We start from the raw sequence: 55,482 nt of genomic DNA on the forward strand, positions 1-55,482 counted from the left end.
TGGACTCGGGCACCGGATCGCTGTCGATGTGCAGCGGGGCCTGTGCGGAGGGAGCCTTTATCAGCTGCGGCATCGAGCGATGCAGGCGCTCGTAACAGACCTTGCGAAACTGGCTGAACACCTGAAAGTAGGTGCCGGTCTTGGTCAGTACGCTGCCGGGGCTGAACAGCAACTGATCGAGGTAGCTACGAAATGCGACACCCTCAGATTGCAACGTTTGTTCAACTGCCGCATCGCGGCGGCTTTCATGGATGCCATATTCTTCGTTGACGTGAACGGCCTCGACCTTCAATTGCCGGCAGAGCTCAAGCAGCACCGCTGGTGCCTGATCCCAGCGCGGGGCGCTGCGAATCAACAACGGGATGTTCAGTTTGCCGAGGCGCTCGCTCAGTTCCCGCAGATTGCGCAGCCAGAAGTCGATCTTGCACGGTGCATCGTCATGTTCCTGCCATTGATCGGGGCTCAACAGGTACACGGCCACGGTCGGGCCACGCTCGGCAGCGGCCGTCAGGGCGGTGTTGTCATGTTGGCGCAGGTCGCTGCGCAGCCAGATCAATTGCATGGCGTTCTCGACAGTCTTCATTAAATCAACCCACGCTCGATCAGCACCTGATGCGCCGACAGTGGATCTTCGGCCAGGTACAGATCAGCGATCTCGGAGGTTCTTACGGACAACTCGGCGTGGTGGATGCACACCGTTGGTCCGGCAATCATTTTCGGGCAACTGATGCCATTCAATAGTTTGGGCAACTGCACAAGGTTCATGGCTTTGCTGGAATACAGCAGGACGCCTCGGGCTTCTAGATGATCGATTGCCAACGCCAGCTCCCCGGCCGGCAGTGGCCAGTCAAATACTTGTACCGGGCAATCGGCGCTGCTGATCAGCCAGGCGCAGAGCCACAGGTGTGGCTCGAGCAGTAAATCCGACTGATTGACCAGCAGCAGTGGCGCTGTGCGCAACTGACGGTTGTTATGGTAGATGCGTGCGCCGAATTTGCTGCGCAACCAGGCATGAAAGAACACTCGCTCCATCTGCGTGCCGAACTGGCCTTGCCAGCGCTGTTCGAGGTCCGCCAGCAACGGCATCAGCAATTGCTCACACAGGGTTCGTGGCGGGTACAGCGCCATCGCCTGGTTGACGCTGTCGTCGAGGCTGCGCTCGTTCAATTGCGTGACCGCCAGCAGCGCGGCCTGGTGCAAGTGCTGCCATTCGTTTTCCAGCGGCTCGTTGACGGTTTGCGGTGTATCGAGCAGCGGCTTGACCTGGCTGACCGCCACGCCACGGTTGAGCCAGGTGAGGATGTGCTGGATACGCTGTACATGTTCGGCCGAATACAGGCGATGCCCCTTGGGTGTGCGCTGGGGCACGATCAGCCCGTAACGGCGTTCCCAGGCGCGCAGGGTGATGGCGTTGACGCCGGTCTGGCGCGCGACCTCGCGGATCGGCAGCCAGCCGTCGTCGAGTGCTTTCTTGAAGTCGGCGCCGAGGTCTTCGCGGGCGCTGGTGTCGGGTGAGTCATTCATCAAATGGCGTTTCGCAGGCTGAGGTTTTCCGGGTGCGGTTGCAGGTAAACCTGTTGCGCGATGTACGGATCGGGGTGTTGACGAAAGTGATGTTTGAGCAGCGTCAGCGGCACCACCAGCGGCACGATGCCGTGGCGGTACTGGCCGATGACGTGCTGCATTTCCTGTTTGTCTTCGGCGCTGATCGCCCGTTTCAGGTAGCCACTGATGTGCTGCAATACGTTGCTGTGGGTGCGGCGCGTGGCGCAGGTGGTCAGCGCCGCCATCAATTGGCTGAAATAGCGCGGGCCGAGTTCCACGGGATCGATTCCGCTCATGTTTCCCAGCAGATTGCCCAGCGCCTTGTATTGCACCGGGTTGTGGGCCATCAGCAGGTATTTGTAGCGCGAGTGGAAGTCGGTCAGGGCGCGGCGGCTCAGGCCTTGCCGGAGCACTTGCTGCCAGTCGCTGTAGGCGAATACCCGGGTAATGAAGTTTTCCCGCAGTACCGGATCGTTCAGGCGCCCGGCTTCTTCGACCGGCAGGTCGGGGTGTCGGGCGCAGAAGGTTTGGGCATAGATCCCGCGCCCGCTGCCGATCGGTGCACCGTTGGCGTGATAGACCTTGACCCGTTCCAGGCCACAGGATGGCGATTGCTGCATGAAGATGTAGCCGCAGATGTCGTCGAGCTCGGTGGCCATTTTCTCGCCATAAGCGGACAGCGCATCAGTGACGTCGGTCTCGCGATGAACCGTCCCGAGGGCTTGGGGATGATCCGGGTCGCCCACCAGCCGGATCGGCTCGCGGGGAATGCCCAGGCCAATCGCGACTTCCGGACACACCGGGACGAATTCAAAATATTCAGTGAGTGTGTGGGTGCACAGCCGTGATGCCTTGTGTCCGCCGTTGTAGCGCACTTCGGCTCCCATCAGGCAGGCGCTGATGGCGATCTTGGGTGGGGACGGTTCGGACATGACGGCACCTCGAATCTGAATTTGTACAGAATTTTTACTCTGTACAACATTCCTTCAGCATAGATTCAAAGGTGTACAAGTCAAATGATTTGTACAAGATTTTGGCGAAGGCTAGCGCCAACCCATTTTCCAGTGCGCATCATCCTGCAAAACATGCCAGTCCAGTTGCGTGGTGCGCCTGGTAAGGACTGCCTGCATTTCGATCTCCAGCACCGTGCCGTCCTCGTCGCGGAACAGTTCGGTCACCAGAAAGTGCTTTTCACGGTTTTGCGGGAGGGCTGCTGTCCATTTCGACAGCAGCAGTTTGCGTGGATTAAAGCGGTTCACTGCAGGTGTTCGTGCAAGCGGCGTGCAGCTTCCTGACCACTGAGCCACGCGCCTTCGACCCGGCCCGACAGGCACCAGTCGCCGCACGCATACAGCCCCAGATCGGCGTCCGCCAGCGTGCCCCACTCATGGCTGGTGGCCGGACGGGCGTAGAGCCAGCGGTGGGCGAGGCTGAAAGTCGGTGCGGGCATGGCGCTGTGCAGCAACTCGGCAAAGGCACCGTGCAGGTGCTCGATCACGGCTTCCTTGGACAGGTCGATGTGCTGTCGGCTCCAGGCGCTGGTAGCGTGCAGGACCCAGGTGTCGAGGGTGTTGTCACGCCCGGGTTTGCTGCGGTTGCGGGCCAGCCAGTCGAGGGCGCTGTCCTGGACGAAGCAGCCTTCGATCGGCGTATCCAGCGGCGTGTCGAAGGCGAGGGCGACGGCCCAGGTCGGGTCCATCTTCACACCGGCAGCGGCCCCGGCGAGTTTCGGTGCAGCGGCCAGCAATGCGGTGGCCTGAGGCGCCGGCGTGGCGATCACCACATGGCTGAAGGGGCCGTGAGTGAAGCCTTCGGCGTCTTGCAGGTGCCAGTGCTCTTCACCGCGATAGACCTCGGTGATCCGGCAGGCGAAATGCACTTCCAGTCCATCGAGCAAGCCCCGGGTGATGGCGCTCATGCGCGGCGAGCCGACCCAGCGGGTCTGCTCGTCCGGCGACAGGTTCAGTTGTCCGCCATGAAAGGTGTAGAGCTGCGGCGCCCACTCGGCGACCCAGCCCTGACTTTGCCAGCGCTGAACTTCGGTGACGAAACGCCGGTCGCGGGCCGTGAAATATTGCGCGCCCATGTCCAGGGAGCCGGCGTCGCTGCGCTTGCTCGACATGCGCCCGCCGCTGCCGCGGCTTTTATCGAACAACTGGACGCTGTGCCCGGCCTCTGTCAGGGCCTGGGCGGCGGAGAGTCCGGCGATGCCGGTGCCAATGATTGCGATAGGTACAGTCATAGGGGCCTCGTTTACCTTTCTGTACAGACTACGCCGTGGATGAAACCTGTACAATTTTGTTTTTTGGTATAACTTCCAGCGTTTTCGTTCTGACAGCTTGGCCTATTGTTAAACAATAGAGCCTGTCCGATAGAAAAGATCCCTGCTTATAAAAATAGACTAGTGATCGAAGTAAAACGCCACGCGAGGAAGATGTCATGCACATATTGCTGACCGGCGGTACTGGATTGATCGGACGTCAGCTCTGCCGGCACTGGTCGGGTCAAGGCCACCGGTTGACCGTGTGGAGCCGTCGTGCGGAAAAGGTCGCGAAAATCTGCGGCACTCAAGTGCGTGGCATCGCGCGTCTGGAGGACCTTGGCGATGAACCGGTCGACGTGATCGTCAACCTTGCCGGCGCGCCGATTGCCGATCGGCCATGGACCCATCGGCGCAAGGCGTTGTTGTGGAGCAGCCGGATCACGCTCACCGAAACGTTGCTGGCGTGGCTGGAAAATCGCGGGCAGAAACCTTCACTGCTGATCTCGGGCTCGGCCGTGGGTTGGTACGGTGACGGTGGTGAGCGCGAGTTGACCGAAGAGTCGCCACCGGTGGTCGACGATTTCGCCAGCCAGTTGTGCATTGCCTGGGAGGAAACCGCGCAGCGGGCCGAAGCAATGGACATCCGCGTAGTGCTGGTTCGGACCGGGCTGGTGCTGTCGGCCGAGGGCGGTTTTTTGTCGCGCCTGTTGCTGCCGTTCAAACTCGGACTGGGTGGGCCGTTGGGCAATGGTCGGCAGTGGATGTCGTGGATTCATATCGACGATCAAATCGCCCTGATTGATTTTCTTCTGCACCGCGATCAGGCGAGTGGTCCTTATAATGCGTGCGCGCCGAAGCCGGTGCGCAATCGCGAATTCGCAAAGACGCTGGGCAGCGTGTTGCACCGCCCGGCGTTCATGCCGATGCCGGCCCTGGCCCTGAAGGTCGGGCTCGGCGAGATGTCATTGCTGTTGCTGGGTGGTCAACGGGCCACGCCGGCACGCTTGCTGGAAGCCGGATTCAAGTTCCGGTTCACGGATTTACGCGCGGCCCTGGACGATCTGTCCAGCCGCCTCTGAAATAGGACGTTGCATGACCGATCACGCCTTGCTTCTGGTCAACCTGGGTTCGCCGGCTTCCACTTCGGTGGCCGACGTGCGCAGCTACCTCAATCAATTTCTGATGGACCCGTACGTGATCGACCTGCCGTGGCCGGTGCGGCGTCTGCTGGTATCGCTGATCCTGATCAAGCGTCCCGAGCAGTCGGCCCACGCCTATGCGTCGATCTGGTGGGAGGAGGGTTCGCCACTGGTGGTGCTCAGCCGTCGCCTGCAGCAGCAGATGACGTCACAGTGGACCCACGGCCCGGTGGAACTGGCCATGCGTTACGGGCAGCCGTCGATCGAATCGGCGCTGCTCAAACTGGTGGCAGCAGGGCATAAGCGCATTACGCTCGCACCGCTTTATCCACAGTTCGCCGACAGCACCACCACTACGGTGATCGAAGAAGCCAAGCGTGTGGTGCGCGAGAAGAAACTCGATCTGCAACTGTCGGTGTTGCAGCCGTTCTACGATCAACCGGAATACCTCGATGCCCTGGTGGCGAATGCCCGGCCGCACTTGCAGCAGGATTACGATCATCTGTTGCTGAGCTTCCACGGTTTGCCGGAGCGGCATCTGACCAAGCTCGACCCGACCGGCAATCATTGCTTCAAGAATGAAGATTGCTGCAGGAACGCTTCGGCTGCCGTCCTGGCCACCTGTTATCGCGCCCAATGCCTGCGCACGGCGGCGTTGTTTGCTGAGCGTACGGGGCTGCCGGACGGCAAGTGGTCGGTGTCGTTTCAGTCGCGGCTGGGCCGGGCGAAATGGATCGAACCCTACACCGAAGCGCGGCTGGATGAACTGGCCAGGAGCGGCGTGAAGAAGGTTCTGGTGATGTGCCCGGCGTTTGTTGCCGATTGCATCGAGACCCTGGAAGAGATCGGCGATCGCGGCAAGGAACAGTTCCGCGAGGCGGGAGGGGAGGAGTTGGTGCTGGTGCCGTGCCTGAACGATGACCTGCAATGGGCGAAGGCGTTGGCGACGTTGTGTGAGCGGGCGCCGTTGGCCCTCTGAAAACATGATCGTTCCCACGCAACGTGGGAACGATCAACGCTCAAGGCTTAGAGCAGCGGCTCATCCGCCTTCTTGTGTTTCCAACTGTCGTTGCCCGGCAGGATCAGGTTCAGCGCAATCGCCACCACCGCGCACAGCGCGATGCCTTTGAGGCCGAAGTCGTCCGGACCTGTGCCGGTGCCGACCAGCACACCGCCGATACCGAACACCAGAGTCACTGAAACGATCACCAGATTGCGCGCCTCGCCCAGGTCGATCTTGTGACGGATCAGGGTGTTCATCCCCACCGCTGCAATCGAACCGAACAACAGGCACAGAATCCCGCCCATCACCGGCACCGGAATGCTTTGCAGCAGGGCGCCGAACTTGCCGATGAACGCCAGGGCGATGGCGAAGATCGCCGCCCAGGTCATGATTTTCGGGTTGTAGTTCTTGGTCAGCATCACCGCGCCAGTCACTTCGGCGTAGGTGGTGTTGGGCGGGCCGCCGAACAGACCGGCAGCCGTGGTAGCGATACCGTCACCGAGCAGGGTGCGATGCAGGCCCGGCTTTTTCAGGTAGTCGCGACCGGTCACGCTGCCGACTGCAATCACGCCGCCGATGTGTTCGATGGCCGGTGCCAGGGCCACCGGGACGATGAACAGGATCGCCTGCCAGTTGAACTCCGGCGCGGTGAAATGAGGCAGTGCAAACCACGGGGCCACCGCAATCTTCGCGGTGTCGACGACACCGAAATAGAACGACATGGCGAAACCCACCAGTACGCCGGAGATGATCGGCACCAGACGGAAAATGCCTTTGCCGAAAACCGCCACGATCAACGTGGTCAGCAGCGCTGGCATCGAGATCATCATCGCGGTCTGGTAATGGATCAGCTCCGATCCGTCACCGGCCTTGCCCATCGCCATGTTCGCGGCAATCGGCGCCATGGCCAGGCCAATGGAGATGATCACCGGACCAATCACCACCGGCGGCAGCAGACGGTCGATGAACCCGGTGCCTTTGATCTTCACGGCCAGGCCCAGGAAGGTGTAGACGAAACCGGCCGCCATCACGCCGCCCATGGTCGCAGCGAGGCCGAACTGGCCCTTGGCGAGAATGATCGGGGTGATGAAGGCAAAGCTCGACGCGAGGAACACCGGTACCTGACGCCCGGTGACGATCTGGAACAGAATCGTCCCAAGACCTGCGGTGAACAGTGCCACGTTCGGGTCAAGGCCCGTGATCAGCGGCATCAGCACCAGGGCGCCGAAAGCCACGAACAGCATCTGCGCGCCGGACAGCACCGTGCGCCAGAGCGGATCGTTGAACTCATCCTGCATGGTCAAGCATCCTTCTGCTTGGTGCCGAAGATCTTGTCACCGGCATCGCCAAGCCCAGGAATGATGTAACCGTGCTCGTTGAGTTTCTGATCGATGGACGCGGTGTAGATGATCACGTCCGGGTGAGCTTTCTCGACAGCGGCGATGCCTTCCGGCGCGGCAACCAGCACCATCGCGCGGATGTCCTTGCAACCGGCCTTCTTCAGCAGGTCGATGGTCGCAACCATGGAGCTGCCGGTGGCGAGCATCGGGTCGATGATCATCGCCAGGCGTTCGTCGATTTCCGGAACCAGTTTTTCCAGATAGGTATGGGCCTGCAGGGTTTCTTCGTTACGGGCAACGCCGACGGCGCTGACCTTGGCACCCGGGATCAGGCTCAGCACGCCTTCTAGCATGCCGATGCCGGCACGCAGGATCGGCACGACGGTAATCTTCTTGCCGGCGATTTTCTCGACCGACACCGTGCCGCACCAACCTTCGATATCGTAGGTTTCCAGCGGCAGGTCTTTGGTAGCTTCATAGGTCAACAGGGCACCGACTTCCTGAGCGAGCTCGCGGAAATTCTTGGTGCTGATGTCTGCACGGCGCATAAGGCCAAGTTTGTGACGGATCAGCGGATGGCGGATCTCTTGGATGGACATGGGGAAAGGCTCCGGCGGCGGGCAAAAAAACCGGCCTAGATTAATCTATCCGAGGGTGATGTCCTATAGGACATACAGTACGTTAGTCCACAAATGCTTGATTCGGCCGTGCGGGATGCGTACCTTTGCCCGCTTTTCCGAAACAGACCCCCCTTGGAGAGCGCCATGTCCGCTGATCTCGAGCATATCCGTCAAGTCATGCGAGAGGCTGACTGCCTGTACACCGAAGCTGAAGTCGAGGCTGCCATTGCCCGCGTCGGTGCACAAATCAACGAACAACTGGCCGAGAGCAACCCGGTGGTGTTCTGTGTGATGAACGGCGGGCTGATTTTCTCCGGCAAGCTGCTGACCCATCTGCAGTTCCCGCTGGAGGCGTCCTACCTGCACGCCACCCGCTATCGCAACGAAACCAGCGGCGGCGACCTGTTCTGGAAAGCCAAGCCGGAAGTCTCGTTCATCGACCGTGACGTGCTGATCATCGACGACATTCTCGACGAAGGTCACACCCTGGGCGCGATCATCGACTTCTGCAAACATGCTGGCGCGCGCAAGGTGCACACCGCCGTGCTGATCGACAAGGACCACGACCGCAAGGCCCGTTCTGACCTGAAAGCCGATTTCGTCGGCCTGCCGTGCGTCGACCGTTACATCTTCGGTTATGGCATGGACTACAAAGGCTACTGGCGCAACGCCAACGGGATCTTCGCCGTCAAAGGCATGTAAGCGTCCCCTTAAAGATCGCAGCCTCAGGCTGCGATCTTTTGCTTTTAAAGACTGCTAAAGTGCTCGGCCCCGCCCTCCGGAGCCTGTCATGAGCCTCTTGATCCGCAGCTGCGCCGCCCTGTTGCTGACCCTCAGCCTGCCCCTGGCCGCCGCCCCGATGCACAGTCAATTCCTGCCGCCCGACGACCTGACCCTGCGCGATGCCGAACCCGAGCAGCAGCAACTGTTGCAGGTCACCGATTATTCCGTGGTGGTCGGCGCCCAGCGCCAGTCCAACCAGCAGCCGATTCCGGTGACATCGCCATTGATGATCCGCCTGAAGGGCAAACCCTTGAACAAGGGCGCGACGATCAATCAGGTGCTGGTCAGCTTCGATGGCGAAAGCAAAAGCCTGAAAAAGCCGGTGTACGACGACAAGCACAAGACCCTGACCCTGTTCTATCCGCTGGCCCAATACCGGGTGATTATCGATCTGCTGCGTAATGACACCGTGTACGTGCAATTCCTCAGCTACGCGAACGGCCACATCTGGGCCGATCTGCACACCGGCAGTACGCGTGCGCGTTGAGCCCCGTGCCCGGGCGGGGGTAAACTGCCCGCCCCGTGAAATGTCTGCGAGCTGGAGTCGGCAATGCGTAAAGATAAGAAACAAGTGATTGGTGACGAGATCGGCGATGAGCAGATCAAGCTGTTCCTCGATTTTGAGCCGGTCGACGCCACCTCGCCGTCGCTGCACAAACTGGTCAAGGCTTACCGTGGCCTGCGCATCGACGATTTCGAGCGTTTCCTGACGTTCTTCGTTGCAGCCGGTTATGACCTGGATGGCAAGGACGAGCACGGCAAGACCTTCGTCGACCAGATCCGCGATCAGCGTAACGCTGCGGAATACATCGAGTTGATCGAGAAAGCACGCGGCTGATAGCTCGCGGTTTTCCCGAGGCATAAAAAAACGCCCCGCACTCACCGAGTGCGGGGCGTTTTTCATGGAGCCGAATCAGGCGTAGCTTTCGGTCTCGTTACTGGCTTCGACCAGTTCCAGCGCGACGTTGTTCTGCGCGTTGATCTTGCGGTACAGCGCAGCGTCGGTCTCCAGGACCTTTTCACGGGCCGGGAAGATTTCCGCCAGTTTGGCAGCCCACTCACCCTTGGCCTTGGCCGGGAAGCATTTCTCGATCAGTTCCAGCATGATCGAAACGGTCACCGAAGCGCCTGGCGAAGCGCCGAGCAGGGCAGCGAGGGATCCGTCCTTTGCGGCCACCAGTTCGGTACCGAACTGCAGGATGCCACCCTTTTTCGGGTCTTTCTTGATGATTTGCACCCGTTGGCCGGCCACTTCCAGGCGCCAGTCTTCGGCTTTCGCCTCGGGGTAGAAACGACGCAGGGATTCCAGACGCTGTTCCATCGACTGCATCACTTCGCTGACCAGGTACTTGGTCAGGTCCATGTTGTTTTTCGCCACGGCCAGCATCGGGCCGATGTTGCCGGCGCGAACCGACATCGGCAGGTCCATGAAGGAGCCGTGCTTGAGGAACTTGGTGGTGAAACCTGCGTATGGCCCAAACAGCAGCGACTTCTTGCCGTCGACCACGCGGGTGTCCAGGTGCGGCACGGACATCGGTGGCGAACCCACGGCAGCCTGGCTGTAAACCTTGGCCTGGTGATGCTTGACCACTTCCGGGTTGTCGCAACGCAGCCACTGGCCGCTGATCGGGAAGCCGCCGAAACCTTTGCTCTCTTCGATGCCCGAGGCCTGTAGCAGCGGCAGGGCTGCGCCACCGGCGCCGAGGAACACGAATTTGGCGTCGACTTCACGGCTGCTGCCGCTGTTGACGTCCTTGATGCTGACGGTCCAGCCATTGGCGTTACGCTTGAGGCCGGTCACGCGTTTGCAGTATTTGACCTGGGCATCCGGAGCGCTGGTCAGGTGCTTGAGCAACTGATTGGTCAGTGCGCCGAAGTTGACGTCGGTGCCGTTGATCACGCGGGTGGCGGCGAGCACCTGGTCTTTTGGACGACCCGGCATCATCAATGGCATCCACTCGGCCATCTTCGCCTTGTCTTCGGTGTATTCCATGTCGGCGAAGGCGTGATGCTTGTGCAGCGTGTTGAAGCGTTCCTTGAGGAACGAAACGCCTTTTTCGCCTTCGACGTAGCTCAGGTGCGGCACCGGGCTGATGAAGGATTTGCACGATCCAAAGGTGCCTTTCTTGGTCAGGTACGACCAGAACTGCTTCGACACCTCGAACTGGGTGTTGATGTGCACGGCTTTCTTGATGTCGACGGTGCCGTCGGCAGCCTGCGGCGTATAGTTCAGCTCGCACAGGCCGGCGTGGCCGGTACCGGCGTTGTTCCACGGGTTGGAACTCTCCGCGGCACCGGAATCCATCAGCTCGACGACTTCCAGCTTGATCGCCGGGTCGAGCTCTTTGAGCAGGACTGCAAGGGTGGCACTCATGATGCCGGCCCCAACCAGAACTACGTCGACTGCTTCGTTATGCGCCATTTAACGCGTCTCCAAAATCTGCAGCACCAAATTGTCGGCATGGCTGCCAGGTATCCGAGGCAGGTCAGTTGCGCCCCAGGAACCCATGGCCAGGTTTGCCATGTCCGAATCTTCGCAATTTTTCGCAACTTCGACGGATGCGTGCGGCCTGGCTTCAAGAGTCACATGAACTCATTTCAGCACGTGGCTGGCAATTCGACTTATGGTCGAGACATCCGTTTGTGCAACCAAATCCGTAGCGGACAGGCTTCAGGCTCCGGTCTTCGAGGCGTACCCGTTCCTGTGTCGTTGGGCTGTTTCAGACGCTAATGGTGCATGTTCAGACGCAAAACTATTCATTTGCTCGCCACACTCTTGTGAAGTTGTGAAAACCCGTTTTTTTCACGCTCTTTTGAAGACGTGAACCTCAAAAAGGGCTGTCCGGGCCTGGCACCTTGCCCGGAAGGATTGCCGCCACGCGATACATGGGCAGGCAAAACGGGCAAACAACTCAGTGACCGAGCGTCATGACAGCTCTGCAGATTCGCGAAAAGCGGGGAATTGCCAGGGAAACAGCAAGCACGCCAGCTTCACTCGATCTGTGTGGGCGGCTCTCTGTGGGCGATTTTGATGCCAATGCAAGCGCATTGACGCTGTTGCGGGGCCCGATCAGGAGACGTCCTTATAATCGGGGGGAGATTGTATCGAAGAAATGCGGGGAGTTGGTCGAGTTTAATGACTTTTATTAGGCATCCGGTCAGATGCTCAACATCGCCTGGGCCCTTGCGCGAGGGCGGTGCTGTTCGACCCGGGCGCTGGCCGGCAGAGGCTGGTGCAACCAGTTGAGGCGGATTTCCTCGATTTCGACCCAGCCGTCACCCATTGGCTGCAGGCTGCACTGTTTGAAAGCCTGGCAATGGCCATTGTGGTCGAGCAGGGCGAAGCTGCGGTGCAGCGGACGTGGAGCGAACAACGAGATCAGATAGCGCATGGTTTATGTTCCTTCTGGAGATCTGTGACGAAGATTGTCAAAAGACCGTGAAGCGAACATGTAAGGGCGGTGAACAATCTGTGACAGGAACCGCGTGCACCGGGGTTTGTCAGAGATTTCAGTGCTGGTGACCCGCAGTGGCCCACCGCTATACTGCGGGCCTGTCTGTGCCTGATTCTGGAGAGAAGAGCATGTTGCAACGCCTGTTGTTCGGTTTGATCACTGTGACCAGTTTGACCCTGGTTGGCTGCGCCCACAGCCCGCAACAACTGAGCCCGGAACCGAAGCTGACCACTCAGCTGGCACCGGTCGGCCATGGCCAGCCTGTCGTGGTTCGCGTAGTGGACGGTCGTCCGTCGCCAACCCTCGGCACCCGTGGCGGCCTGTACCCGGAAACCAGCGCCATCACTGTGCAGCGTGAGCAGATCCTGCCGAAGTTGCAGGCCCAGGCCGAAGCGGCCGTGCGTCTGCTGGGCTTCACCCCGTCCAACGGCGCGATGAACGCTCCACAACTGACCGTGACCCTGACTGAGCTGAAATACCAGTCGCCGAAAGAAGGCATGTACGTGACCGAGGCCACCATCGGCGCGACATTCCGCTCCGACGTGCAGAGCGGCAACCGTCGCTACAGCGGCCGTTACGGTGCCTCGCTGGATCAGCGTTTCGGCATGGCGCCGAACCAGGAAACCAACACCAAACTGGTCAGCGATGTGCTGAGCGATGCGCTGACCCGTCTGTTCAAGGACCCGAGCATCGGCCAGATCCTCGCCGAATAAGGCATGCGCCAGATGTGAAAAAGCCCGGAGCCAGTGATGGCCCCGGGCTTTTTTCATTCAAGCGGCTTGCGAATAGAAGTCGAGGACGCTGACGCCGGTCAGCAGATCGGTCTCGGGCAAGTCCGCATGCTGGTGTCCGCCGAGGGCGCAGTAAACCAGCCAGTGGCGGTCCTGAACATTGAAGGCCAGGCTACCGACGAGGGTCTGTTGTTCGTCGGACGGGGAGATGAGGTACAGGCGATCCTGGTTTTCAGCGTGAAGCATGTCGCATTCCGTTTACGTTTCGAGGCGCGCAGGGTGACCGAAAAAAATGACGATGCCGTGACACAGGACAGCCATCGGTCGATTGATGGGTTATTTGTCGCAAAGGGTAGGGCACCAAGGGAGGGTTTCGGTAGAATCCGCGCCGCGGTCGTCGGTCTGGCGTTCGCCATTCCGGTCTAGATTGAGGTCTGTGATGCACTTGATGACGCTGTTTACCGCCCATCCCGCCAAACTGATCAACCTGTTGGCCCTGCTGTTGGCCTTCCCGGGCAGTTGGCTGTTGCACGCGACCCGTCGTCGTGAACAACGGGCGATGGCCAGTATCGCGGCCCAGCGCCAGAGTCGGCCGGATCAAGAACCGGTGCTGGACTGGGCGACCCTGCGCATGAACCGGTTTTTCTATCGTTTCGGCTTCGCCTGTCTGGGGTTGGCGTTACTGATTTCCTGGATCAGTACTCGCTACTGAACGAAAAACGGCGCCCGAAGGCGCCGTTCTTGTATGTGCTCGAAACCGCTTACAGCGGCAATCCAGCCTTGACCCGGTACTGATTGCGTACCGGCGTCGCATATTGCAGCACCAGATACGGACGATGCTCCTCAGGGCAGGCGTCCAGACGGCTTTGCCATTCCTCCCGGGCCTTGGCCAGTTCCTCGGCACCGAACAGGTCGGCAGCCTTCGGCACGTTCAACTGCGGATCGGCATCCGCCCACTGCGCGTACGCCAGGTAATGCACCGGGAACAACCGGTAGCCGCCGAGAATCTGCTTGTCCATCTCGACCGCCAGTTGCTTGGTGTCTTCGAACAGCTCGGTGATCGGCGCGGCGAAGTTCACGTGCACCCGGCCCTTGTAGCCGGTGATGCCCTTGGCGATGCTCACGTCATCCTCGCCCGGCGCCTTGCTGTAGGTACCGGTGGTGGCGCGGATGTACAGCTCGCGGGCCTTGGCCTGGTCGCACGGATCGTATTCGTAGCTGATCGATACCGGCGTCAGGTTCAGCGACTGGATGACCTCGCCGAACGGCTCGTCCTTGCGGCTCATGTGGAACATCTTGAGGATCGCCGACTCGGTACGGTCGTCGCCGTCCTTGGCCCGTCCTTCGGCCTGGGCGATCCAGATCGAGGCGCAATCGTTGCGGATCGAGTGGTTGATGTAGGCCGACAGCAACTGGTACGCGGCCATTTTCTCCCGGCGCCCGGTGATCGAGCGGTGCACGATGAAGCTTTTGTTCAAACGCATCAGGTCGCTGACGAAAGGCTTTTGCAGCAGGTTGTCTCCAATCGCGATGCGCGGCGTCGGCAGGCCGGCGTGGTACACCGCATAATTGACGAAGGCCGGGTCCATCACGATGTCGCGGTGGTTGGCGATGAACAGGTAGGCGCTGCCGGACTTGAATTGCTCGACACCGGTGTAGGTCACGCCATCGGTGGCGCGCTCGATGGTGTGGTCGACGTAGAACTCGACCTTGTCCTGCAACGTCGCCACCGACGTCACGTCGGCAAACTCACGACGCAGCCGATGGGCTATAAGTGGTTTGAGCATCCAGCCGAAGGCTCCGGCAAAACGCGGGAAGCGGAAGTGGGTGAGGATATCTAGAAACGCCTTGTCGCCGAGCAGTCTTGCCAGTACCGCAGGTACTTCGCTGTCGTCGTAAGGTCGGATGGCATCGAATTCGCCCATCATGCTCTCTTGTTGGAAACGGCTAGGGTAAGTAAAGGTTTTGATCGAAAACGAACGGGGCACGGTCTGAAAAAGTAGCCAGACAAAAATAGCCCTGCAAATAGACCGGCGATTATACGCACAAGTCACCCGGGAGACCGCGATGCTGGAAAGCGCACTGTATGAATGTCCGTACTGTGGGGAGGAAGTCGAGACGACAGTGGATCTGTCGGCGGGTGATCAGACCTATATCGAAGACTGTCAGGTGTGTTGCCGGCCGATCACCTTTGTGTTGCAGGTCGATGGTCAGGACTGGTTTCTGGAAGTGTTCAGCGAAAACGAGTGAGGTGCGCCCATGCAGCGAATCTACGAGCCGGAAAACCTGATGGAAGGCGAAATGCTCAAGGGCATGCTCGCCAGCGAAGGCATCGAGGCGCATCTGGTCGGGCGCGATTTGCTCGGTGGTACGGGCGAGTTGCCGATCTTCGGCCTGCTGGGGCTTTCGGTCGAGAACGATCAGGCTGAATACGCCCGCGAACTGATCAGCGCGTACAATGCCGCGCTGCCGCTGCCCGGCGATGAACCGGAGAGCTTCCCCGGTACGCTGGTCTGTTAGGCTGGCGTTCGTTTTATTCTTGAGTCGTGCTGCCCCATGTGTGGACGTTATGCTCTGTTTCGCTGGAACCGCGACTTCGCGGCGCTGCCAGGTTTTCCCGCCGATCAGCAGGCGCAGTGGAACATTTCCCCCAATGATTCGGTGTTGATGCTGCGTGCCGAGCCTGATGGCCAGCGCACCCTGGCCCGTGCCCGCTGGGGCCTGACGCCGCCGTGGCTGACCGATTTGTCGCGCACCCCGGCCCACGCCCGTGCCGAAACCGTGGCCGAACAGCCGATGTTCCGTGAGGCCCTGCGCCTGCGTCGTTGCCTGCTGCCGGCCAACGGTTTCTACGAATGGCGCGGCAATGTGCGCAAGCAGCCGTACTGGCTGACACCGGGGGAAGGTTCTTCGCTGTTTTTTGCGGCGATCTGGGAGGCGTATCCGGTGCAGGAGCAGGTGTGGCTGAGCGCCGCAGTGATCACTCAATCAGCGGCCAGTCAGCGCCGGCCGTTGATTCTTGATGAGGCGGGGCAGGCGGCGTGGCTCGACCCCGAGACGCCGCTGCACGTTCTTCAAGGCCTGCTCGCCAGCGAACCCGCCGCCTTGCGCGAGCGGGTGCTGGCGAACCTGGTCAATGATCCGAAACTCAACGGGCCGGAGTGCCTGACTCCGGCCTGATTGATCAGACCTTGAACTGATTGATCAACCGCCGCTGCTGCTCCGCCAGTTTGGTCAGATCCGCACTCGCCGAACTCGACTCATCCGCGCCACCCGCCACTTCATTCGCCACCTGACCAATATTGATCACGTTGCGGTTGATGTCGTCGGCCACCGCGCTCTGTTCCTCGGCGGCGCTGGCGATCTGGGTGTTCATGTCATTGATCACCGAGACCGCCTGGGTGATGGTCTCCAGCGCTTCGGCCGCCTTGGCCGCGTGCTGCACGCTTTCATCGGTGCGGTTCTGGCTGTCTTCCATGACCCGCACCACATCGCGGGTGCCCTGTTGCAGTTGCTGGATCATGCTCTGGATTTCTTCGGTGGCCTTCTGGGTCTTCTGCGCCAGGTTGCGCACCTCGTCGGCCACCACCGCGAAACCGCGACCCTGCTCACCGGCACGGGCGGCTTCGATGGCGGCGTTGAGGGCCAACAGGTTGGTCTGCTCGGCGATCCCGCGAATGGCGATGAGGATCGCGTTGATGTTTTCGCTGTCTTTGGCCAGCGTCTGCACCACGTCCACGGCCTTGCCGATTTCGACGGCCAGCACACCGATCGAGTTGGAGGTGTCGCGCACGATCTGCATGCCCTGGCTGGCGGCCTGATCGGCATGGCTGGCGGCTTGCGCGGCCTGGGTCGCGTTGCGCGCCACGTCCTGCGCCGTGGCGGTCATTTCCTGCACCGCGGTGGCGACCTGATCGATCTCGGCCATCTGCTTCTGTATGCCGATATTGGTACGGATCGCGATGTCCGCCGTGTGCTCCGAGGAGTCGCTGACGCTCTGCACCGACGACACCACCTGCGTGATCATCGCCTGCAGCTTGGCGAGGAAGGTATTGAAGCCTTTGGCGATTGAACCGAGTTCGTCTTTGCGATCACTGCTCAAGCGACGGGTCAGGTCACCTTCACCCTGGGCAATGTCATCGAGCATGGTGACCATTTGCTTCAGCGGTCGGGCGATGCCGTGGCCCACCAGCCAGATCACCAGCAGGCCAAGGCCGGCAATGAGCAGGCCGACCATGGCCATGCCGAACGTGTCGGATTTGCGCTGGGCGTCGAGGTCGCCTTGCAGCTTTTGCAGATCGGCCATCACCGCATTCAGTGGCAGTTGCAGCATCAGGGTCCAGCGCGCATCGGTCTGGCCGATGCCGAACGGCAGATACAACTCGATCCGCCCCGCCTCTTTATTGACGGAATAGGTCACTTCGCCGCGCTTGAGATTGGCCATGTTGGCAATTTGCTGGGCGTCGAGAATGTCGCTGACCTTCTCGCCGAATTTGCTCGGGTCCTTGGTGTAGGCGACGATCCGGCCGTTGCCGCCGATCAGGGCCATTTGCCCGGCACCGCCGTACAGTTTCTGGTTGGCGCCAAGGAGCATTTCCTGGATGAAGTTCACCGACAGGTCGGCACCGACGATGCCCTGGAAGGCGCCGTTGAGCATGATCGGTTCAATGAAGGAGGCGAGCATGACGATCTTGTCGCCGACCTTGTACGGCGCCGGATCGATCACGCAGGATTTTTTGGTTTCCTTCGAGCACAGGTAGTACTCGCTGGCGCGCACGCCGGTGGACAGGACTTTCTGGTCGTCGACGTCCACCAGTTTGTCCAGGCCCAGAGTGCCGTCGTCGTTGCGGAACCACCACGGCAGGAAGCGCCCGTTGGCGGTGTCGATGCCGACCACGCTGGTGCCGACGTAGGCCGCGTCGTTGTGGTCCAGTGCGTTTTTTTCCCAGCCGATGTAGGTGCCGAGAATCTTCGGGTTCTTCTCGACGTTTTCCTTGATCAGGCTGATCAGTTGCTCGCGGCTGACGGTCAGTCGCGGCTGGCCATCGGCACCCGGCGTGCCGAGCAGGGCGTTGACCCGCACCAGTCCGCCGGCAATCAGCAGCGGCGCTTCGAGCTCGCGCTGGATCTGGCTGACCTGGGTCTGCGCCAGCGAGGTCAGGCGCTGTTCGATGACTTGTTCGAACTGGGCCTGGGTCCGTTGTTGGACCATCTCTTGAGTGCGGGCGCCGGAGAACAGCGCATAGAGCACGAGCGCAGCCACCACGCTGAGAACGATGGCGCCGGCCAGGGCGGCCACGGAAAACTGGATCGACTTGAATTTCATGGAAGCTCCGCACGCAAGAGGACGTCTGCGTTGCTGTATCGGCAGCCACTATTGCGCCATGAGGTGAAGTACGCGCAATTGAAGGCGGATGTCGCAAATGGAGCAGTGCGCGACGCAGATGCGCAGGGCATGTCGGCGGATATGAATTTTTTCCTACATGGCCGGCGGGCGCCTTCTGAAAGTGGGTGCAACACGTCCGTTGTATCTGGCGTCGATACAATTACCCGCCTAGGATACGCGGCATGTTTTCAGGGAGCTTTTGAATGAACAAGACATTGGTTGTAAGTGCACTGAGCGCAGCGCTGTTGCTGTCCGGTTGTCAGTCGGTCAACACCACCAGCGGCGGTGCCGTGGGCGTGGAACGCAAGCAATACATGTTCAGCATGCTGTCCTCGCAAGAGGTCGACCAGATGTATGCCCAGTCCTATCAGAAGACCGTTGGCGAGGCGTCCAGCAAAGGCGTGCTGGACAAGACCAGCAACGAAGCCAAGCGGGTTCAGGCGATTGCCAACCGCTTGATCGCCCAGGCGCCGAACTTCCGTCCGGATGCCGCGCAATGGCAGTGGGAAGTGAACCTGATCAAGAGTGACGAGCTCAACGCCAACTGCGGTCCTGGCGGCAAGATCATTTTCTACACCGGGCTGATCGACAACCTGAAACTGACCGACGATGAAATCGCCGCGGTCATGGGTCATGAAATCGCCCACGCCCTGCGCGAGCACGGTCGTGAAGCAATGTCCAAGGCCTATGGCATCGAGATGGCCAAGCAGGGTGCCGGCGCGTTGCTCGGTCTGGGTCAGGACAGTCTGGCGCTGGCCGATACCGTGGCCAACTATGGCATGACGCTGCCCAACAGCCGCGCCAACGAGAACGAGGCCGACCTGATCGGTCTGGAACTGGCTGCTCGCGCCGGCTACAACCCGAACGCCGCGATCACCCTGTGGAACAAGATGAGCAAAGCGTCCGAAGGTGCACCTCCGGAGTTCATGAGCACGCACCCGGCATCCTCCAGCCGGATCGCCTCGTTGCAGGCGGCGATTCCGAAGGTCATGCCGCTGTACGAGAAAGCGCCCAAGTCCTGAAGCAATGATCGCTCCCGCACTGAGTGTGGGAGCGATCTGCCGGATCAGACCCAGCCGCTACTCTGCATCGCCTTGTACACCGCGACGATCGCCAGAATCATGAACGCCGAGGCGGCCAGTCGACGGATCAGGGTCAGCGGCAGTTTCTCCGCCGCAAAGTTACCCGCCAGAACCACCGGCACGTTGGCAATCAGCATGCCCGCCGTGGTGCCGATGATCACCAGCCACAGTTCCGGGTATTGCGCAGCCAGCATCACGGTGGCGATCTGGGTCTTGTCGCCGATTTCCGCGAGGAAGAAGGCTATCAGGGTAGTCAGGAACGGACCGAACTTGCGGGCGGTGCTGGCTTCATCGTCGTCCATCTTGTCCGGCACCAGCGTCCACAGGGCGGTGGCGGTGAAGCTCGCGGCGAGAATCCAGTGCAGGACCGAATCGGAGAAGAAGCTACCGAACCAGGCGCCTACCGCACCGGCTGCCGCGTGGTTGGCCAGGGTCGCAGCGACGATACCGGCAATGATCGGCCAGGGTTTGCGAAAGCGAGCGGCGAGAATCAGCGCGAGCAGTTGCGTCTTGTCGCCGATTTCGGCCAAGGCAACGATTGCGGTGGGAACGAGTAACGAGTCCAGCATCAGGATTTCCTAAGGGGCGGGTCGACACGGCTATGACACGTACAGCCTTCCCGCCCCGGGTAAGGTGTGCGTGTCATAGGTCTTGTCAAACCCTGCGATCCGTCTGCTGCGGACGCTTGGGTCGCATACGCCATGATCTGAGGATCAAGTATGTTGACGTATGCCGGACGAGCTTGGCGCTCGTGGGAGACTACTCCCCTAGGACGGAGCGGATTCTGCCTAGGCGCAATCCATTCGGCAAGTGCTAATTTTCAGCCGCGCTTGGCCCGGTAAATCCGGAATCCGTTGCCTTCGGCCTTGATTGCACACACGCCCAGATGCTCTTCGATCAATGGCTGATACTTCAGGAAGCTGTTCGCCACCAGGCGCAGTTCGCCGCCGTTTTTCAGATGTTTGGCCGCTTTTCGCAGCAAGTTTTCAGTCGCGAAATAGTCGGTATGAACACCGACATGGAACGGCGGATTGCTCAGAATCGCGTTCAAACCCATCGGCGCTGCCTCGATGCCGTCACCGGTCAGTACCTCGGCTTCCAGACCGTTGGCTGCCAAAGTCAGACGACTGCTGGCGGCAGCGAAGGCATCAACGTCCAGCAGAGTGACCTGATTGTGCGGGTAACGACGTTTGACCGCCGCGCCAAGTACGCCGGCACCGCAACCGAAGTCCAGCAGATGACCGCTCGGCAGCTTGTCCAGATGCTCCAGTAGCAGGGCACTGCCGCGATCCAGTCGGCCATGGCTGAACACGCCCGGCAGGCTGATGACTTTCAGCGGGCCTTCGGCCAGCGGCAGTTCGTAAGTCTGGGCCAGGCTTTCCAGGGATTTGGCTTGCGGGGCATTGGCCACCGTCACTTGCCACAACTGGCAGTGACGCGCACTGTCGAGCTTGCGCGGCTTGCCGAACGGGTTGAGTTGCTTGGACGCGCCTTCGATGCCGCTGCGTTTTTCCCCCACCAGGAACACTTCACGCCCGGCCAGGCGTGAGGCCACGGCGTTGAGAATGTAATCGGTCAGGTCCTTGGACTTGGGCAGGAACACCACCGCGCTGTCGAACTCGCGCTCCGGCACATTCACGCCGAAATGGCTGCGGCCTTCGAAGCGTGCATCGAGCGCGGCCTGATCGCCCGCATGCCAGCACCAACCGAAAGCATTGGGCAGGCGCCCGAGCAGATCATCGGCGGGCAGGCCGGCCAACAACAGCGAACCCTGGAATAACTCGACCTGACGAAGCAGTACTTCACTGCGCGGATCCATAACTGCTCCTGTGAAAAAAAGTGCCGCAGTTTATCAACTGACGACCCGCAGCGCCTTACCGCTGTAGAACGCCTGGGTGTTTTCCACCAGTTGGCCGACGATTCGCTGCCGCGCTTCGCGACTGCCCCAGGCGTTGTGCGGGGTGACGATCAGGCGCGGGATGTCGGCGGCCAGCAGCGGATTTCCCTGGGTCGGCGGTTCGACGCTCAACACATCGGTCGCCGCACCGCCCAGATGACCATTGCGCAGTGCATCGGCCAGGGCTTGCTCGTCGATCAGCCCGCCACGGGCGGTGTTGACCACGAAAGCCCCCGGTTTCATCGACGCCAGCTCGCGGACACCAATGAAATGCCGGGTGTGTTCATTGAGCGGGCAGTGCAGGGTGAGGGCGTCGATCTGCGGCAGCAGTTCCTCCAGTGGCAAGCGATCCGGGCGCGCCGGACGCCCCGGAATCTGCCCCAGCAACACGCGCATGCCAAAGGCTTCGGCCAGACGAGCAACCGCGCCGCCGAGTTCACCGTGCCCGAGCAGGCCGAGGGTTTTGCCTTCCAGTTCGACGATCGGGTAGTCCAGCAGGCAGAACTGTTTCGCTTGCTGCCAGCGTCCTTCACCGACGGCTTTTTGATAGTCCGCCAGCCGTGTGGCGAGGTTGAGCAACAGCATGATCGTGTGTTGCGCCACCGACGGTGTGCCGTAACCCTGGCAGTTGCACACGGTAATGCCGTGGGCACGGGCGGCGGCCAGATCGATGTTGTTGGTGCCGGTGGCGGTGATCAGGATCAGTTTCAATTGTGGGTTGGCGGCCAAGGCGGCGGCATCGATCAGGATCTTGTTGCTGATGGCCACAGTCGCGCCTTGCAGGCGTTCGGCTACCTGCGCAGGCAGTGTCTGGGCGAACAATTGCAGGTCGCTGAAGCAGGCGCGCAACGGCTCGAGGTCAAGGTCACCGAGATCCAGGGAAGGGTGATCGAGGAATACGGCGCGGTGGTCGTTCGTCATCAACTGTACCTGTTGTGCTTTGAAGGGAAGGCGTAATCTGCCGAGCCTACCAGATGAAACAAAACGTTACGCTTGGCCGAAAGGAGCCCCCATGTACTGGACCGAGTTCTTGACCGTAGCACTGATCCACCTGCTGGCCGTCGCCAGCCCCGGCCCGGACTTTGCCGTGGTAGTGCGCGAGAGCGTGACCCACGGGCGTCGCGCCGGCACCTGGACGGCATTGGGTGTGGGCACGGCGATTTTCCTGCACGTCGGTTATTCGCTGCTGGGCATCGGCCTGATCGTTTCCCAATCGATCGTGCTGTTCAACGCTTTGAAATGGGCCGCCGCCGCTTACCTGCTGTACATCGGCTACAAGGCCCTGCGCGCGCAACCGGCCAAGAACGTGACCGACGATCTGCACAAAGAGGCCGGCGAACGCACCGCCCGTGGCGCCTTCACCTCAGGCTTCGTGACCAACGGGCTGAACCCGAAAGCCACGCTGTTCTTCCTGTCACTGTTCACCGTGGTGATCAACCCGCACACGCCACTGGCGGTGCAAGCCGGTTACGGGATTTATCTGGCCGCCGCCACCGCCACCTGGTTCTGCCTGGTCGCAATGTTGTTCAGCCAACAGCGTGTGCGCGCCGGTTTCGCCCGCATGGGACACTGGTTCGACCGCACCATGGGCGCCGTGCTGATCGCCATCGGCGTGAAACTCGCGTTCACCGAGATGCATTGATCGAACTGAGCTGGTTCAGGGCGTTGAGGTACTCCCGGGGATTGTCCCCGAGCAAACGGCGGAACATCGCGCTGAACGCCCGCGCGCTGCCGTAACCCAGATCCCGCGCCACGCTCTGCACGCTGTCCCCGGCGAGCAGGCGGGGCAGGGCTTCCATCAGGCGCAATTGCTGGCGCCAGGCATTGAAATTCATCTGCAGTTGTTGCTGGAACAGCCGCGCCAATGTGCGCGAGCTGGCCCCGACCTGCTGCGCCCAGTCTTCCAGGGTATTGGGATGATCCGGTGTGCGCAGCAGCGCCAGGCAAATGTTTTGCAGGCGCCGGTCGCTTGGCATCGGGATGTGCAGCGGCAGGTTTTCGAGGCCGGCCAGTTCTTCGAGCATCAATTGCTGGATCAGTGGGTTGCCGGCGTGGGGCGGGCCCTGCACCGCGCGCAGGATCAGTTCGCGCAGCAACGGTGTCACCGCCAGCACGCAACAGTGTTGCAGGCTGGCCGGCGACAGTTCGGGCGCGATGAACAATGAACGCATCTGCACATCGCCGGACATGAAGATTTCATGGCCGACTTCCGGTGGAATCCACACCGCGCGGGTCGGCGGTATCACCCACGCACCTTGTGCCGTGACCACCCGCATGACACCGCTCACCGCATACAGCAACTGCGCCTCGCGATGCAGGTGCAATGGCTGGTGTGCGCCGTCCAGGTAATCCCGTGGATAGGCACTCACCGGGCCGTGTTCGAAATGACTGATCAACATGTCCGGTTCGCTGACTTGTATGGCAGGAATGCGCTTTTTCGCCAACTTAGCATAAGTGCTCACCCTCATCTGTTCACCACAAGAAAGCGTGCCGCGATGAATCAATCCAGAAATGTCATTCGCTACATCAACGCAGCCCATGTGATCGATCACATGTTCATGCTGATTTTTCCCGCCGCTGTGCTCGGCATGACCCAGGCCTTCGCCCTCGACTACGCCGCGTTGATCGGCCTGTCCCTGGGCGGTTTCATTGCGTTCGGCGCCTGTTCGCTACCGGCTGGCTGGCTGGGCGATCACTGGAGCCGGCGGCGGATGATGCTGGTGTTTTTTTTCGGCATCGGTGTTTCGGCAATCCTCACTGGCCTCAGCAACAGCCCGACGATGCTGGTCATCGGTCTGACCCTGGTCGGGGTTTTTGCCGCGATCTATCACCCGGTCGGCACGGCGATGCTGGTGGCTTACGCGCAGAATCGAGGGCGAGAGATCGGTATCAACGGCATGTGGGGCAACCTGGGCGTGGCGTTCTCGGCGCTGATCACCGGGCTGTTGGTGGCGCAGTTCGGCTGGCGCTCGGCATTCCTGATACCGGGTGCCGTGGCCATCGTGCTGGGGATCGGTTTTGCCTTGCAGGTCCGTGAGGAGCCGATCCCAAAACGCCCGCATAGCGCGCTCAAGGGCGCCGGCGGCCAGCGCATTTCGATGGTGATGGTGTTCGGCGTGCTGGCACTGGCCACGGCCACCGGCGGCGTGGTGTTCAACGCCACCACCATGACCTATCCGAAACTGTTTCAGGAGCGCTTGCATGACCTGTTCGCCTCGCCGCAGACCCTTGGTGTGGTGGTGAGCCTGACGTACGCGTTCGGTGCGGTGGCGCAGTTGAGCATCGGGCAATTGCTGCACCGGGTCAGTTTGAAATGGCCATTTGTGGTGCTGACGCTGTTTCAGGCACCACTGCTTTATGCCATGGCTTACGTCGATGGCTGGGCGGTGATCGCGCTCGGAGCGGCGTTCATGTTCGTGGTGTTCGGCCAGGTGACGGTGAACGATTCGATGGTCGCCAATTTTGTCGCGCCGCAATGGCAGTCCCGGGTATTTGCCCTGCGTTACTGTTTATCGTTCGGTGCCAGTGCGACGGCGATTCCGCTGATTTCCTATGTCGAACCGCGCCATGGTTTTGTGGGGCTTTACCTGATTTTGGCCGGATTTGGCGCTTTGACGTTCCTGGCGGCAGTGGTTTTCCCACGTACGCCTTCCGAAGCGGCTGTAGGGCAAACGGCCTGACCGGTGATGAAATCCGACAAATGCTGGCGCTGGGCTAGCATTTGTACGGCTCTGCAAATCATTCCTTTGGCTGATTTGGCTGGCGTATAAGGGTTCTAGAGTACAAAACTCCAACGCCAACACCGTGCAGTCAGAAAAGGGATTCTTATGTTGCAGACTCGCGTTATTCCGCCCGCCGAAGGGGCCTACCAGTATCCATTGCTGATTAAACGGCTGCTGATGTCGGGCGCCCGTTACGAGAAAACCCGCGAGATCATCTACCGTGACCAGTTGCGCTACAGCTATCCGACGCTGATCGAGCGGGTCGCGCGACTGGCCAACGTACTGACGGCAGCCGGCGTAAAGGCCGGCGATACCGTGGCGGTGATGGACTGGGACAGTCATCGCTACCTGGAATGCATGTTTGCCATTCCGATGATCGGCGCGGTGATTCACACCATCAACGTGCGCCTGTCGCCGGAACAGATCCTCTACACCATGAATCACGCCGAGGACCGCTTCGTGCTGGTCAACAGCGAGTTCGTCGGGCTGTACCAGGCTATCGCGCCGCACCTGACCACGGTGGAGAAAACCCTGCTGTTGACCGATCTGCCGGAGAAAACCGCAGATCTGCCGAATCTGGTCGGCGAGTACGAGCAACTGCTGGCGGCCGCGAACCCGCAGTACGACTTTCAGGACTTCGACGAAAACTCGGTCGCCACCACGTTCTACACCACGGGCACCACCGGCAATCCGAAAGGTGTGTATTTCACCCATCGGCAACTGGTGCTGCACACTATGGGCGTGTCGACCATCATGGGCGCCATCGACAGTGTGCGGCTGCTGGGCACCAACGACGTGTACATGCCGATCACCCCGATGTTCCACGTGCATGCCTGGGGCCTGCCGTATGTGGCGACCATGCTCGGGCTCAAGCAGGTTTATCCGGGGCGTTACGACCCGGAATTCCTCGTCGAATTGTGGCGCAAGGAGAAGGTCACGTTCTCTCATTGCGTGCCGACGATTCTGCAAATGGTGCTCAACGCCAAGGGCGCGCAAGGAACCGATTTCGGCGGCTGGAAAATCGTCATCGGCGGCAGCGCGCTCAATCGCACGCTGTATGAAACGGCCAAGAGTAAGGGCATCCAGCTGACCGCCGCCTACGGGATGTCGGAAACCGGGCCGTTGGTGTCGTGCGCGCATCTGAACGACGAGCTGATGGCGGGCACCGAAGACGAACGCACGACTTACCGGATCAAGGCCGGGGTGCCGGGGCCATTGGTCGAAGCGGCCATCGTCGATGGCGACGGCAATTTCCTGCCGGCCGATGGCGAAACCCAGGGCGAACTGGTGCTGCGTGCGCCGTGGCTGACCGAGGGCTATTTCAACGAACCGCAGAAGGGCGCCGAGCTGTGGGCCGGCGGCTGGCTGCACACCGGCGATGTCGCGACGCTCGACAGCATGGGCGTGATCGACATCCGCGACCGGATCAAGGACGTGATCAAGACCGGTGGCGAATGGATTTCCTCGCTGGACCTCGAAGACCTGATCAGTCGCCACGTCGCGGTACGTGAAGTAGCAGTGGTGGGCATCGCCGATCCGCAGTGGGGCGAGCGCCCGTTTGCCTTGCTGGTGATCCGCGAAGGGCACGCCATCGGGGCCCGTGAGCTCAAGGAACACCTCAAGCCGTTCGTCGAACTGGGGCACTTGAGCAAGTGGGCGATTCCGAGTCAGATTGCGCTTGTTACTGAAATTCCCAAGACCAGTGTCGGCAAGCTCGACAAGAAGCGCATCCGCCTCGACATCACCGAATGGCAGGCCAACAACAGCACCTTCCTCTCGACACTCTGAGTGTCCCCTGGCGCGCCGAAAACGGCGCGCCAGGCCCACCAAGCAAGCGCTTGGCTTGTGAAATCCAGAAAATCAGCCATCCTTGCCGGGCCGACCTGTGTCGGACTGGCGAAAGGACTGTTCCAGAGTGGCCGGCAGCTGCAAATCACACTTTAGAGGGATCAAGCAGTACCCCCTGCTGGCTATAGTCCGCTCAAGGATTTTTAAGAACGGGGCGCACGCACAAACGGGGCGATGCAACATTGAAGTGACTTCGGGAGCCCCCTGGTTCCCGGTCCTTCAGGCGTTTTTAAAAGTACTCACTGCCATAACAATAATGCACATGGAGTAGCGTCGATGACCTCAGTAAACCAGTTCTGGCGCCGGGCAAAACTGCCTCTGGCGGTCAGTCTTGCCTCCACGCTCGCCGGGCCCGCATTCGGCGTCAGTTTCAACGTCGGTGAAATCGAAGGCCAGTTCGACTCCTCGCTCTCCCTGGGCATGAGTGTTTCGACCCAGCAGCCGAACAAGGATCTTATTGGTGTCAACAACGGCGGCCGGGGCCTGTCCCAGACCTCCGACGACGGTCACTTGAACTTCAAGAGCGGGCAAGCGTTCTCGAAGATCTTCAAGGGCATCCATGACCTCGAACTGAAATATGGCGACACCGGTGTCTTCGTCCGGGGCAAGTACTGGTACGACTTCGCGCTGCAGAACCAGGACCTGGAATACAAGGACGTCAGCAACCACAACCGCGACGTGGCAGCCCGCTCTTCGGGCGGCCAGATTCTCGATGCGTTCATCTATCACAACTACGCCATTGCCGATGAGCCGGGTTCGGTGCGTCTGGGCAAGCAGGTGGTGAACTGGGGTGAAAGTACGTTCATCGGTGGTGGTATCAACTCGATCAACCCGATCGACGTTTCCGCGTTCCGCCGCCCTGGGGCCGAGATCAAGGAAGGCCTGATTCCGGTCAACATGTTCTACCTTTCCCAGAGCATTACCGAAAACCTGTCGGCAGAAGGCTTCTATCAGATTGACTGGCAGAAGACCGTGACCGACAACTGCGGCACGTTCTTCTCCCAGCCTGACATCGTGACCACCGGTTGCGACGACAACCTGCGAGTGCTGAACAAACGTTCGACCATTCCAGGCGTTGCCCTCGGTCCATTGGCTGCGGCCGGTGTCGACGTCAACGAAGAGGGCGTACTGGTGCGCCGCTCCCCGAACCGCAATGCGCGGGACAGCGGGCAGTGGGGCGTGTCCGCCAAGTACATGTTCGATCCGCTGGCCACCGAATTCGGTGCCTACTTCATGAATTACCACAGCCGTGCGCCGATCTTCAGCGCAACCGGTGCGCCACAATCGATCTACAACGGCGTCAAGGCACTGCCTGGTCCGTTCCAGGCGCTGGGCCCTCTGGTGGTGGCGGGTAACTCCGAATACTTCATCGAATACCCGGAAGACATTCGCCTCTACGGTCTGAGCTTCTCCACCACCCTGCCTACCGGTACGGCGTGGAGCGGTGAGATCAGCTACCGGCCGAATGCGCCGGTGCAACTGAACTCCACCGATATCCTGTTCGCCGGTGTGCGTCCGTTGGGCGGCGCGCTGACCAACGCCTCGATCCTCAATGGCGTTCCGGGTCAGGACCTGCACGGTTATAACCGCAAGGAAATCACCCAACTGCAAACCACCCTGACGCACTTCTTCGATCAGGTCATGGGCGCCAACCGCCTGACCCTGGTGGGTGAAGTCGGTGTGACCCACGTCGGCGGTCTGGAGAGCAAGTCCGAGGCCCGCTACGGTCGCGATCCGGTCTTCGGTCCGGGTGAACTGCCGTCCACTGGCGGTCTGAACACCTGCTCGCAGATCCTCAACACTTCGACCATCAACGGTGCCGGGCCTGGCGCTTCGACCAGCAACCGCTCCAGCAATTGCGACAATAACGGCTTCACCACGGCCACTTCCTGGGGCTATCGCGCCCGTGCCATCTGGGATTACAGCGACGTGTTCGCCGGTGTGAACCTGAAGCCGAACGTGGCGTGGTCCCACGACGTCAAGGGTTACTCCCCAGGCCCTGGCGGCAACTTCGAGGAAGGCCGCAAGGCCATCAGCCTCGGGCTGGATGCCGAATATCAGAACACCTATACCGCCAGCCTGGCCTACACCAACTTCTTTGGTGGCGAATACAGCACGGTGGATGATCGCGACTTCGTTGCCCTCAGTGTTGGCGTGAACTTCTAAGTACAGTTTTTCAGGACGAACAAACCTATGAAAATAACAAAGAATCTGTTCCACGCCGGTGTTCTGGGGCTTTCGCTGCTGGCGACCAGCGTGATGGCGGCAGTACCTGCCGCCGAAGCCGACAAACTGGGCAAAAGCCTGACCCCGATGGGGGCCGAGATGGCGGGCAATGCCGACGGTTCGATCCCGGCTTGGAAGCCGCTGGCGAAGAATGCCGGCACCGTCGACAGCAAAGGCTTCCTGTCCGATCCGTATGGCAGTGAGAAACCGTTGTTCACTATCACCGCGCAGAACGTCGACCAGTACAAGGACAAGCTTGCGCCGGGCCAGTACGCGATGTTCAAGCGTTACCCGGATACCTTCAAGATGCCGGTCTACCCGTCCCATCGCGGTGCCACCGTGCCGGATGACGTGTTCGCCGCGATCAAGAAAAACGCCACGACCACCACGCTGGTGGCCGGTGGCAACGGTCTGGAAAACTTCCAGACCGCCATCCCGTTCCCGATCCCGAAAGACGGTCTGGAAGTCATCTGGAACCACATCACCCGCTATCGCGGTGGCAGCGTGACCCGTCTGGTGACCCAGGCGACTCCGCAGACCAACGGCTCGTTCAGCCTGGTGTATTTCCAGGACCAGTTCGTGTTCCGCGACAAGATGAAGGACTACGATCCGGCCAACCCGGGTAACGTGCTGTTCTACTTCAAGCAGAAAGTGACCGCGCCGGCTCGTCTGGCAGGTACCGTGCTGCTGGTGCACGAGACTCTCGACCAGGTGAAAGAGCCGCGCAAGGCCTGGGTCTATGCGACCGGTCAGCGCCGTGTGCGCCAGGCACCACAAGTGTCCTATGACGGTCCGGGTACTGCGGCGGACGGTCTGCGTACCTCGGACAACCTGGACATGTACAACGGTGCACCGGATCGTTATGACTGGAAGCTGGAAGGCAAGAAGGAGATGTACATTGCCAACAACAGCTACAAGATCGATTCGCCGACGCTGAAGTACGCCGACATCATCAAGGCCGGCCACATCAATCAGGACCTGACCCGTTACGAGCTGCGCCGCGTCTGGCACGTGGTGGCTACCCTGAAGCCGGGTCAGCGTCACATCTACGCCAAACGTGACTTCTTCATCGATGAAGATACCTGGCAGGCAGCGGTCATCGACCACTACGACGGTCGCGGTCAGCTGTGGCGCGTCGCCGAGGCCCATGCCGAGGACTACTACGACAAGCAAGTGCCGTGGTACGCGCTGGAAACCCTGTATGATCTGCAATCCGGTCGTTACCTGGCACTGGGCATGAAGAACGAAGAGAAACAGGCTTATGACTTCGGCTTCTCTGCCACCAAGAGCGAATTCCAGCCGGGCAACCTGGGCCAGGACGGTATCCGCTAAGCTGTAACCCGAGGCCGCATCCTCGAAAAAACGCCCCGACTGGTTCGGGGCGTTTTTTTTGCGTGGTGATTTTGTAGCCATTTGTAGCAACAACTTCATATGTACGCCGTTTAAGGCTAGTCTGCGGACATCTGCTACGCCGCCAACAGCCATTCGAACAAGAGCCGGCCATGACTGATCTGTCCCCACTTCCGGGTCCTGCAAGCGTTGCCGTCGCGGCACTGGACGGACGCTTTTTCCGTCCTCCGCTGCCTGACGGATACGTGATGCGCCCCCGCCTCTGCGAGCGCCTGCAAGCCGGGCTCGGTGGGCGTCTGTTGCTGGTCTGCGCCCCGGCCGGGTTCGGCAAAAGCTCGCTGGCCGTGGAGTTCTGCCAAAACCTGCCGAGGGATTGGCAAAGCCTGTGGCTGGGGCTGAGTGCCCGGGACAGTGACCCGGGGCGCTTTCTCGAGCGCTTGCTCGAAGGCTTGCAGGACTACTTCCCGGAACTCGGCAGCCGTGCACTCGGCCTGTTGAAAATGCGTCAGCGTCATCAGCCGTTCGCCTTCGAAGAATGGCTCGATGGCCTGCTCGATGAGCTGGCACTGCACCTGCAACCAGCCTCGCCACTGTTGTTGGTGCTGGACGATTACCACCTCGCCCAAGGCCCGGTACTGGATCGTTGCCTGCAATTTTTCCTCAATCATTTGCCCGATGGCCTGCTGGTCATGGTAACCAGCCGTCAGCGGCCGGATTGGCATCTCGCCCGTCTGCGCCTGTCGCGACAGTTGCTGGAACTGCATGAACAGGATCTGCGCCTGACCCACGACGAAGCGCTGGCGTTGCTTGATCGGCACAGCAGTTCGTTACGCGGTGAAGCCCTGGAAAACCTGATTCAGCGCAGCGAAGGTTGGGTGGCCGGGCTGCGCTTCTGGTTGCTGGCGGTGTCCGAGGCCGGGAGTGACGCAGCGTTGCCGCAGGCCTTGAACAGCGGGGAAGGGCTGATCCGTGATTACCTGCTCGAAGAAGTCATCGACTGCCTGCCGGCCGAGGTGCAGGCGTTTCTCTACGACACCGCGCCGCAGGAACGCTTTTGCAGCGAGTTATGCGACGCGGTGCGCGAATCCCACGACAGTACCGAGATTCTGCGCTTCCTGTTGGCGCATCAGGTGTTTCTGGTGCCGCTGGATGAACACGGACACTGGTATCGCTATCACCATTTGTTTTCCGATCTGTTGCGCAGCAGGCCGATAGCCCGGGCGATTGTGCCCGCGGCAACACTGCACCTGCGTGCCTGTCGCTGGTTCAATGCCCAGGGCCTGCTCGATGAGGCCGTGGAGCAGGCGTTGCGGGCAGGGCATCTGGACGTGGCGGCGAATCTGGTCCAGAACCTGTCCGAGGAACAATTGCTCGCCGAGCAGAACGTCGGCATGTTACTGCGCTGGAAGATGGACTTGCCCGACAGTCTGCTGATCAGCACGCCACGCCTGATCGTGTTGTACAGCTGGGCACTCGGGCTGGCGTGCCAGCTCGACGCAGCCGAAGAACTCGCCAGTCACCTGAGCCGCTTTCTGCCGGCGCCATCGGCCACGGCACAAAAATCCATGCTTGCCCAATGGCTGGCGCTGAAGGGCATCATCGCCCGTGGCCGAGGCCATCGCGAGCAGACCATCGAGTATTGCAGCGAAGCACTGGAGAGCCTGCCGGCCAAACGATACGGACAGCGCCTGATGTGCCTGTCGACTTTGTCCAATCTGGCGATTGCCGATGGCGATCTTTGGCGTGCCCGCGGATTGAACCGCGAATCCCTGGAGCTGGCGCAGCGGGTCGGCAATCCGTTGTTCGAAGCGCTGGCCCATTACGACCGTGCGCGGGTGTTGCAGGCGCGGGGCGAAATCGAACGGGCGCTGGATGAGGTTCATCAGGGGCTGGACCGGCTGCAAGGGTTGTCTGCGCAACGGTTGTATGCGGTGCGTGCACGGCTCACCTTGTACGAAGGTTTTCTGTTGGCAATGCGCCTGCAGCCACAGGCGGCACTCTCGCGTCTGCTGGCGGGGCTGAGCGAGGCGCGGGCCTGTCGCGATATCAGTGTACTGATCGGCCACTGTGTGATTGCACGACTGGACGGGAGCCGTGGGGAGTTCGCCAAGGCTTTCGCCGAACTGGCGGAAGCCGAACGATTGATGCACATCTGGGACGTCCCGCCGATCTACTACCTGGCGATGATTACCCTGGTCAAATGTGAACTGTGGTTGGCGCAAGGGCGTACTGATCTGGCCGAAGCGTGGCTGGCGCGCCTGGGCCAGACCTACACCGGCGAACGCGCGGCGGCTCCACCGGAGTTCCATCCACAACTGCCGCTGCATGTCGAGTTGCAACAGGCCCTGCTCGATGTGATTCAGGGTCAGCCGATGCTCGCCGAAGGACGCTTGAACGTGTTGTTGGAAAACGGCCAGCAAACGGGTCGTCAATTGTTGAGTGTGATGGCGTTGACGCAAAAAGTGGCACTGCTGCTGGTGAACGGGCGCGAGCCGGAGGCCCGCAAGGCATTGGCCCAGGCGCTGGAGGCCGCCGATGGTGGGGTGTTGCAACCGTTCGACGTGTTGATCAACGAACACCCTGACTGGTTGCGTGGCCAACTGCTGCTGATCGTGCCGAACCTTGTCGGGCGGCAACTGCTGGAGCATTTTCCGGCGAACGCCGTGCGTCCCCCTGCGGATTGCTCAACGGCCGAGCAGCTCAGTGGTCGGGAACTGGCTGTATTGCGTCTGATCGCTCAAGGTTGCTCGAACCAGGAAATCAGCGAACAACTGTTCATTTCGCTGCACACGGTGAAAACCCATGCCAGCCATATCAACAGCAAATTAGGGGTCGAGCGCCGCACGCAGGCGGTGGCGCGGGCCAAGGAATTGGGTGTGCTGAGCTGACCGCAACAAATGCCGGCCAATAAAAAACGCCCCGAATCAGTCGGGGCGTTTTTTGTTTCCGTTCCCGGCCTGTTTCACTGGCCGGGAACCCATGGGACAGCGTCAGGCCACCAGATCGTTGGCGCTGAAGCTGTTGACACCGACCAGCTGGATTTCGAAGTCCGCACCGGCGTTGCCACTGACGTTGCCCGACAGAACATGGTCGACGAAGCGCAATTGGCCTGCCCCCGTGAAGTCGGCGCCACCGATGAAGGTGAAACCATTGACGCCGGCAGTCAGCAGGTTGGCATCAAATTTCGTCAGGTCGATCTTGTCACCCTGCAAACTGTTGAAGTCGGTGATGACGTCGCGGTTGGCGCCAATACCCATTTCGTTGACCGCGCGGAAAACGAAGGTGTCCGCTCCGGCATCGCCGAAGAGCACATCTGCACCGGCACCGCCGTCCAGGATGTTGTTGCCGGCATTGCCTCTGAGAATGTTGTTCAGTGAGTTGCCGGTGGCCTTGATGGCATTGCCGACCAGGTTGAGATTCTCGAGATTGGCGCCCAGCGTGTAATCGATGTACGAATAGACGGAGTCGACATCGCTGGCCGACGGGCCTTCTTCAATGACCAAATCCCCGATGTTGTCGACCACGTAGCTGTCGTTGCCGGCCCCCCCGATCAGGGTGTCTGCACCTGCGCCGCCGTTGAGGGTGTTGTCATCGCTGTTGCCGATCAGGGTGTTGCTCAGCGCGTTGCCGTAGACGGTGAAAACGCCGGAACCGGTCAACTGGACGTTCTCGAAGTTTTGCAGGTTGCCGAGATTCAGGTCGACGATATTGGTTTGTGCGGTGGCGTTGTAGCCGATCAACAGGGTGTCGTTGCCTTCGTTGGCTTTTTCCTGAACGAGGGCCAGTTCGCCTGCCTGATCCAGGCCGTAGGTGTCGTTGCCCTTGCCCCCGATCATGGTGTCCAGGCCTGCCCCGCCAATCAGGCGGTTGTCGTTGTCGTTGCCCCTGAGGATGTTGTTCAACGAGTTGCCGGTGGCGTTGAGGGCGTTGCCGACCAGATTGAGGTTCTCGAGATTCGCGCCCAGCGTGTAATCGATGTACGAGTAGACTGAGTCGAGGTCGCTGGCCAAAGGACCTAGTTCGATGACCACGTCCCCGATGTTGTCCACGACATAGCTGTCGTTGCCGGCGCCACCGATCATGGTATCCGCGCCTGCACCGCCGTTGAGGGTGTTGTCGCCGCTGTTGCCGGTCAGGGTGTTGTTCAGTGCGTTGCCGTAGACGGTGAAACCACCTGCGCCGGTGATGGCGACATCCTCGATGTTGAGCAGGCTGGCCTGGTTCAGGTCGATGACGTTGTTTCGTGCACTGGAGTCGTACTCGATCACCAGCAGGTCAGTGCCTTCGTTGGCGAACTCCTGGATGAGCGCCAGTTCGCCGACCTGATCAATGCCGTAGGCATCATTGCCCTTGCCGCCGATCATGGTGTCCAGGCCCGCGCCACCGACCAGCTGGTTGTTACCGTCGTTGCCGATGAGCACATTGTTCTGTTCGTTGCCAATGCCGTAGATATTGCCGGTGCCGGTCAGGGTAAGGTTTTCCACATACTGGCTGAGGGTGTAGTTCACCGACGCGCGTACCGTATCGGTGCCGTCCCAGCGGTAGTTTTCAGTCACCACGTCACCGACGTTATCGACAATGTAGGTATCGTCGCCTGCGCCGCCGATCATGATGTCGGCGCCCGCGCCGCCGTCCAGTATGTTGTTGCCGTCGGTGCCCCTGAGAATGTTGTTCAGCGAGTTACCTGTGGCCTTGATGGCACTGCCGACCAGGTTCAGGTTCTCGAGGTTGGCACCCAGCGTGTAGTCGATGTAGGAGTAGACCGAATCGACATCACTGGCCGACGGGCCTTCTTCAATGACCACATCCCCGGCGTTGTCGACGACATAGCTGTCGTTGCCGGCACCGCCGATCATGGTATCCGCGCCTGCGCCACCGTTAAGGGTGTTGTCATCACTGTTGCCGGTCAGGGTGTTGTTCAGCGCATTGCCATAAACGGTGAATAAACCGGAACCGGTCAAGGCAACATTTTCAATGTTTTGCAGGCTGGCGCGATTCAGATCGACGGTACTGCCCAGTACGCTGAATGCCTTGTATTCAATCACCAGCGTGTCATTGCCTTCGTTGGCCAGTTCCTGGACGAGATCCAGCTCACGCTCCTCATCGATGCCATAGGCATCATCGCCTTTGCCGCCGATCAGGGTATCGACTCCGGCGCCGCCAACCAGTTGGTTGTTACCGTCGTTGCCGATGATGATGTTGTCCTGGTCGTTGCCAATGCCGTAGATGTTGCCAGTTCCGGTCAGGGTGAGGTTTTCCAGATTGGCGCTGAGTCTGTAGTTGACCGAGGCGCGGACTGTGTCGATTCCTCCCTGCAGGCGGTTGGTTTCATTGATGACGTCGCCCACATTGTCAACGATGTAGGTATCGTTGCCCAAACCGCCGATCATCAGATCGGCTCCCGCGCCGCCGTCCAGCACGTTGTTTCCGTCGGTGCCCCTGAGGATGTTGTTCAGCGCGTTACCGGTGGCGTTGATGGCGTTGCCGACCAGGTTCAGGTTCTCAAGGTTGGCGCCCAGCGTGTAATCGATGTACGAGTAGACCGAATCGACATCACTGGCTGACGGGCCTTCTTCAATGATCACATCCCCGACGTTGTCGACGACATAGCTGTCGTTGCCGGCGCCGCCGATCAGGGTATCCGCACCTGCGCCGCCGTTGAGAGTGTTGTCATCGCTGTTGCCGATCAGGGTGTTGCTCAGCGCGTTGCCGTAGACGGTGAAAACGCCGGAACCGGTCAACTGGACGTTCTCGAAGTTTTGCAGGTTGGCGATATTCAGGTCGACGATATTGGTTTGTGCAGTGGCGTTGTAGCCGATCAACAGGGTGTCGTTGCCTTCGTTGGCCAGTTCCTGAACGAGGGCCAGTTCACCTGCCTGGTCCAGGCCGTAGGTGTCGTTGCCCTTGCCCCCGATCATGGTGTCCAGGCCTGCCCCGCCAATCAGGCGGTTGTCGTTGTCGGTGCCCCTGAGGATATTGTTCAGCGAGTTGCCGGTGGCGTTCAGGGCGTTGCCGACCAGGTTGAGGTTCTCGATATTCGCACCCAGCGTGTAATCGATGTAGGAGTAGACCGAGTCGAGATCGCTGGCCGACGGGCCTTGTTCGATGACCACGTCACCGATGTTGTCGACGATATAGCTGTCGTTGCCGGCGCCACCGATCATGGTATCTGCGCCCGCGCCGCCGTTCAGGACGTTGTCATCGCTATTGCCGGTCAGGGTGTTGTTCAGTGCGTTGCCGTAGACGGTGAAACCACCGGCGCCGGTGATGGCGACATCCTCGATGTTGAGCAGGCTGGCCTGGTTCAGGTCGATGATGTTGTTTTGTGCGCTGGCGCTGTACTCGATCACCAGCAGGTCCGTGCCTTCGTTGGCGAACTCCTGGATGAGGGCCAGCTCGCCGACCTGATCGACGCCATAGGCGTCATTGCCCTTGCCGCCGATCATGGTGTCCAGGCCCGCGCCACCCACCAGTTGGTTGTTGCCATCGTTGCCGACCAGCAGGTTGTTCTGGGCATTGCCGATACCGTAGATATTGCCGGTGCCGGTCAGATAGAGATTTTCCAGATTGGCACTGAGGGCGTAGTTCGCCGAAGCGCGGACGGTGTCGATCTCGGTGGCCAGGGTGCTGGTTTCACTGATGACGTCGGCACTATTGTCGACGATGTAAGTATCGTTGCCCAGGCCGCCAATCATGATGTCGGCGCCCGCACCGCCGTCCAGTACGTTGTTGCCGTCGGTGCCCCTCAGGATGTTGTTCAGCGCATTGCCGGTGGCGTTCAGAGCATTGCCGACCAGGTTCAGGTTCTCGAGGTTGGCACCCAGCGTGTAGTCGATGTAGGAGTAGACCGAGTCAACATCACTGGCCGACGGGCCTTCTTCAATGACCACATCCCCGGCGTTGTCGACGACATAGCTGTCGTTGCCGGCACCGCCGATCATGGTATCCGCGCCCGCGCCACCGTTGAGGGTGTTGTCCAGTGCATTGCCGATCAGCGTGTCATTGAATGCCGAGCCGTAAGCGTTTTCGATCTTCGCGCCGTACGCAATCGCCAGTCCCTGATTGAACGAGTTGCCTGCCTGGTCGGTGAAGGCCTTGCCGATCTTGCTGTATTGGCCTTCGTTGAGGTTGATGCTGACGGCTGCCAGTTGATTGCTGGCGTCGATTGAATCGATACCGCCGGCATCCCAGATGGTTTCGAACACTGACTGTGTCGGGGCCCACGAGTAAACGTTGTTGCCGGTCATCCACTGAGTATTGGCGCCATAAAGGCTCTGGATCGCCAGGATATCCAGCACCATGGGGGTGGTTGGCAGGTATGAGTAATTGTTGTTGTAGCTCATGATGGTGAAGCCGGCGTCATCGAGCGACGGGTCAAGCGTGATGCTGTTGGTAGCCGATGGCGCGAACGAATGTTTAAGGCCTATTGCGTGACCGATTTCATGAACGAATGTCATGAAGTCGTAGGTGCCCTTGTCCGGAAAAGGTTGACTGGTGTTCGGCCCGATCCATACGTCGCCGCCATTGGGTTTTTGGGAAGGGGTGTAAGCCCAGGCTGCCGCGTCGGCATCGAGAAACGAGTAACCGCCGAAACGCAAATCGCCCACGCTTGTCGAGGATTCACCAGTCAACTGGAACGTGATATTGGCTACTGCTGACCAGCTATCCAGAGCGCTTATAACCGCCATTTGCTGGGCATTGGTCAGTGCATAGGCTGCCTTGGGTTCGTTGTCAGCGCTGTAGTTCGGAGCGAAGACCGATACGCCAGGGACAATGAAGCTGTACGTCAGACTGGTTACCGCACTTGGGGTGTACCATTGGGTACTTTCCCATTTATTGCCGGAGATGAGGCTGTCGACAGGGGCTACCCCAGTCAGTGAGGCGAACCAAGTGCTTGTGTAACCAGTAGGGCGTGGCATGCGTAATTCCTGAGAGAGGCTGCGGCCCTTCCCGAAATGTGGCCGCTACAAGATTGGATTTTGCACGAGAACAAGGGTGTTTGACATCATCTGGCCACTACTTTCTGATTAGTGGCGCCAATTAACTGACCCGGCGATCTGTATCGGCGAGTGCAGTAGAATCCTGAAGCGAACGTCAACGTTGTCTGCCCAGGACCCCATTTCATGTCTGCTCCAAGTCCCTCGCTCATTCGCGAAACTTTTCCGGTCGGCCCATTGCAGTGCAATTGCACGATCATCGGCGACCCCATCACGAAAAAAGCCATCGTCGTCGACCCGGGCGGCAATCCCGATCTGATCATGGCGCGCCTCGATGCGCTGGGTCTGAAAGTGGTCAGTATCATCCACACTCATGCGCATCTTGATCATTTTCTCGCCTCCGGACAGATGAAAGAGAGAACCGGCGCAACGCTGCATCTGCACAAAGAGGATCAGTTCCTGTGGGACAACCTCGAAATGCAATGCCAGATGTTCGGCGTGCCTTACACCCCGGTGCCCTCACCGGATCGCTGGCTGAGCGACGACGAGGAACTGGCCTGCGGATGCGGCGTGGCGCTGCATACGCCAGGGCATACACCCGGTTCCATGAGCTTTTGGTTTTCCGAGGCTAAGCTGTTGATTGCCGGCGACACGTTGTTCCGGCGAGGAGTAGGGCGCACGGATTTGTGGGGCGGCGATCAGGCGACCATCGTGCGATCGATCAAGCAGCGACTGTACACATTGGACGAGGACGCGACCGTTGTGGCCGGACATGGCCCGGATACGCGTCTGGGCGATGAGATGCGGGAAAATCCGTTCGTGCGCGCCTAAACATTTTGTCACGAGTGCCCGGCGGAATTTTTGTGCATTGTCATGATCCAACGCCCGCAAAGGTCCATTGCCAAACGGCCGTTGCACCACAGAATGCAAAAAAGTAGGAGCTCTCCATGTTCACCACGCGTCGTTTGATTATTGTCGCTACTGCCGTAGCCGTACTGTCCGGCTGCGCCTCGCCCAACCCGTATGACAATCAGGGTCAGGCCGACGGTGGCTCCCAGGGCATGAGCAAAACCGCCAAATACGGCGGCCTCGGTGCACTGGCCGGTGCGCTGGCTGGTGCCGCCATCGACCACAACAACCGCGGCAAGGGCGCCCTGATCGGCGCTGCTGTCGTCGGTGCTTCCGCTGCCGGTTACGGTTACTACGCCGATCAGCAGGAGAAGAAACTGCGCGCCAGCATGGCCAACACCGGCGTTGAAGTGCAGCGTCAGGGCGATCAGATCAAGCTGATCATGCCGGGCAACATCACCTTCGCCACCGATTCGGCGAACATCGCTCCAAGCTTCTACCAGCCGCTGAACAACCTGGCCAACTCGCTCAAGGAGTTCAACCAGAACCAGATCGAGATCGTCGGGTACACCGACAGCACCGGCAGTCGCCAGCACAACATGGACCTTTCCCAGCGTCGTGCGCAGAGCGTGGCCACCTACCTGACTTCGCAAGGCGTCAGCGGTGCCAACCTGAGCGCCCGCGGTGCCGGCCCGGATAATCCGATCGCCAGCAACGGTGACGTCAATGGTCGCGCGCAGAACCGCCGCGTCGAGGTTAACCTCAAAGCCATCCCTGGCCAGCAGTACGGTGGCCAGCAACAGCCGGGCACCGTTCAGCAATACCCGTAACCGTCAGGTACAAAAAAGCCCCCGGACAAGTGATTGTCCGGGGGCTTTTTGTTGGCGCGAAGGCTGATTACTTCTTCAGGCCGTAATGCTCGTCGAGCATGCCCGGCGAGTTCGGGGTCTTCGGCGCGTAGTCACGTGGCGGTTCCTGATCCCGTGGCGGCGTCAGGCGTTCCCGTGGGGCCTGTGCTGCCTCGGAGTGCAAAGAAGCCAGCAGGCGTTGACGAGTCTGCTCGTCCAGGGCAAGGCGGTTGGCGCCCTCGGCGAGATGGTCCTGCACTTCCTGATAGCTCTGGGTCAGCTTCTTGACCAGATTGGCGGTGCTGTTGAAGTGGGTCACCACTTCGTTCTGATAACTGTCGAAACGTTCCTGAATATCGTCCAGTTGACGCTGCGTGCGGCTGGGCGCGGCGTTCGGCGCAACGCGTGCGATCAGGAAACCAATGGCGACACCCACAACCAGGGCAAGAGTCGGTAACAACCAAACTAAGAGCGAGTGTTCCACGAGTCCTTCCTCTATAAACGGCTTTGCTTTACGTTAACGGCTCGAACCTGCGCTGTATACCGCGATTCACTCGCAATAGATTGGCACAGACAATTTGCTAGACGAGTCGACCCGATTCGAGGTCACGGAGTTCCTTCCTTGCTGATGCGTGAAACCCCTGTAGTGATTGATGGCCCGGTGGGTCAACTTGAATCCCTGTACCTGGATAACGAGCAGCCACGCGGCATCGCGCTGATCTGCCATCCCAACCCGGTGCAGGGCGGCACCATGCTCAACAAGGTCGTCTCGACCCTGCAGCGCACCGCGCGCGACGCGGGCCTGATTACCCTGCGTTTCAACTATCGCGGCGTCGGTGCCAGTGAAGGTTCCCATGACATGGGCAGCGGTGAAGTCGATGACGCTCAGGCAGCCGCCGCGTGGTTGCTGGAAAAACACCCGGATCTACCGCTGACCCTGTTCGGTTTCTCTTTTGGTGGATTTGTTGCAGCAAGTCTCGGCGGTCGTCTTGAAGCACAAGGCGTGGTGCTCAAGCATCTGTTCATGGTGGCGCCTGCGGTCATGCGCCTGGGCGATCAGGATCAGTTGCCGCAGCAGGGCGAGCTGACCGTGATCCAGCCGGAAACCGATGAAGTGATCGACCCGCAGTTGGTCTACGAATGGTCCGGCAAACTCCAGCGCCCCCATGAGCTGCTGAAAGTGGCAGAATGCGGACACTTTTTTCATGGCAAGCTGACCGATCTCAAGGATCTGATCCTGCCGCGTCTCTCGAATTGATTGCAGTCTGACAAGCGATTACCCATGACGAACCGTACCCGCATCCTCACCGGCATCACCACCACCGGCACCCCGCACCTGGGCAACTACGCCGGCGCCATTCGCCCGGCGATCGTCGCCAGCCGTGACACGAACGCCGATTCGTTCTACTTCCTGGCCGACTACCACGCCCTGATCAAGTGCGATGACCCGCTGCGCATCCAGCGCTCGCGTCTGGAAATCGCCGCGACCTGGCTGGCCGGTGGCCTGGATGTGGATCGCGTGACCTTCTATCGCCAGTCCGACATTCCGGAAATTCCCGAGCTGACCTGGCTGCTGACCTGCGTCGCCGCCAAGGGCCTGCTCAACCGCGCCCATGCCTATAAGGCTTCGGTGGACAAGAACGTCGAGACCGGCGAAGACCCGGATGCCGGCATCACCATGGGCTTGTACAGCTATCCGGTGCTGATGGCGGCGGACATCCTGATGTTCAACGCGCACAAGGTGCCGGTCGGTCGCGACCAGATCCAGCATGTGGAAATGGCCCGCGACATCGGCCAGCGCTTCAACCACCTGTTCGGCCAGGGCAAGGAGTTCTTCACCATGCCCGAAGCGCTGATCGAGGAAAGCGTTGCCACCTTGCCGGGCCTGGACGGTCGCAAGATGTCCAAGAGCTACGACAACACCATCCCGCTGTTTACCAGCGCCAAGGACATGAAGGACGCGATTTCGCGGATCGTTACCGACTCTCGCGCGCCGGGCGAAGCCAAGGATCCGGACAACTCGCACCTGTTCACTCTGTTCCAGGCGTTCGCCACGCCGGCGCAGGCTGATGAGTTCCGCAGCGAGCTGCTGGGCGGTCTGGGTTGGGGCGAGGCGAAGAACCGTCTGTTCCAATTGCTCGACAACGAACTGGGCGAGTCCCGCGAGCGTTACCACCAGTTGATCGAGCGCCCGGCAGATCTGGAAGACATCCTGCAACACGGTGCCAAAAAGGCCCGTGCGGTGGCGACGCCGTTCCTCAACGAGCTGCGCGAAGCGGTCGGCCTGCGCTCCTTCGTCAATCAGGTTCAGGTTGCCGCGACCACCAAGAAGAAAGCCGCTAAAGCCGCGCGTTTCGTCAGCTTCCGCGAAGACGATGGCAGCTTCCGTTTCCGTCTGCTGGCGGCCGATGGTGAGCAATTGCTGCTGTCGCGCAACTTCGCCGACGGCAAGACTGCCGGCCAGGTGACCAAGCAGCTGCAATCGGGTCAGGCGCTGGATGTGCGCAGCGAAGACCTGAGCTTCAGCGTCTGGCTGCAAGGCGAGTGCGTCGGCGACAGCCCGGCGTTCGCCGACGTGGCTGCGCGCGATGCGGCCGTCGAGGCTTTGCGGATCGCTCTGACACCGGTTCAGGAATAATCAACGGGCCGGCCCGACCAAGGGCCGATTGCCATTCCCACGGGCCATCGCTACAGTGACGGCCCGTTTTTGTTGCCTTGCTAACGAATTATGACGCCCCTAGAACGATATCAAGCTGATCTGAAACGCCCGGACTTCTTCCATGACGCGGCGCAGGAAACTGCCGTGCGTCACTTGCAACGCCTGTACGACGATCTGATCGCGGCTGAGCAGAACAAGCCGGGTTTGCTGGGCAAACTGTTTGGCAAAAAGGATCAGACCCCGGTCAAGGGCCTGTACTTCTGGGGCGGCGTGGGTCGCGGCAAGACTTACCTGGTGGACACCTTCTTCGAAGCCCTGCCATTCAAGGAAAAGACCCGCACCCACTTCCACCGCTTCATGAAGCGCGTGCACGAAGAGATGAAGACCCTCGGCGGCGAGAAAAACCCACTGACCATCATCGCCAAGCGTTTTGCGACTGAATCGCGGGTTATTTGCTTCGATGAATTCTTCGTTTCCGACATCACCGACGCTATGATCCTCGGCACGCTGATGGAAGAGCTGTTCAAGAATGGCGTCACCCTGGTCGCGACTTCGAACATCGTGCCGGACGGTCTGTACAAGGATGGCCTGCAACGCGCGCGCTTCCTGCCAGCCATCGCGCTGATCAAGCAGAACACCGAGATCGTCAACGTCGACAGCGGCGTCGACTACCGTTTGCGTCACCTCGAACAAGCGGAGCTGTTCCACTTCCCGCTCGACGAAGCCGCTCACGAAAGCCTGCGCAAGAGCTTCCGTGCGCTGACGCCTGAATGCACGGCTGCCGTGGAAAACGATGTGCTGATCATCGAAAACCGCGAAATCCGCGCCCTGCTCACTTGCGACGACGTGGCCTGGTTCGATTTCCGCGAGCTGTGCGACGGCCCGCGTAGCCAGAACGACTACATTGAACTGGGCAAGATTTTCCATGCCGTGCTGCTCAGTGGCGTGGAGCAGATGAGCGTCACCACGGACGACATCGCCCGCCGCTTCATCAACATGGTCGACGAGTTTTACGACCGTAACGTCAAGCTGATCATTTCTGCCGAAGTCGAGTTGAAAGATCTGTACACCGGTGGGCGCCTGACATTCGAGTTCCAGCGGACCCTCAGCCGTCTGCTGGAGATGCAATCCCACGAATTCCTGTCCCGGGCCCACAAGCCTTAAGCGGATTCGGCAAACAAAAAGGGCCTGCAGATGCAGGCCCTTTTTTGTGTCTGGTCGAATCGTCAGGCAGCTTGCTGGAACTGCTGTCGATACTGGTTCGGCGACAGTTCGGTGTGCTGGCGGAACAGGCGTGCGAAGAAGCTCGCATCGTCGTAGCCGACTTCGTAACTGATGGTCTTGATGCTCTTGCGGCTGCCGGAGAGCAAGCCCTTGGCGGTCTCGATGCGCAGCCGTTGCAGGTAGTGCAGCGGTTTATCGCCAGTGGCGGTCTGGAAGCGGCGCATGAAGTTGCGAATGCTCATGCCGTGCTCGCGGGCCACGTCTTCGAAGCGGAACTTGTCGGCGAAATGCTCTTCGAGCCAGTGCTGGATCTGCAGGATGATCACGTCCTGGTGCAGTTTCTGGCCGCCGAAACCGATGCGGCCCGGTGAGTAGCTGCGCTGCACTTCATAAAGAATGTCGCGGGCCACGGCTTGCGCCACATTGGCGCCGCAGAAGCGTTCGATCAGATAGATGTAGAGGTCGCAGGCCGACGTGGTGCCGCCGGCGCAGTACAGGTTGTCGGCGTCGGTCAGGTGCTTGTCCTGATTGAGATAGACCTTTGGAAAGCGCTCGGCGAAGGCATTGAAGAAGCGCCAGTAGGTGGTCGCTTCCTTGCCGTTGAGCAGACCGGCTTCGGCCAGCCAGAACACCCCGGTGGCCTCGCCGCAGAGAACTGCTCCGCGCGCATGTTGCTCGCGCAGCCAAGGCAGGATCTGTGGATAGCGTTGGCTCAATGTGTCGAAGTCGTCCCAGAAGGCCGGGAGGATGATGACATCAGTGTTTTCCAGACCTCCGTCCACCGGCATGACCACGTCACTGAAGCTGTTCACCGGTTTGCCGTCGGGGCTGACCAGGCGGGTTTCGAACGCCGGAGTCAGGCCGTGGCCCAGTTGTTTGCCGTAACGCAGGCTGGCCAGATGGAAGAAATCCTTGGCTTGCATGAGGGTGGAAGCGAAAACCCGGTCGATCGCCAGGATGCTGACGCGCCGCAAGGGCGTGGAGACTTGCTTGGACATAATTCAACTTTTGTTTTTATAAGGGAAAGTGGTCACCAGACGGCTGGATCGTCTTATTTTTTGTCGGATGTGTCCAGTGTCCTGTATCGGAAGCGGGGCTTAGTCTCTGAAGGTCTGATCCCTTCAACAATAAAGAAAAGGTGTCGCATGATCCCCAGAACCCTGTTCAGCTCCGAGCACGAATTGTTCCGCGACAGCGTTAGAACATTCCTCGAAAAAGAGGCGGTGCCGTTTCATGCGCAGTGGGAAAAACAAGGCTACATCGACCGCAAGTTGTGGAACAAAGCAGGGGAGGCGGGGATGCTCTGCTCGCATCTGCCAGAGGAATACGGTGGTTTGGGGGCGGACTTTCTCTACAGCGCGGTCGTGATCGAAGAAGTAGGGCGGCTGGGCCTGACCGGCATCGGTTTCTCGCTGCATTCGGACATCGTCGCGCCGTACATCCTGCATTACGGCAGCGAGACGCTGAAGCAGAAATACCTGCCGAAACTGGTGTCCGGCGAGATGGTCACGGCCATCGCCATGACCGAGCCGGGCGCGGGCTCCGACTTGCAGGGGGTCAAGACCACCGCCGTGCTGGACGGTGACGAATATGTCATCAACGGTTCGAAAACCTTCATCACCAATGGTTTTCTCGCCGATCTGGTGATCGTCGTCGCCAAGACCGATCCCAAGGCTGGAGCGAAGGGCACCAGCCTGTTTCTGGTGGAGGCGAACACGCCGGGCTTCGACAAGGGCAAGCGCCTGGAGAAGGTCGGAATGAAGGCTCAGGACACGTCGGAATTGTTCTTCCAGGATGTGCGAGTGCCGAAGGAAAACCTGTTGGGGCAGGCCGGGGCCGGGTTTGCTTATCTGATGCAGGAATTGCCGCAGGAGCGTCTGACCGTGGCCATTGGCGGTCTGGCCTCGGCCGAGGCGGCGCTGCAATGGACGCTGGATTACACCCAGGACCGCAAGGCGTTCGGCAAGGCCATCGCCGACTTCCAGAACACGCGCTTCAAGCTGGCGGAAATGGCCACCGAAATTCAGATCGGCAGGGTGTTCGTTGATCGCTGCCTGGAGCTGCACCTGCAAGGCAAGCTCGACGTACCGACCGCCGCGATGGCCAAGTACTGGGGCACCGACCTGCAATGCAAGGTGCTCGACGAGTGCGTGCAGTTGCATGGTGGCTACGGATTCATGTGGGAGTACCCGGTGGCCCGGGCGTGGGCGGATGCGCGGGTGCAGCGGATCTATGCGGGCACCAATGAAATCATGAAGGAGATCATTGCGCGTTCGCTTTGAGTTTTGCAGTGAATTGACTGGCCCCTTCGCGAGCAAGCTCACTCCCACAGATGACGGTGATCCCTGTGGGAGCGACGGTGCGACGACTCGACTTGCTCGCGATTGGATCTAAAGCTTAATCAAGGCGCCGGGTTCGGATGATCCTTGTGGATCGCTTCGATCCCGTCCAGCACTTCCTTCGATAGTTTCAGTTCGTAGCTGGCGATGTTGCTGTCCAGTTGCTCCAGCGTTGTCGCACCGATGATGTTACTGGTGACAAACGGTTGCTGATTCACAAACGCCAGGGCCATTTGCGCCGGATCCAGGCCGTGTTCACGGGCCAGGGCCACGTAACGGCTGCACGCCGCTTCCGATTGCGGGTTGAAGTAGCGACTGAATCGGCTGTAGAGGCTCAGGCGGCCTTTTGGCGGACGGGCGCCGCCTTCGTACTTGCCCGACAGGAAGCCGAATGCCAGCGGGGAATAGGCGAGCAGGCCGCACTGTTCGCGAATCGCGATTTCCGCCAGGCCGACTTCGAAGCTGCGGTTGAGCAGGTTGTACGGGTTCTGGATCGATACCGCGCGCGGCCAGCCACGGGCTTCCGCCAGGGCCAGAAAGCGCATGGTGCCCCACGGGGTTTCGTTGGACAGGCCGATGTGGCGGATCTTGCCGGCCTTCACTTGCTCGTCGAGGGCTTCGAGGGTGTCTTCGAGCGGGGTGAGGTTGGCTTCGATCTTGTGTTTGTAGCCCAGCTGTCCGAAAAAGTTGGTGCTGCGCTCCGGCCAGTGCAATTGATACAGATCGATGTAGTCGGTCTGCAGGCGCTTGAGGCTGGCGTCCACGGCCTCGGTGATGTGCTGGCGGTTGTGGCGCAGGTTTTTGTCGCGGATGTAGTCGATGGTGTTGCCGGGGCCGGCGATCTTGCTGGCGAGGATCCAGTCGGCGCGGTCGCCGCGGCTCTTGAAATAATTGCCGATGTAGCGCTCGGTGGTGGCATAGGTTTCGGCTTTCGGCGGCACCGGGTACATCTCGGCGGTGTCGATGAAATTGATCCCGGCGCCCTTGGCCCGCTCGATCTGGGCGAAAGCTTCAGCTTCAGTGTTTTGCTCACCCCAGGTCATGGTGCCGAGGCAGATTGCACTCACGTTCAGGTCGGTACGGCCTAGCTGGCGATAGTCCATCGGGTGCTCCTTGGGCAAAACAAGCATAAAAGCAGGTTGAAATTTTTTTCGCAATCTGCATAATTGCCGACCTCTTTCTGCAGTGGAAGTGATGCCCCGCCGCCGAAGAATCTTGCCGTTGAACGGACGCGCCGACCCGAGCCCCCGAAAGCGTCTGTATCCGGCTGCCTTTGACTTGTCAAAGTACGCACTATTCAGTAAGATCCGCCGTCTTATTTACAGGCGGCCCCTGAGGCTATAAAGAATGAAAACTTTTACTGCTAAACCGGAAACAGTAAAGCGCGACTGGTTTGTCGTCGACGCTGCTGGTCAGACCCTGGGTCGTCTGGCCACCGAAATCGCGAGCCGTCTGCGTGGCAAGCACAAGCCTGAGTACACTCCTCACGTTGATACCGGCGACTACATCGTCGTAATCAACGCCGAGCAAGTTCGTGTAACCGGTGCTAAAACCACTGACAAAATGTACTACTCCCACTCCGGTTTCCCGGGCGGTATCAAGTCGATCAACTTTGAAAAACTGATCGCCAAGGCCCCTGAGCGCGTGATCGAGACCGCGGTTAAAGGCATGCTGCCTAAAAACCCGCTGGGTCGCGACATGTACCGTAAGCTGAAAGTCTATGCGGGCGCTGCACACCCTCATACTGCTCAGCAGCCCCAAGAACTGAAGATTTAACGGAATAGTTCATTATGTCGGCGACTCAAAATTACGGCACTGGCCGTCGCAAGACCGCAACCGCACGCGTTTTCCTGCGTCCGGGTACTGGTAACATCTCCATCAACAACCGTTCGCTGGACTCGTTCTTCGGCCGCGAAACTGCCCGCATGGTAGTTCGTCAGCCGCTGGAACTGACCGAGACTGTCGAGAAATTCGACATCTACGTCACCGTGATCGGCGGTGGTGTAAGTGGTCAGGCTGGCGCAATCCGCCACGGTATCACTCGCGCTCTGATGGACTATGACGAAACCCTGCGTAGCGCTCTGCGCAAAGCTGGCTTCGTTACCCGCGACGCCCGTGAAGTTGAACGTAAGAAAGTTGGTCTGCGTAAAGCGCGTAAGCGTCCGCAGTACTCGAAGCGTTAATTTCGCTTCCACGTTCAAAAAAGAACGCCCGATTCCTCACGGAACCGGGCGTTTTTTTATGCGTGCGATTTCTCGAATAATTGCGCTGTGACAACTTGCCACATTCGTAGACCCCCTATACTACAAGGCTTGAGGGCCAGCCCTCCGGGTAATTACCTTGTCAGAATTGGGGGTTTTCATTACCATTCGGCAAAATTTTTATAAGTACATTGTTTCATATTTAGTAGATGCCTGATTTAACAGGCCACAAAGCTGATGGGAGAGGACTGAATGAGCAATGACGGCGTGAATGCAGGCCGGCGTCGCTTCTTGGTAGCAGCCACATCCGTGGTGGGTGCTGCAGGAGCGGTGGGGGCTGCGGTCCCGTTCGTGGGGTCATGGTTTCCCAGTGCCAAGGCGAAAGCTGCCGGTGCACCGGTGAAAGTGAATGTCAGCAAAATCGAGCCCGGACAGCAGATGATTGCTGAATGGCGCGGCCAGCCGGTATTCATTGTTCGCCGTACTGCGGAAATCCTGGGGAATCTCAAGAAGATCGAGGGCCAGCTCTCCGATCCGACCTCCAAAAACTCCACGCAACCTACCTATGTCGACCCTGAAGTGCGTTCGATCAAGCCGGAAATTCTCCTGCTGATCGGGATCTGCACTCACCTGGGTTGCTCACCGACCTTCCGTCCCGAAGTGGCACCCGCGGATCTGGGAAAAGACTGGGTAGGTGGCTATTTCTGCCCTTGCCACGGTTCCCACTACGATCTGGCTGGCCGCGTCTACAAGTCGCAACCTGCGCCTTTGAACCTGCCAGTACCCCCGCATTCCTATGAGACCGATGACCTGATTGTCATTGGCGTCGATACGGAGAAAGCGTGATGAGCAAGTTCATGGATTGGGTTGATGCGCGCTTCCCCGCCACCAAGATGTGGGAAGACCATCTCAGCAAGTATTACGCTCCAAAAAACTTCAATTTCTTCTACTTCTTCGGCTCACTGGCGCTGCTCGTTCTGGTCAACCAGATCGTCACCGGTGTCTGGCTGACCATGAGCTACACCCCGTCGGCGGAAGAGGCGTTTGCCTCCGTCGAATACATCATGCGCGACGTCGAGTACGGTTCGATCCTGCGTTTGCTGCACTCCACTGGCGCTTCGGCGTTCTTCATCGTGGTCTATCTGCACATGTTCCGTGGCCTGCTCTACGGTTCGTACCAGAAACCGCGGGAACTGGTGTGGGTGTTCGGCATGCTGATCTACCTGGCGCTGATGGCCGAAGCCTTCATGGGTTATCTGTTGCCATGGGGCCAGATGTCCTACTGGGGCGCCCAGGTAATCATCTCGCTGTTCGGCGCGATTCCGGTCATCGGTAACGACCTGACTCAGTGGATTCGTGGTGACTACCTGATTTCCGGGATCACCCTGAACCGCTTCTTCGCCCTGCACGTGGTGGCCTTGCCGATCGTGATTCTCGGTCTGGTGGTGCTGCACATTCTGGCGTTGCACGAAGTGGGTTCGAACAACCCGGACGGCGTGGACATCAAGAAGCACAAGGACGAAAACGGTGTCCCGCTGGACGGCATCGCTTTCCACCCGTACTACACCGTGAAAGACATTGTCGGTGTGGTGGTCTTCCTGTTCATCTTCTGCTTCATTGTGTTCTTCTTCCCGGAAATGGGCGGCTACTTCCTCGAAAAGCCAAACTTCGAGCAAGCCAACCCGTTCAAGACGCCAGAGCACATTGCACCGGTCTGGTACTTCACACCGTTCTACGCAATCTTGCGTGCGGTCCCTGACAAGCTCATGGGTGTTATCGCCATGGGGGCGGCTATTGCGGTGCTGTTCGTCCTGCCATGGCTTGACCGCAGTCCGGTCAAGTCGATGCGCTACAAAGGCTGGATGAGCAAAATCTGGCTGGTGGTGTTCTGCATTTCCTTCGTGATCCTCGGCATTCTGGGTGTTCTGGCCCCGACGCCGGAGCGCACACTGGTGTCGCAGATCTGCACCTTCCTGTACTTCGCCTACTTCATTCTGATGCCGTTCTACACCAGGCTCGAGAAGACCAAACCGGTTCCGGAAAGGGTGACTGGCTGATGAAAAAGTTATTTTTTGCTCTGATTTTTGCTGCTCTGCCAGTGCTGTCTTTCGCTGCCGAACACGGTGGTCCGGAACTGGAAAAAGTCGACATTGACGTTTCCGACAAGGCTGCTCTGCAGGATGGTGCGCGTACCTTCGCCAACTATTGCATGGGCTGCCACAGCGCCAAGTTCCAGCGTTACGAGCGTGTTGCCGATGACCTTGGCGTTCCGCACGAAATGATGCTGGAGAAACTGGTGTTCACCGGTGCCAAGATCGGCGATCACATGAACATCGGCATGCAGCCGGCCGACGCCAAGACCTGGTTCGGTGCAGCGCCACCGGACCTGACCCTGGTGGCGCGTGTTCGTGGTACCGACTGGCTGTATGGTTATCTGCGTTCGTTCTATGAGGATCCGGCGCGTCCATGGGGCGTGAACAACAAAGTCTTCCCGAACGTCGGCATGCCTAACGTGCTGGTCGGCCTGCAAGGTCGTCAGGTCGTGGGTTGCAAACAGGTGCAGATCGTCGAGGATGGCAAGAAGCAGTACGATCCGCTGACCGGTACGCCTTTGACTCATGAGGCCTGCGATCAACTGACCATCGTGCCGAAAACCGGCACCCTGAACGAAGAGCAGTTCGATGAGAAGGTCAAGAATCTGGTAACCTTCCTGGCTTACTCGGCTAACCCGGTTAAGCTGCAACATCAGCGCATCGGTACTTACGTCTTGCTGTACCTGGCGTTCTTCTTTGTGTTCGCCTACCTGCTCAAGCGTGAATACTGGAAAGACGTGCACTGATAACGCTTCAAGCAATTGCTGTTAATCGCGCGCGCCCAAGGGCGCCTCTGGAATCGCAAGGCCTGGTCAGCCAGGTTTTGCGGGAGGCGCCCTCTGGGCGCGCGCGTTTTTCCGGCTCCGACTATTTCAACAAGCGAGGAGGATCGCCATGGGCGTGACCAATCGGTTGGCCTGTTACTCCGACCCCGCCGACCACTATTCCCACCGAGTGCGCATCGTGCTTGCAGAGAAGGGTGTCAGCGCCGAAATCATTTTTGTGGAGGCTGGTCGTCAGCCGCCTAAACTGATTGAGGTAAACCCTTACGGCAGTCTTCCGACGTTGGTCGATCGTGACCTGGCGTTGTGGGAGTCGACCGTGGTGATGGAGTATCTGGATGAGCGTTACCCGCATCCGCCATTGATGCCTGTGTACCCGGTGGCGCGTGCCAACAGTCGTCTGTTGATGCACCGCATCCAGCGTGACTGGTGTGGTCTGGTGGATCTGATTCTGGATTCACGCACCAAGGAAGCTGCGCGTGTCGTGGCGCGCAAGGAATTGCGCGAAAGCCTGACGGGCGTGTCGCCGTTGTTTGCCGACAAGCCGTTTTTCCTCAGTGAGGAACAAAGTCTGGTGGATTGCTGCCTATTGCCAATACTCTGGCGTTTGCCGATTCTGGGTATAGAACTGCCGCGGCCGGCCAAGCCGCTGCTTGATTATATGGAGCGTCAGTTTGCGCGTGAGGCTTTCCAGGCGAGTCTGTCTGGTGTCGAACGCGACATGCGCTAAGGCTTAAGGAGCCGCTATGAACTCCAGTCGACCTTATCTGGTCCGCGCGCTCTACGAGTGGATTGTGGATAACGATTGCACCCCGCACATGCTGGTCAATTCCGAGTACCCGGCAGTGCAGGTACCACAGGGCTTTGCCAGCGACGGGCAGATTGTCCTGAATATTTCGCCGAGTGCAGTGCGTCATCTGCACATGGACAACGACGTCGTGACCTTCGAGGGTCGCTTCGGTGGCGTTCCGCACAGCCTGTATGTGCCAATTGCCGCGATCCTGGGTATCTACGCCCGGGAGAACGGTCAGGGCATGGTGTTCGATCTGGAGTCGCCGATGGATGACGAAGACGAGATCGAACAGGATGACGATGTTCCGCCACCGGACAGCGAGCCTCCGCGCCCAAGTGGCCGGCCAAGCCTGAAAGTGGTGAAGTAATAAAAAAGGCGATCCAACCGGATCGCCTTTTTTGTGCCTGCCGAGTTGCAAATCAGTCGATGTATTCGAACAGCTTCACAATTTTCTGCACGCCGGAAACGCCCTGCACCAGATTGGTGGCCTGGGCCGCTTCCTGTTTGGTCAGCAGGCCGAGTAGATAGACGATGCCGTTCTCGGTCACGACTTTGATGCGCGACCCGGGGATGCTGGCGTCGGTGAGCATCTGGGTCTTGATCTTGGTCGTCAGCCAGGAATCGTTCTGGCGGGCGAGGAAGCTCGACGGCGCAATCACTTGCAGTTCGTTGTGCACTTTCTTCACCCGTTGCACGTTGGCAGCCGCCTGTTCGGCCTTGGCCTTGAGGTCTTCGCGCGGGGTCTGGCCGGCCAGCAGCACGATGCCGTTGAAGCTGGTGACGACGATGTGCGAGTCATTGTCCAGGCCCGGATCGGCCTTGGCCACGTTGACGCCGACTTTGGTCTCGATCAATGAATCGTCGATCTTGCTGCCGAAGGTGCGGGTGCCGCGATCGTCTTCGATCGGTGCTTCGCGGCTGGCATTCACCACGGAGGTGCAGCCAGTAATGCCGAGGCACAGGGTCAAGGCCAGAAGGCCAAGGCGATTAGGGGTCATTCTTCACTCCCGAACAGTTGGCTGTCGATCAGATCACAAAGGCAATGGATCGCCAGCAAGTGGACTTCCTGAATACGTGCGGTGACATTGGCCGGTACGCGAATCTCGACGTCCTCGGGCAGCAGCAGCGACGCCATGCCGCCGCCATCGCGTCCGGTCAATGCTACGACAATCATTTCTCGATCATGTGCGGCCTGGATCGCTTGAATAATGTTCGCCGAGTTGCCGCTGGTCGAAATCGCCAGCAATACGTCGCCTGGCTGACCGAGTGCGCGGATCTGCTTGGAGAACACTTCGTTATAGCTGTAGTCGTTGGCGATCGAGGTGATGGTCGAGCTGTCGGTGGTCAGGGCGATGGCCGGCAGGCTCGGGCGCTCACGCTCGAAGCGGTTGAGCAGCTCCGAAGAAAAGTGCTGGGCGTCGCCGGCCGAGCCGCCGTTACCGCACGAGAGCATTTTCCCCTCGTTGAGCAAGGCGTTGACCATCACTTGGCTGGCTTGCTCGATGTGCGGTGCAAGTACGTCCATCGCCTGTTGCTTGGTGTCGATACTGGCCTGAAAAAGCTGGCGAATTCGGGATTGCATGTCCATCTGTGTGACCTTAATTAGCGCGGCTGTCCGGCACGTGAATGTGCAGCCCGCAAAGCAAAGAGCAAAAGTGTTGAGTGAAAATGTTCAGGTTGGCGCAGGCGATCAACTGTCGAACGCATTCTGCAACCAGTTCAACTGACCCTGGTGGCTGTCGATGGCCACCACGTCGAAGCGGCAGGGGGAATTGGCCCAACGCGACTCGCGCTGAAGAAAATACTGTGCGGCGAAAATCAGTTTCTGCCGTTTGCGCCCGTCAATACTGTCGAGCGCTCCACCCCATTGAGTGTTCTTTCGGTAACGTACTTCGACGAATACTACTGTATCGCCATCAAGCATGACCAGATCAAGCTCGCCGCGTTTACATAACCAGTTCTGCGCCAGCAGGCGCAGCCCCTGGTGTTGCAGATGCTCGAGCGCCTGGCGCTCGGCATCTTTGCCGCTTTGCAGGTGTGACGTGTCGGGCATCAGCGCGGGGTGTCCGGCAGGCGTTGAACCTGACCGCTGACAAACTGGGCCCATGGCAGTTGACGCACGACACGTTGGGTTTGAGTCATGCCCAGGCTACCCGACAGGCCATCGATGCGGCTGTCCGGCAGCGCCTTGAGTTGATCAAGGCGTGGCGCCAGGCGGTAGGCGTCAACCCCCATCGCGTACAGGCGGCCGAGGCTGCCGGCAGCTTGTGGCCACTGTGCGGTGACTTGTTTGCGCAGCGGATCGTTGGCGTCCAGCAACCATGGGGTTTCGCAGAAGCGCACACCGTTCATGTCGTTGTACTGGTTCACGTCGCCGCTGGCGCTGAATACGTGGGAGGTCGCGTAGACCGGAACGTCACCAGCGTACTGGAAGTTCAGGGTCGGCTTGATCTGCTGGGCCTGTTGCGGAGTCGCGGCGAGGAAAATGAACTCGATGTCCTGGCGACGCGAAGGCTGGGCGGCGACGTTGGTGCCGGCAGCATTCTGCAGGCTCTTGGCACGGGCTTCGCTCTGGCGCAGCTGGAACATGTCGGCGATCTGCTGGGCCAGTTGCACAGGCTGATCGACGCGCTCGGTGGCGACGATGCTGCCGCCATTGGCTTGCCAGTCCTGGCTGAACGCGCGCAGGACGCGGTCGCCCCATTCGCCTTTCGGCACCATGATCGCGGCGCGGTGCAGTCCGTCGGCACGAGCGCGGCGGGACACTTCGCGGGCTTCGTCTTCAGCGGCGAGGCCGAACTGGAACAGTTGCGCCGGGCCTTGGTCGCCTTCGCTGTAGTTCAGCGCAAGAGTGGTGATCGGCAGTTGCGGGCGGGTGCTCAACTGTTTGACCAGTGGTTTTTCCAGCGGCCCGACAACCAGTTGCACGCCGTCGGCCTGGGCCTTGCGGTAGAACTCGTCCATGGAGGTCAGGTGCGAGCTGTCGTAGAACACGATGGCTGGTGGTTTCTGACCGGCTTGCTGAGCCTGGTAGTGCGCAGCCATGAAGCCGTCACGCAGTGCTTTGCCGACCGAGGCCAGTTGGCCGTCTTGTGGCAGCAGCAGGGCGATCTTGCTCAGAGGCTGGCTGGCCAGTTCCTTGAGTTTGGTCAATGGCAGTGGCAGGTTGATCGCGGCCGGGTGTTTCGGGTGCTGCGAGCGCCAGGCATCGATGGCGGCTTGCTGTTGCTCCAGGGTGCCGGCGGTTTTCACTGCCAGGGCCAGGCTCATCCAGCCTCCGAGGTCATCGGTGGTATTCGGTTGCAGTTGATCGGTCGGAAGTGACGCAATCAGGGTCCAGATCGCTTCATGGTTCTTGCTGGCGGCT

54 protein-coding genes, 1 pseudogene and 1 riboswitch (2 of these 56 cut by a window edge) are annotated in these 55,482 nt (G+C 59.9%); of the genes and pseudogenes, 30 read left to right on the plus strand and 25 right to left on the minus strand.

Annotated features, from left to right (window positions below; genetic code table 11):
* The 5 genes from phrB to CAF87_RS26580 all read right to left on the minus strand — a co-directional run.
* Positions 1 to 562 carry the 5' end (the start) of a deoxyribodipyrimidine photo-lyase gene (gene phrB, locus CAF87_RS26560; RefSeq protein ID WP_139831752.1) on the minus strand. Its footprint begins 884 nt before the window's first position, so 562 of the gene's 1,446 nt are visible here — the first part of the coding sequence; it begins with the start codon at positions 560 to 562; its stop codon lies beyond the left edge, outside the window.
* A gap of 20 nt (positions 563 to 582) precedes the next feature.
* The gene (locus tag CAF87_RS26565) at positions 583 to 1,524 is read right to left on the minus strand and encodes a MerR family transcriptional regulator (protein ID WP_085733630.1); all 942 of its coding nucleotides are present in this window, start codon (positions 1,522 to 1,524) and stop codon (positions 583 to 585) included.
* Positions 1,524 to 2,477, minus strand: a complete 954-nt coding sequence (locus CAF87_RS26570) for a DUF523 and DUF1722 domain-containing protein (protein WP_085733631.1) — start codon at positions 2,475 to 2,477, stop codon at positions 1,524 to 1,526. Before CAF87_RS26570 ends, CAF87_RS26565 begins: the two co-directional genes overlap by 1 nt.
* Positions 2,478 to 2,588: 111 nt before the next feature.
* Complete coding sequence (locus CAF87_RS26575; RefSeq protein ID WP_085733632.1) at positions 2,589 to 2,804, minus strand: TIGR02450 family Trp-rich protein; 216 nt, start codon at positions 2,802 to 2,804, stop codon at positions 2,589 to 2,591.
* Positions 2,801 to 3,787, minus strand: a complete 987-nt coding sequence (locus tag CAF87_RS26580) for an NAD(P)/FAD-dependent oxidoreductase (protein WP_085733633.1) — start codon at positions 3,785 to 3,787, stop codon at positions 2,801 to 2,803. The genes CAF87_RS26575 and CAF87_RS26580 overlap by 4 nt, the downstream gene beginning before the upstream one ends.
* A 197-nt stretch (positions 3,788 to 3,984) precedes the next feature.
* Between CAF87_RS26580 and CAF87_RS26585 the strand changes: the two genes are divergently transcribed.
* Positions 3,985 to 4,887: a TIGR01777 family oxidoreductase gene (locus tag CAF87_RS26585; RefSeq protein WP_085733634.1), complete on the plus strand. Its 903-nt coding sequence runs from the start codon at positions 3,985 to 3,987 to the stop codon at positions 4,885 to 4,887.
* 13 nt (positions 4,888 to 4,900) lie between these two features.
* On the plus strand, positions 4,901 to 5,926 hold the full coding sequence (hemH, locus tag CAF87_RS26590) for a ferrochelatase (RefSeq protein WP_085733635.1): 1,026 nt from the start codon (positions 4,901 to 4,903) through the stop codon (positions 5,924 to 5,926).
* 47 nt (positions 5,927 to 5,973) lie between these two features.
* Here hemH and CAF87_RS26595 read toward each other — a convergent pair whose 3' ends face one another.
* Positions 5,974 to 7,248: a uracil-xanthine permease family protein gene (locus CAF87_RS26595; protein WP_085733636.1), complete on the minus strand. Its 1,275-nt coding sequence runs from the start codon at positions 7,246 to 7,248 to the stop codon at positions 5,974 to 5,976.
* Positions 7,249 to 7,250: 2 nt separating this feature from the next.
* On the minus strand, positions 7,251 to 7,889 hold the full coding sequence (upp, locus tag CAF87_RS26600) for a uracil phosphoribosyltransferase (protein WP_007951682.1): 639 nt from the start codon (positions 7,887 to 7,889) through the stop codon (positions 7,251 to 7,253).
* A 165-nt stretch (positions 7,890 to 8,054) separates the two neighbouring features.
* Here upp and CAF87_RS26605 point away from each other — a divergent pair, with 165 nt between their 5' ends.
* From CAF87_RS26605 to CAF87_RS26615, 3 genes are all read left to right on the plus strand, one after another.
* The gene (locus CAF87_RS26605; RefSeq protein WP_085733637.1) at positions 8,055 to 8,612 is read left to right on the plus strand and encodes a hypoxanthine-guanine phosphoribosyltransferase; all 558 of its coding nucleotides are present in this window, start codon (positions 8,055 to 8,057) and stop codon (positions 8,610 to 8,612) included.
* 88 nt (positions 8,613 to 8,700) lie between these two features.
* Positions 8,701 to 9,180, plus strand: coding sequence for a hypothetical protein (locus CAF87_RS26610; protein WP_085733638.1), 480 nt, complete (start codon positions 8,701 to 8,703; stop codon positions 9,178 to 9,180).
* Between the two features lie 63 nt (positions 9,181 to 9,243).
* Entirely contained in the window at positions 9,244 to 9,531 is a 288-nt protein-coding gene (locus tag CAF87_RS26615; protein ID WP_085700871.1) for a PA4642 family protein, read from the plus strand.
* A gap of 75 nt (positions 9,532 to 9,606) precedes the next feature.
* Here the strand turns inward: CAF87_RS26615 and mqo are convergent, their stop codons facing one another.
* Both mqo and CAF87_RS26625 read right to left on the minus strand, forming a co-directional pair.
* A complete protein-coding gene (gene mqo, locus CAF87_RS26620; RefSeq protein WP_085733639.1) occupies positions 9,607 to 11,115 on the minus strand; it encodes a malate dehydrogenase (quinone) in 1,509 nt (502 codons plus the stop codon).
* Positions 11,116 to 11,851: 736 nt separating this feature from the next.
* The gene (locus CAF87_RS26625; RefSeq protein ID WP_085733640.1) at positions 11,852 to 12,085 is read right to left on the minus strand and encodes a hypothetical protein; all 234 of its coding nucleotides are present in this window, start codon (positions 12,083 to 12,085) and stop codon (positions 11,852 to 11,854) included.
* Between the two features lie 191 nt (positions 12,086 to 12,276).
* Between CAF87_RS26625 and CAF87_RS26630 the strand changes: the two genes are divergently transcribed.
* Entirely contained in the window at positions 12,277 to 12,861 is a 585-nt protein-coding gene (locus CAF87_RS26630; protein ID WP_085684758.1) for a YajG family lipoprotein, read from the plus strand.
* A gap of 57 nt (positions 12,862 to 12,918) precedes the next feature.
* Here the strand turns inward: CAF87_RS26630 and CAF87_RS26635 are convergent, their stop codons facing one another.
* The gene (locus CAF87_RS26635) at positions 12,919 to 13,125 is read right to left on the minus strand and encodes a hypothetical protein (protein WP_039766399.1); all 207 of its coding nucleotides are present in this window, start codon (positions 13,123 to 13,125) and stop codon (positions 12,919 to 12,921) included.
* A gap of 193 nt (positions 13,126 to 13,318) precedes the next feature.
* On the opposite strand from CAF87_RS26635, the gene CAF87_RS26640 reads away from it, so the two are divergent.
* Positions 13,319 to 13,591, plus strand: a complete 273-nt coding sequence (locus tag CAF87_RS26640) for a hypothetical protein (RefSeq protein WP_085733641.1) — start codon at positions 13,319 to 13,321, stop codon at positions 13,589 to 13,591.
* Between the two features lie 49 nt (positions 13,592 to 13,640).
* On the opposite strand, the gene CAF87_RS26645 is transcribed toward CAF87_RS26640, so the two are convergent.
* Positions 13,641 to 14,807: a 1-acyl-sn-glycerol-3-phosphate acyltransferase gene (locus CAF87_RS26645; protein ID WP_085733642.1), complete on the minus strand. Its 1,167-nt coding sequence runs from the start codon at positions 14,805 to 14,807 to the stop codon at positions 13,641 to 13,643.
* Positions 14,808 to 14,946: 139 nt separating this feature from the next.
* Here CAF87_RS26645 and CAF87_RS26650 point away from each other — a divergent pair, with 139 nt between their 5' ends.
* Genes CAF87_RS26650 through CAF87_RS26660 form a run of 3 tightly spaced genes read left to right on the plus strand, consistent with a single transcriptional unit; the run spans position 14,947 to position 16,059 of the window.
* Positions 14,947 to 15,129, plus strand: coding sequence for a CPXCG motif-containing cysteine-rich protein (locus CAF87_RS26650; protein ID WP_085709318.1), 183 nt, complete (start codon positions 14,947 to 14,949; stop codon positions 15,127 to 15,129).
* Positions 15,130 to 15,138: 9 nt separating this feature from the next.
* The gene (locus CAF87_RS26655) at positions 15,139 to 15,399 is read left to right on the plus strand and encodes a putative signal transducing protein (RefSeq protein WP_085709319.1); all 261 of its coding nucleotides are present in this window, start codon (positions 15,139 to 15,141) and stop codon (positions 15,397 to 15,399) included.
* Positions 15,400 to 15,435: 36 nt separating this feature from the next.
* A complete protein-coding gene (locus CAF87_RS26660) occupies positions 15,436 to 16,059 on the plus strand; it encodes an SOS response-associated peptidase (RefSeq protein WP_085733643.1) in 624 nt (207 codons plus the stop codon).
* Positions 16,060 to 16,063: 4 nt separating this feature from the next.
* Here the strand turns inward: CAF87_RS26660 and CAF87_RS29815 are convergent, their stop codons facing one another.
* Positions 16,064 to 16,906, minus strand: a complete 843-nt coding sequence (locus CAF87_RS29815) for a methyl-accepting chemotaxis protein (protein WP_371850996.1) — start codon at positions 16,904 to 16,906, stop codon at positions 16,064 to 16,066.
* A gap of 12 nt (positions 16,907 to 16,918) precedes the next feature.
* A pseudogene (locus tag CAF87_RS29820) lies at positions 16,919 to 18,205 on the minus strand (HAMP domain-containing protein); the annotation flags it as partial.
* Between the two features lie 263 nt (positions 18,206 to 18,468).
* Here CAF87_RS29820 and CAF87_RS26670 point away from each other — a divergent pair.
* Positions 18,469 to 19,287: a M48 family metallopeptidase gene (locus CAF87_RS26670; protein WP_085733645.1), complete on the plus strand. Its 819-nt coding sequence runs from the start codon at positions 18,469 to 18,471 to the stop codon at positions 19,285 to 19,287.
* A gap of 44 nt (positions 19,288 to 19,331) precedes the next feature.
* On the opposite strand, the gene CAF87_RS26675 is transcribed toward CAF87_RS26670, so the two are convergent.
* The 3 genes from CAF87_RS26675 to CAF87_RS26685 form a co-directional block, all read right to left on the minus strand.
* Positions 19,332 to 19,916, minus strand: coding sequence for a TMEM165/GDT1 family protein (locus CAF87_RS26675; protein ID WP_085733646.1), 585 nt, complete (start codon positions 19,914 to 19,916; stop codon positions 19,332 to 19,334).
* A gap of 88 nt (positions 19,917 to 20,004) precedes the next feature.
* A riboswitch (yybP-ykoY riboswitch) is annotated at positions 20,005 to 20,127 on the minus strand.
* A 40-nt stretch (positions 20,128 to 20,167) separates the two neighbouring features.
* Positions 20,168 to 21,166: a class I SAM-dependent methyltransferase gene (locus tag CAF87_RS26680; protein ID WP_085733647.1), complete on the minus strand. Its 999-nt coding sequence runs from the start codon at positions 21,164 to 21,166 to the stop codon at positions 20,168 to 20,170.
* 33 nt (positions 21,167 to 21,199) lie between these two features.
* Positions 21,200 to 22,165 (minus strand): 2-hydroxyacid dehydrogenase, encoded by a 966-nt coding sequence (locus tag CAF87_RS26685; RefSeq protein WP_085733648.1) that lies wholly within the window; start codon positions 22,163 to 22,165, stop codon positions 21,200 to 21,202.
* Positions 22,166 to 22,256: 91 nt separating this feature from the next.
* Between CAF87_RS26685 and CAF87_RS26690 the strand changes: the two genes are divergently transcribed.
* The gene (locus tag CAF87_RS26690; protein ID WP_085733649.1) at positions 22,257 to 22,886 is read left to right on the plus strand and encodes a LysE family translocator; all 630 of its coding nucleotides are present in this window, start codon (positions 22,257 to 22,259) and stop codon (positions 22,884 to 22,886) included.
* Here the strand turns inward: CAF87_RS26690 and CAF87_RS26695 are convergent.
* Positions 22,870 to 23,643, minus strand: coding sequence for a helix-turn-helix domain-containing protein (locus CAF87_RS26695; RefSeq protein ID WP_085733650.1), 774 nt, complete (start codon positions 23,641 to 23,643; stop codon positions 22,870 to 22,872). The genes CAF87_RS26690 and CAF87_RS26695 overlap by 17 nt on opposite strands.
* A gap of 96 nt (positions 23,644 to 23,739) precedes the next feature.
* Between CAF87_RS26695 and CAF87_RS26700 the strand changes: the two genes are divergently transcribed.
* The 5 genes from CAF87_RS26700 (at position 23,740) to CAF87_RS26720 (ending at position 33,278) form a co-directional block, all read left to right on the plus strand.
* Positions 23,740 to 24,924 carry an MFS transporter gene (locus CAF87_RS26700; protein WP_085733651.1) on the plus strand — a complete coding sequence of 395 codons (1,185 nt, stop codon included), beginning with the start codon at positions 23,740 to 23,742 and terminating at the stop codon, positions 24,922 to 24,924.
* 147 nt (positions 24,925 to 25,071) lie between these two features.
* Complete coding sequence (locus CAF87_RS26705; protein WP_085733652.1) at positions 25,072 to 26,754, plus strand: fatty acid--CoA ligase; 1,683 nt, start codon at positions 25,072 to 25,074, stop codon at positions 26,752 to 26,754.
* Between the two features lie 336 nt (positions 26,755 to 27,090).
* Positions 27,091 to 28,980, plus strand: coding sequence for a DUF1302 domain-containing protein (locus CAF87_RS26710; protein ID WP_085733653.1), 1,890 nt, complete (start codon positions 27,091 to 27,093; stop codon positions 28,978 to 28,980).
* 27 nt (positions 28,981 to 29,007) lie between these two features.
* Positions 29,008 to 30,372, plus strand: coding sequence for a DUF1329 domain-containing protein (locus CAF87_RS26715; protein WP_085733654.1), 1,365 nt, complete (start codon positions 29,008 to 29,010; stop codon positions 30,370 to 30,372).
* Positions 30,373 to 30,542: 170 nt separating this feature from the next.
* Complete coding sequence (locus CAF87_RS26720; protein WP_085733655.1) at positions 30,543 to 33,278, plus strand: LuxR C-terminal-related transcriptional regulator; 2,736 nt, start codon at positions 30,543 to 30,545, stop codon at positions 33,276 to 33,278.
* Between the two features lie 102 nt (positions 33,279 to 33,380).
* On the opposite strand, the gene CAF87_RS26725 is transcribed toward CAF87_RS26720, so the two are convergent.
* Entirely contained in the window at positions 33,381 to 38,309 is a 4,929-nt protein-coding gene (locus CAF87_RS26725; RefSeq protein ID WP_085733656.1) for a M10 family metallopeptidase C-terminal domain-containing protein, read from the minus strand.
* A 204-nt stretch (positions 38,310 to 38,513) separates the two neighbouring features.
* Here CAF87_RS26725 and CAF87_RS26730 point away from each other — a divergent pair, with 204 nt between their 5' ends.
* Together CAF87_RS26730 and CAF87_RS26735 are read left to right on the plus strand one after the other, a co-directional pair.
* Entirely contained in the window at positions 38,514 to 39,158 is a 645-nt protein-coding gene (locus CAF87_RS26730) for an MBL fold metallo-hydrolase (RefSeq protein WP_085733657.1), read from the plus strand.
* A gap of 116 nt (positions 39,159 to 39,274) precedes the next feature.
* Complete coding sequence (locus tag CAF87_RS26735) at positions 39,275 to 40,006, plus strand: OmpA family protein (RefSeq protein WP_085700856.1); 732 nt, start codon at positions 39,275 to 39,277, stop codon at positions 40,004 to 40,006.
* Positions 40,007 to 40,073: 67 nt separating this feature from the next.
* Here CAF87_RS26735 and CAF87_RS26740 read toward each other — a convergent pair whose 3' ends face one another.
* Positions 40,074 to 40,508: a YhcB family protein gene (locus CAF87_RS26740; protein WP_039766275.1), complete on the minus strand. Its 435-nt coding sequence runs from the start codon at positions 40,506 to 40,508 to the stop codon at positions 40,074 to 40,076.
* Positions 40,509 to 40,652: 144 nt separating this feature from the next.
* On the opposite strand from CAF87_RS26740, the gene CAF87_RS26745 reads away from it, so the two are divergent.
* The 3 genes from CAF87_RS26745 to zapE all read left to right on the plus strand — a co-directional run bounded on the left by CAF87_RS26745 (position 40,653) and on the right by zapE (position 43,847).
* Complete coding sequence (locus tag CAF87_RS26745) at positions 40,653 to 41,282, plus strand: alpha/beta hydrolase (protein ID WP_085733700.1); 630 nt, start codon at positions 40,653 to 40,655, stop codon at positions 41,280 to 41,282.
* A gap of 24 nt (positions 41,283 to 41,306) precedes the next feature.
* The gene (locus CAF87_RS26750; RefSeq protein WP_085733658.1) at positions 41,307 to 42,662 is read left to right on the plus strand and encodes a tryptophan--tRNA ligase; all 1,356 of its coding nucleotides are present in this window, start codon (positions 41,307 to 41,309) and stop codon (positions 42,660 to 42,662) included.
* A 90-nt stretch (positions 42,663 to 42,752) separates the two neighbouring features.
* The gene (gene zapE / locus CAF87_RS26755; RefSeq protein WP_085733659.1) at positions 42,753 to 43,847 is read left to right on the plus strand and encodes a cell division protein ZapE; all 1,095 of its coding nucleotides are present in this window, start codon (positions 42,753 to 42,755) and stop codon (positions 43,845 to 43,847) included.
* A gap of 62 nt (positions 43,848 to 43,909) precedes the next feature.
* Here zapE and CAF87_RS26760 read toward each other — a convergent pair whose 3' ends face one another.
* The gene (locus CAF87_RS26760; protein ID WP_170929661.1) at positions 43,910 to 44,806 is read right to left on the minus strand and encodes a GlxA family transcriptional regulator; all 897 of its coding nucleotides are present in this window, start codon (positions 44,804 to 44,806) and stop codon (positions 43,910 to 43,912) included.
* 246 nt (positions 44,807 to 45,052) lie between these two features.
* On the opposite strand from CAF87_RS26760, the gene CAF87_RS26765 reads away from it, so the two are divergent.
* Positions 45,053 to 46,189, plus strand: a complete 1,137-nt coding sequence (locus CAF87_RS26765; RefSeq protein ID WP_085733661.1) for an acyl-CoA dehydrogenase family protein — start codon at positions 45,053 to 45,055, stop codon at positions 46,187 to 46,189.
* Positions 46,190 to 46,308: 119 nt separating this feature from the next.
* On the opposite strand, the gene CAF87_RS26770 is transcribed toward CAF87_RS26765, so the two are convergent.
* Positions 46,309 to 47,349: an NADP(H)-dependent aldo-keto reductase gene (locus CAF87_RS26770; protein WP_085733662.1), complete on the minus strand. Its 1,041-nt coding sequence runs from the start codon at positions 47,347 to 47,349 to the stop codon at positions 46,309 to 46,311.
* A gap of 244 nt (positions 47,350 to 47,593) precedes the next feature.
* On the opposite strand from CAF87_RS26770, the gene rplM reads away from it, so the two are divergent.
* From rplM to CAF87_RS26805, 7 genes are all read left to right on the plus strand, one after another.
* Entirely contained in the window at positions 47,594 to 48,022 is a 429-nt protein-coding gene (gene rplM / locus CAF87_RS26775; protein ID WP_007928449.1) for a 50S ribosomal protein L13, read from the plus strand.
* 14 nt (positions 48,023 to 48,036) lie between these two features.
* Positions 48,037 to 48,429, plus strand: a complete 393-nt coding sequence (rpsI, locus tag CAF87_RS26780; protein ID WP_007961615.1) for a 30S ribosomal protein S9 — start codon at positions 48,037 to 48,039, stop codon at positions 48,427 to 48,429.
* 270 nt (positions 48,430 to 48,699) lie between these two features.
* A complete protein-coding gene (gene petA, locus CAF87_RS26785; RefSeq protein ID WP_003228055.1) occupies positions 48,700 to 49,293 on the plus strand; it encodes a ubiquinol-cytochrome c reductase iron-sulfur subunit in 594 nt (197 codons plus the stop codon).
* Positions 49,293 to 50,504, plus strand: a complete 1,212-nt coding sequence (locus CAF87_RS26790) for a cytochrome bc complex cytochrome b subunit (RefSeq protein WP_065261493.1) — start codon at positions 49,293 to 49,295, stop codon at positions 50,502 to 50,504. The genes petA and CAF87_RS26790 overlap by 1 nt, the downstream gene beginning before the upstream one ends.
* The gene (locus tag CAF87_RS26795) at positions 50,504 to 51,286 is read left to right on the plus strand and encodes a cytochrome c1 (protein ID WP_064383969.1); all 783 of its coding nucleotides are present in this window, start codon (positions 50,504 to 50,506) and stop codon (positions 51,284 to 51,286) included. Before CAF87_RS26790 ends, CAF87_RS26795 begins: the two co-directional genes overlap by 1 nt.
* 148 nt (positions 51,287 to 51,434) lie before the next feature.
* On the plus strand, positions 51,435 to 52,052 hold the full coding sequence (locus tag CAF87_RS26800; RefSeq protein ID WP_085709342.1) for a glutathione S-transferase N-terminal domain-containing protein: 618 nt from the start codon (positions 51,435 to 51,437) through the stop codon (positions 52,050 to 52,052).
* A gap of 16 nt (positions 52,053 to 52,068) precedes the next feature.
* Entirely contained in the window at positions 52,069 to 52,482 is a 414-nt protein-coding gene (locus CAF87_RS26805) for a ClpXP protease specificity-enhancing factor (protein ID WP_007956787.1), read from the plus strand.
* 52 nt (positions 52,483 to 52,534) lie between these two features.
* On the opposite strand, the gene CAF87_RS26810 is transcribed toward CAF87_RS26805, so the two are convergent.
* The 4 genes from CAF87_RS26810 to CAF87_RS26825 form a co-directional block, all read right to left on the minus strand.
* Positions 52,535 to 53,113, minus strand: coding sequence for a BON domain-containing protein (locus CAF87_RS26810; protein ID WP_085709343.1), 579 nt, complete (start codon positions 53,111 to 53,113; stop codon positions 52,535 to 52,537).
* Positions 53,110 to 53,703: a phosphoheptose isomerase gene (locus tag CAF87_RS26815; protein WP_007928463.1), complete on the minus strand. Its 594-nt coding sequence runs from the start codon at positions 53,701 to 53,703 to the stop codon at positions 53,110 to 53,112. Before CAF87_RS26815 ends, CAF87_RS26810 begins: the two co-directional genes overlap by 4 nt.
* 102 nt (positions 53,704 to 53,805) lie before the next feature.
* A complete protein-coding gene (locus tag CAF87_RS26820; RefSeq protein WP_085733663.1) occupies positions 53,806 to 54,168 on the minus strand; it encodes a YraN family protein in 363 nt (120 codons plus the stop codon).
* On the minus strand, positions 54,168 to 55,482 hold the 3' portion of the coding sequence (locus CAF87_RS26825; RefSeq protein ID WP_085733664.1) for a penicillin-binding protein activator. 497 nt of this gene lie beyond the right edge of the window; 1,315 of the gene's 1,812 nt are visible here — the last part of the coding sequence; the start codon falls outside the window, past its right edge — the gene reads right to left on this strand; it ends in the stop codon at positions 54,168 to 54,170. Before CAF87_RS26825 ends, CAF87_RS26820 begins: the two co-directional genes overlap by 1 nt.

The organism is Pseudomonas sp. R38(2017) (genome assembly GCF_002112395.1).
GTDB lineage: Bacteria > Pseudomonadota > Gammaproteobacteria > Pseudomonadales > Pseudomonadaceae > Aquipseudomonas.

What these genes read in the sequence shown, in the direction of transcription:
- CAF87_RS26565 (WP_085733630.1), bottom strand. Translation starts at nt 1,524, where the DNA reads ATGAATGACTCACCCGACACCAGCGCCCGCGAAGACCTCGGCGCCGAC.
- CAF87_RS26570 (WP_085733631.1), bottom strand. Translation starts at nt 2,477, where the DNA reads ATGTCCGAACCGTCCCCACCCAAGATCGCCATCAGCGCCTGCCTGATG.
- CAF87_RS26580 (WP_085733633.1), bottom strand. Translation starts at nt 3,787, where the DNA reads ATGACTGTACCTATCGCAATCATTGGCACCGGCATCGCCGGACTCTCC.
- CAF87_RS26585 (WP_085733634.1), top strand. Translation starts at nt 3,985, where the DNA reads ATGCACATATTGCTGACCGGCGGTACTGGATTGATCGGACGTCAGCTC.
- hemH (WP_085733635.1), top strand. Translation starts at nt 4,901, where the DNA reads ATGACCGATCACGCCTTGCTTCTGGTCAACCTGGGTTCGCCGGCTTCC.
- CAF87_RS26595 (WP_085733636.1), bottom strand. Translation starts at nt 7,248, where the DNA reads ATGCAGGATGAGTTCAACGATCCGCTCTGGCGCACGGTGCTGTCCGGC.
- upp (WP_007951682.1), bottom strand. Translation starts at nt 7,889, where the DNA reads ATGTCCATCCAAGAGATCCGCCATCCGCTGATCCGTCACAAACTTGGC.
- CAF87_RS26605 (WP_085733637.1), top strand. Translation starts at nt 8,055, where the DNA reads ATGTCCGCTGATCTCGAGCATATCCGTCAAGTCATGCGAGAGGCTGAC.
- CAF87_RS26610 (WP_085733638.1), top strand. Translation starts at nt 8,701, where the DNA reads ATGAGCCTCTTGATCCGCAGCTGCGCCGCCCTGTTGCTGACCCTCAGC.
- CAF87_RS26615 (WP_085700871.1), top strand. Translation starts at nt 9,244, where the DNA reads ATGCGTAAAGATAAGAAACAAGTGATTGGTGACGAGATCGGCGATGAG.
- mqo (WP_085733639.1), bottom strand. Translation starts at nt 11,115, where the DNA reads ATGGCGCATAACGAAGCAGTCGACGTAGTTCTGGTTGGGGCCGGCATC.
- CAF87_RS26625 (WP_085733640.1), bottom strand. Translation starts at nt 12,085, where the DNA reads ATGCGCTATCTGATCTCGTTGTTCGCTCCACGTCCGCTGCACCGCAGC.
- CAF87_RS26630 (WP_085684758.1), top strand. Translation starts at nt 12,277, where the DNA reads ATGTTGCAACGCCTGTTGTTCGGTTTGATCACTGTGACCAGTTTGACC.
- CAF87_RS26635 (WP_039766399.1), bottom strand. Translation starts at nt 13,125, where the DNA reads ATGCTTCACGCTGAAAACCAGGATCGCCTGTACCTCATCTCCCCGTCC.
- CAF87_RS26640 (WP_085733641.1), top strand. Translation starts at nt 13,319, where the DNA reads ATGCACTTGATGACGCTGTTTACCGCCCATCCCGCCAAACTGATCAAC.
- CAF87_RS26645 (WP_085733642.1), bottom strand. Translation starts at nt 14,807, where the DNA reads ATGATGGGCGAATTCGATGCCATCCGACCTTACGACGACAGCGAAGTA.
- CAF87_RS26650 (WP_085709318.1), top strand. Translation starts at nt 14,947, where the DNA reads ATGCTGGAAAGCGCACTGTATGAATGTCCGTACTGTGGGGAGGAAGTC.
- CAF87_RS26655 (WP_085709319.1), top strand. Translation starts at nt 15,139, where the DNA reads ATGCAGCGAATCTACGAGCCGGAAAACCTGATGGAAGGCGAAATGCTC.
- CAF87_RS26660 (WP_085733643.1), top strand. Translation starts at nt 15,436, where the DNA reads ATGTGTGGACGTTATGCTCTGTTTCGCTGGAACCGCGACTTCGCGGCG.
- CAF87_RS29815 (WP_371850996.1), bottom strand. Translation starts at nt 16,906, where the DNA reads ATGATCACGCAGGTGGTGTCGTCGGTGCAGAGCGTCAGCGACTCCTCG.
- CAF87_RS26670 (WP_085733645.1), top strand. Translation starts at nt 18,469, where the DNA reads ATGAACAAGACATTGGTTGTAAGTGCACTGAGCGCAGCGCTGTTGCTG.
- CAF87_RS26675 (WP_085733646.1), bottom strand. Translation starts at nt 19,916, where the DNA reads ATGCTGGACTCGTTACTCGTTCCCACCGCAATCGTTGCCTTGGCCGAA.
- CAF87_RS26680 (WP_085733647.1), bottom strand. Translation starts at nt 21,166, where the DNA reads ATGGATCCGCGCAGTGAAGTACTGCTTCGTCAGGTCGAGTTATTCCAG.
- CAF87_RS26685 (WP_085733648.1), bottom strand. Translation starts at nt 22,165, where the DNA reads ATGACGAACGACCACCGCGCCGTATTCCTCGATCACCCTTCCCTGGAT.
- CAF87_RS26690 (WP_085733649.1), top strand. Translation starts at nt 22,257, where the DNA reads ATGTACTGGACCGAGTTCTTGACCGTAGCACTGATCCACCTGCTGGCC.
- CAF87_RS26695 (WP_085733650.1), bottom strand. Translation starts at nt 23,643, where the DNA reads ATGTTGATCAGTCATTTCGAACACGGCCCGGTGAGTGCCTATCCACGG.
- CAF87_RS26700 (WP_085733651.1), top strand. Translation starts at nt 23,740, where the DNA reads ATGAATCAATCCAGAAATGTCATTCGCTACATCAACGCAGCCCATGTG.
- CAF87_RS26705 (WP_085733652.1), top strand. Translation starts at nt 25,072, where the DNA reads ATGTTGCAGACTCGCGTTATTCCGCCCGCCGAAGGGGCCTACCAGTAT.
- CAF87_RS26710 (WP_085733653.1), top strand. Translation starts at nt 27,091, where the DNA reads ATGACCTCAGTAAACCAGTTCTGGCGCCGGGCAAAACTGCCTCTGGCG.
- CAF87_RS26715 (WP_085733654.1), top strand. Translation starts at nt 29,008, where the DNA reads ATGAAAATAACAAAGAATCTGTTCCACGCCGGTGTTCTGGGGCTTTCG.
- CAF87_RS26720 (WP_085733655.1), top strand. Translation starts at nt 30,543, where the DNA reads ATGACTGATCTGTCCCCACTTCCGGGTCCTGCAAGCGTTGCCGTCGCG.
- CAF87_RS26725 (WP_085733656.1), bottom strand. Translation starts at nt 38,309, where the DNA reads ATGCCACGCCCTACTGGTTACACAAGCACTTGGTTCGCCTCACTGACT.
- CAF87_RS26730 (WP_085733657.1), top strand. Translation starts at nt 38,514, where the DNA reads ATGTCTGCTCCAAGTCCCTCGCTCATTCGCGAAACTTTTCCGGTCGGC.
- CAF87_RS26735 (WP_085700856.1), top strand. Translation starts at nt 39,275, where the DNA reads ATGTTCACCACGCGTCGTTTGATTATTGTCGCTACTGCCGTAGCCGTA.
- CAF87_RS26745 (WP_085733700.1), top strand. Translation starts at nt 40,653, where the DNA reads ATGCGTGAAACCCCTGTAGTGATTGATGGCCCGGTGGGTCAACTTGAA.
- CAF87_RS26750 (WP_085733658.1), top strand. Translation starts at nt 41,307, where the DNA reads ATGACGAACCGTACCCGCATCCTCACCGGCATCACCACCACCGGCACC.
- zapE (WP_085733659.1), top strand. Translation starts at nt 42,753, where the DNA reads ATGACGCCCCTAGAACGATATCAAGCTGATCTGAAACGCCCGGACTTC.
- CAF87_RS26765 (WP_085733661.1), top strand. Translation starts at nt 45,053, where the DNA reads ATGATCCCCAGAACCCTGTTCAGCTCCGAGCACGAATTGTTCCGCGAC.
- CAF87_RS26770 (WP_085733662.1), bottom strand. Translation starts at nt 47,349, where the DNA reads ATGGACTATCGCCAGCTAGGCCGTACCGACCTGAACGTGAGTGCAATC.
- rplM (WP_007928449.1), top strand. Translation starts at nt 47,594, where the DNA reads ATGAAAACTTTTACTGCTAAACCGGAAACAGTAAAGCGCGACTGGTTT.
- rpsI (WP_007961615.1), top strand. Translation starts at nt 48,037, where the DNA reads ATGTCGGCGACTCAAAATTACGGCACTGGCCGTCGCAAGACCGCAACC.
- petA (WP_003228055.1), top strand. Translation starts at nt 48,700, where the DNA reads ATGAGCAATGACGGCGTGAATGCAGGCCGGCGTCGCTTCTTGGTAGCA.
- CAF87_RS26790 (WP_065261493.1), top strand. Translation starts at nt 49,293, where the DNA reads ATGAGCAAGTTCATGGATTGGGTTGATGCGCGCTTCCCCGCCACCAAG.
- CAF87_RS26795 (WP_064383969.1), top strand. Translation starts at nt 50,504, where the DNA reads ATGAAAAAGTTATTTTTTGCTCTGATTTTTGCTGCTCTGCCAGTGCTG.
- CAF87_RS26800 (WP_085709342.1), top strand. Translation starts at nt 51,435, where the DNA reads ATGGGCGTGACCAATCGGTTGGCCTGTTACTCCGACCCCGCCGACCAC.
- CAF87_RS26805 (WP_007956787.1), top strand. Translation starts at nt 52,069, where the DNA reads ATGAACTCCAGTCGACCTTATCTGGTCCGCGCGCTCTACGAGTGGATT.
- CAF87_RS26810 (WP_085709343.1), bottom strand. Translation starts at nt 53,113, where the DNA reads ATGACCCCTAATCGCCTTGGCCTTCTGGCCTTGACCCTGTGCCTCGGC.
- CAF87_RS26815 (WP_007928463.1), bottom strand. Translation starts at nt 53,703, where the DNA reads ATGGACATGCAATCCCGAATTCGCCAGCTTTTTCAGGCCAGTATCGAC.
- CAF87_RS26820 (WP_085733663.1), bottom strand. Translation starts at nt 54,168, where the DNA reads ATGCCCGACACGTCACACCTGCAAAGCGGCAAAGATGCCGAGCGCCAG.